Consider the following 56,029-nt stretch of genomic DNA (forward strand, 5'->3'; position numbering starts at 1 on the left):
GCCCCCCCCCCCCCCCCCCCCCCGCCAGCGCGGTTCGCGTCCCTAATTTCGATGTTTGCCGGTACGTTGCGCGCACCTTACAAACTCCCGAAAGTTCATTTGCTTGGGCAAAAAGATTCAAGCTATACTCTGCGGGTTTGACGCTTGCGGGATAAGAACACGTGGCGGCCGGGTAGGTAAAAGTAGTTGAAAGACACTACTTTTGTGCAGGCTAAGCCGGTTCTGACAGGGGCAAGAAGTAGCGGGGTGTTTGATGCATGAGCCAATGCAAAACTCGATGCAAAGCACGATGCGGGACTCATTACGAGACGCAGCGCAAAGTGCACAGCAACGAGGGTTGTCGGGCCAGGGCGGTAAAGAGGGTGGAGTTGGCGGTGGTGGCATCAACAGTGATGGCATCCTCGATGATGACATCAAGGTCCTGGTTCTAAGCGACGCGGATCGCGTGGCGCTGAATGCTCAGGCAAGCCGCGGTCTCCTGTTGGCACTGGCGGCGCAAGGCGCCATGGGGCTCGCAGCAGCGGTAATTGCGGGAGTTGTCGGAGGGGCGGCGGCTGGTTGGTCGGCGCGGGCGGGGGCGGGAGCGTATTTCATACCCAATGCATTGTTTGCATTGCGCCTGGCTGTCAGTGTTCGGGCCGGTAAAGCCAATCCCTTTACCTTTCTCTCTGGTGAGTTGATCAAGTTGTTCGCAACCGCATTGCTGTTGTGGATGCTTTCGCGTGTGGCACAGGACAGTCTGGTTTGGCCTGCCGCATTGCTGGGTTTGATACTCACATTGAAGGGTTATCTCTTGCTCTTGATGTTCCGCAAGTTGTCTTAGCGCCGAGCAGTAAGTAGCGGCAAACGTGATCGTGGAATCGTCCGACTCGCAAGGGTTCGGGCATACAGCAAATAGGGTAGGATTCAAATGGCTGCTGCCAGCGACGTGTCGCCTCAGTCCGCGTATATTCAGCATCACTTGGTGCATCTGAACAATACCGGTGAAAAACAGAGCGCAATTGCTCAGTTCGACATCATCAATTACGACTCGTTGTTCTGGTCCGGCCTGATGGGTCTGATCGTCATTTTCTTTCTGTGGCGCGCTGCTCGCCGCGCCACCAGTGGCGTGCCGACCCGCTTCCAGGCTTTCGTGGAAATGATCGGCGACATGGGCGACGACCAGGCCAAGGGCATCGTCCACAACGCCAAAAGCCGTCTTTTCATCGCCCCGCTGGCGCTCACCGTGTTCCTCTGGATCATCCTGATGAACGCGCTGGACTTGCTGCCGGTTGACCTGTTGCCCTCCATCTGGCGCCTGACCGGCCTGGGTGCCGAGCACGGCGATCCCCTCTATTACCACCGCATTCTGCCGACGGCCGACCTGAACGTGCCGATGGGCATGTCGCTGGGCGTGCTGCTGCTGATGTTCTATTACGGCATCAAGATCAAGCACCCGGGCGGCTTCGTCAAAGAACTGTTCACCGCGCCGTTTCATGCGCATGGCCTGGGCGCCGTTGTGCTGGCCCCGTTCAACCTGCTGCTGAACCTGATCGAATACGCCGCCAAGTCCGTGTCGCTGGGCATGCGGTTGTTCGGCAACATGTTCGCCGGCGAACTGATTTTCATGCTGATCGCCCTGCTGGGTGGCGCCTGGACCGGCTTTAACGGCGCCAGCATCGGCTTGGGAATCGGCCACATCCTGGCCGGCTCCATCTGGGCGATCTTCCACATCCTGATCGTCCTTCTGCAGGCCTTCATCTTCATGATGCTGACGCTGGTTTATCTCGGCCAGGCACACGAAGGCCACTGATCCCCCGAATTTCTCGCGCTGGCCACCCGGCCAGCGTGGGATAGCAAGATTATCTTGCATTGAGCTGTACCCCTTATTTTCAATTTTTGACTTCAGATTTCTAACCAAGGAGTTGTCATGACCAACGTCGCTTTCGTTGCCCTCGCTTGCGGTCTCATCATCGGTTTGGGTGCTATCGGCGCTTGCATCGGCATCGCATTGATGGGCGGCAAGTATCTGGAAGCTTCGGCTCGTCAGCCTGAGCTGATGAACGCTCTGCAAACGAAGATGTTCCTGCTGGCCGGCCTGATCGACGCGGCATTCCTGATCGGCGTGGGTATTGCCATGCTGTTCGCCTTCGCCAACCCGTTCGTCGGTTAAGGCAGCGCCCGCCGGCGAATAGGCGGGTCATGACGTTGGCGGCGATGTGGGCAACAGCCCCGTCGCCGGCCAGCAAAGTATCGAGTGCTCCGTGACGCCCCTTTCCGGGTGCGGTCGGAGCCGCAAGGTGTTAAAGGAACGACCGTGAATCTGAACGCGACGATCATTTTCCAGATGCTCGTGTTCTTCGTTCTGGGCTGGTTCACGATGAAATTCGTGTGGCCTCCTCTGACGAAGGCGATGGACGAGCGCCGCCAAAAAATCGCCGACGGCCTTGCCGCCGCCGAGAAGGGCAAGGCCGATTTGGCTCAAGCCCAGGCGCGTGTCAGTCTGATCGAGGCTTCTGCCAAGTCCGAAAACCACGCCCGCATCATCGAGGCCGAAAAGCAAGCCGCCTCCCTGATCGAGCAAGCCCGCCGTGAAGCGGAAGCTGAACGCGCCCGTATCGTGGCTCAAGCCGCTCAGGATGCCGCGCAGGAAGTCCAGCGCGCTCGTGACTCGCTGCGCGACGATGTTGCCGCGTTGGCTGTCAAGGGTGCTGAACAGATCCTCAAGCGCGAGGTTGACGCCCGCGCCCACGCCGAGCTGCTCAACCAGCTTCGCGCGCAGCTTTAATCCGGGACCGTCATGGCTGAACTTTCCACTGTTGCCCGGCCCTACGCTGAAGCGCTCTTCAGCGCAGCGCGCGACGACAAGGCCGGCTTGCCGGCCTGGGCCGACCTGGTCAGCGAAATGTCGCAGGTCGCCTCCAACCCCGACGTGCGCGAGGCCATGGCCGACCCGCGTCTGGGCGATAAGCAGCGCGTCGAGCTGTTCTCCGGCCTGATCAAGGCCGAACTGCCGCAGGCCGCCCGTAATTTCATCGAGCTGCTGGTCGAAAACGACCGGCTGCTGCTGCTGCCCGACATCGCCTCGCAATTCGTGGTGCTGCGCAATCGTCACGAGGGCACGGCGCAGGCGGAAATCACCAGCGCGTTCGAACTGAGCGACGCCCAGGTCAAAGACCTGGTCGACGCGCTCGAACAAAAATTCGGCCTCAAGCTCAAGCCCAACGTCACCGTCGACCAGTCGTTGATCGGCGGCGTGCGCGTGGCTGTCGGCGACCAAGTGCTCGATACTTCCGTACAAGCCCAATTGGTCCGCATGCGCGATCAGCTCGCCGCTTAAGGCAACTAACAGGATTCCAGGAGTCAATATGCAACTCAATCCCTCCGAGATCAGCGAACTGCTCAAGAGCCGCATCGAGGGCCTGGGCGCTTCGGCTGATGTCCGTACTCAGGGCACCGTCGTGTCCGTGACCGACGGTATTACCCGCATCCACGGCTTGTCCGACGTGATGCAGGGCGAAATGCTCGAATTTCCCAACAACGTTTTCGGTCTGGCGCTCAACCTCGAGCGCGACTCCGTCGGCGCCGTTATTCTGGGCGACTACACCGGCATCTCCGAAGGCGACCAGGTCAAGACGACCGGCCGCATTCTGGAAGTTCCGGTTGGTCCGGAACTGAAAGGCCGCGTGGTTAACACGCTGGGCGAGCCGATCGACGGCAAGGGCCCGGTCAACGCCAAAGAAACCGACATCATTGAAAAAGTGGCGCCTGGCGTTATTGCCCGTCGCTCGGTGTCGCAGCCGCTGCAAACCGGCGTCAAGGCTATCGACTCGATGGTGCCGATCGGCCGTGGCCAGCGCGAGCTGATCATTGGCGACCGCCAAACCGGCAAGACCGCTGTCGCCGTCGACACGATCATCAGCCAGAAGGGCAAGGGCGTCACCTGCGTGTACGTCGCTATCGGCCAGAAGGCTTCCACGATCAACAACGTGGTGCGCAAGCTGGAAGAGCACGGCGCGATGGAATACACCATCGTCGTGGCCGCTTCGGCTTCGGACTCGGCCGCCATGCAATACCTGGCCGCCTACGCCGGTTGCACGATGGGCGAATACTTCCGCGATCGTGGCGAAGACGCCCTGATCGTCTATGACGACCTGACCAAGCAAGCCTGGGCCTACCGCCAAGTGTCGCTGCTGCTGCGCCGTCCGCCGGGCCGTGAAGCCTACCCGGGCGACGTGTTCTACCTGCACTCGCGTCTGCTGGAACGTGCTGCCCGCGTGAACGAAGACTACGTCGAAAAGTTCACCAACGGCGCCGTCAAGGGCAAGACCGGTTCGCTGACCGCACTGCCGATCATCGAAACCCAGGCAGGCGACGTGTCCGCCTTCGTTCCGACCAACGTGATCTCGATCACCGACGGCCAGATCTTCCTGGAAACCGACCTGTTCAACGCCGGTGTCCGCCCCGCAATCAACGCCGGTATCTCGGTGTCGCGTGTGGGTGGCGCTGCTCAGACCAAGGTCGTCAAGAAGCTGTCCGGCGGTATCCGTACCGACTTGGCGCAGTACCGTGAACTGGCCGCCTTCGCGCAGTTCGCTTCCGACCTGGACGACGCCACCCGTCGCCAGCTGGAACGCGGCAAGCGCGTGGTCGAACTGCTCAAGCAGCCGCAATACCAGCCGCTGCAAGTGTGGGAACTGGCCGTCACGCTGTACACGGTCAACAACGGCTACCTGGATGACGTGGACGTGGCCCAAGTGCTGTCGTTCGAGAAGTCGCTGAAGGATCAACTGAAGGCCAAGCATGCGGCCATGATCCAACGCATCGAAGACACCAAGGAACTGTCCAAGGACGACGAGGCCGAACTGGCCACCGCCGTTCAGGAATTCAAGAAGCACGGTGCTTTTTAAGAAAGTGATGGGTTAGGCGTCTGCAACGCCTCACCCGTCCTTACCGGATGGTTGAGGCGTGAGCGGAACCCATCGGCCAGTCTTCACAGGAAAGCGCAATGCCCGGAATTAAGGAAATCCGAACCAAGATCAAGAGCGTGCAAAACACGCGCAAGATCACCAAGGCGATGGAAATGGTCGCCGCATCCAAAATGCGCAAGGCGCAGGAACGGATGCGTGCTGGTCGTCCGTACGCTACCAAGGTGCGCGAGATTGCTGCGCACCTGATGCAGGCCAACCCCGAGTACAGCCACCCGTACCTGGTCGAACGCGAAATCAAAGCGGTCGGCGTGGTCATGGTGACGACTGACAAGGGTTTGTGCGGCGGCTTGAACACCAACATCACTCGCGTGACGTTGGGCAAGCTGAAAGAGTTCGAGAAAAACGGCATCGCCGTGCAAGCGACCGCTTTCGGCAACAAGGGCGTGGGTGTGCTGACCCGTATCGGCGCCAAACTGGTGTCCCAGGAAGTGCAACTGGGCGACAAGCCGCAACTGGACCGCCTGCTGGGCGCGATCAAGGTGCAGCTGGACGCCTACCTGGAAGGCCGCATCGACGCGCTGTACGTGGCTTCGACCCGCTTCGTCAACACGATGAAGCAGGAGCCGTTGTTCTTGCGTCTGCTGCCGTTGGCCAGTGGTTTGGACGATCCGTACCAATCGGGCGCCGAGAGCCTGGCCAAGACGTCGGAAGTGAAGTCGGACTACAGCTGGGATTACATCTACGAACCCGACGCCCGTAGCGTGATCGACGACCTGCTGCAGCGTTACGTTGAAGGCCTGCTGTATCAAGCCGTGGCCGAGAACATGGCTTCGGAGCAGTCGGCCCGGATGGTCGCCATGAAGGCGGCGTCGGACAACGCCAAGAAGGTCATCGGAGAGCTGCAACTGGTCTACAACAAGACCCGTCAGGCCGCGATCACCAAAGAAATTTCGGAAATCGTAGGGGGCGCTGCCGCCGTTTAAGGCAGGCAGCTCCCATCTAAAGCTATCAAGCAAGGAATCGACATGAGCAACGGAACCATCGTTCAGTGCATCGGCGCCGTGGTGGATATTCAGTTCCCCCGCGATCACATGCCCAAGATCTATGAGGCGCTTACCCTGGCCGACGACGAGTCCTCCTCGTTCGCCGAAAAGGGCCTGACGCTGGAAGTGCAGCAACAGTTGGGCGACGGCGTGGTGCGTACCATTGCGCTGGGCTCCAGCGACGGCCTGCGCCGCGGCATGAAGGTCACGGGCACTGGCGGCCCGATCTCGGTGCCCGTCGGCACCGGCACGCTGGGCCGCATCATGGACGTGCTGGGTCGTCCCATCGACGAAGCCGGTCCGATCCAACACGAAGAAAAGCGTGGCATCCACCAACCGGCTCCCCGTTTCGACGAACTGTCGCCGTCGGTGGAACTGCTGGAAACCGGCATCAAGGTTATTGACTTGGTCTGCCCGTTCGCAAAGGGCGGCAAGGTCGGCCTGTTCGGCGGCGCCGGCGTGGGCAAGACCGTGAACATGATGGAACTCATCAACAACATCGCCAAGCAGCACAGCGGTTTGTCGGTGTTTGCCGGCGTGGGTGAGCGTACCCGCGAAGGCAACGACTTCTACCACGAAATGGAAGAGTCGAACGTTCTGGACAAGGTTGCGATGGTGTTCGGTCAGATGAACGAACCCCCGGGCAACCGTCTGCGCGTGGCACTGACCGGCCTGACGATGGCCGAGAAGTTCCGTGACGAAGGCCGCGACATCCTGTTCTTCGTGGACAACATCTACCGCTACACCCTGGCCGGTACCGAAGTGTCCGCACTGCTGGGCCGTATGCCGTCGGCCGTGGGCTACCAGCCCACGCTGGCTGAAGAAATGGGCAAGCTGCAAGAGCGCATCACGTCGACCAAGACCGGTTCGATCACGTCCATCCAGGCCGTGTACGTTCCCGCGGATGACTTGACCGACCCGTCGCCTGCCACGACCTTCCAGCATTTGGACTCCACCGTCGTGCTGTCGCGTGACATCGCTTCGCTGGGTATCTACCCGGCCGTGGACCCGCTGGATTCGTCCAGCCGCCAGCTCGACCCGCAAGTCGTCGGCGAAGAGCACTACGCGGTTGCCCGTGGCGTGCAGCAAACGCTGCAACGCTACAAGGAACTGCGCGACATCATCGCGATTCTGGGCATGGACGAACTGTCGCCGGAAGACAAGCAGGCCGTGGCCCGCGCGCGTAAGATCCAGCGCTTCCTGTCGCAGCCGTTCCACGTTGCTGAAGTGTTCACCGGCTCGCCCGGCAAGTACGTTCCGCTGGCCGAAACCATCCGTGGTTTCAAGATGATCGTGGAAGGCGAGTGCGATGCACTGCCGGAACAGGCCTTCTACATGGTCGGTTCGATCGACGAGGCCTTCGAGAAGGCCAAGAAACTGCAATAAGGAACCGATATGGCTACCCTGCATGTGGATGTCGTCAGCGCAGAGGAAGCGATCTTCTCCGGTGAGGCGAAGTTCGTGGTGCTGCCTGGCGAAGCGGGTGAACTGGGCATCTTGCCCGGCCACACCCCGCTGATTTCGCGCATACGCCCCGGCACGGTCAAGATCGTTCGTGCCGACCAAGGCGAGGAAAACATCTTCGTCGCCGGGGGCATTCTGGAAGTGCAGCCGGGCAGCGTGACGGTTTTGGCCGACACTGCTATCCGTGCTTCCGATCTGGACGAAGCCCGCGCCGTGGAAGCTCGCAAGAAGGCCGAAGAGGCCCTGGCGAACGCCAAGGACAAGGCGGACATCGCAGTTGTCGAAGCGGAACTCGCCATGCTGGCTGCGCAAGCCATCGCGGCGCGCAAGCTGCGCCAAGGCGGCCGTTCGCACTAAGCGGCAAAGCAGTACACCGGGGCTTGCTCCGGATTGGAAAAAGCGGCCATTGGCCGCTTTTTTCATGCCCGTTCGAAACGCAACGGCGTGCCGTGCCGGTTCCAGGCGTGGCGACCGCAATGCGTTCGATACGAATAGCTGGGCGGGTTTTGCAACAGTAGCCTTCATGCTTGCCTAACGAGTCTTGGGGGTAGCGTGCGAGAAGTCCTGGATTGCGGGGTGCTGCTGGCGCCCGGCCACGAAGCCGCCATGCGCGACTGGGTGACACGGTGTCAGGGCGGGCTGCCGCGCGTGCGCCTGCATCTGGTGCCTTTGGAAGCGCAGGTGGCCGTGGACCATGCGGGCGCACCCGAGACCACAAGCCTGCCCGCGAGCCTGCAACAAGACGTGCAGGCCTTGGCCCGCGTAGCGGTGTCGCTGCGGCGCTATGACAGTTGCGTGCTGCCGGTGGCGCCATCGTCGGGCGCCTGGGCGCGCATGGCGCTGTCGCACGCGGGCGACGCGCTGACCACGCCCTTGCTGCTGCTGATGGACGGCATGAAAGCGCCCGCCATCGAAGACTTGCTGGGCCTGGGCGTCACCGACTTCATGGCGCAGCCCGCCTGCGTGGAAAGCATGCGCGTACGGCTCGCCCGTATGCGCTGGCCTGTCTCGGGCTCGCACCCGGCTTGGCGCCAGGCCAGGGTGGAAGAGGCGCCGGCGCGCTACGCCGCCCATGGCGGCAGCCCCGCGCCACCGCCACACGCTGCCCGGCCGCAGGTGGCGGCGGACATCCTGGAACAGGGCTTGGCCAATCTGCGCGACACCCGGCGCCAGGCGGCGCAGGAATCGTTCCGCCAGGCCAAGGCGCGGGTGGTCGATGGATTCGAGCGCGAGTACATCCGCCACGCTCTGTCGCGCCATGGCGGCAATGTGGCGCAGGCCGCGCGCGCCTGCGAAAAGCATCGCCGTGCCTTCTGGGCCTTGATGCGCAAGCATGGTATTGAGGCCGCGCCGTACCGTCAGGCAGCGCAAGGACGCCGGATGCGTGACTAAACCGCTCTTGATCCCCAAGGGAAGTAAAATCACGGCTTCCGATCAACGAGGATAGTCGTGTCTGCTTCCAGCTTGAAGAACGATGTGTTCTTGCGCTCGCTCTTGCGCGAGCCCGTGCCCTATACCCCGATCTGGCTGATGCGCCAGGCGGGTCGCTACCTGCCCGAGTACCGCGCCACGCGGGCCCGCGCAGGCTCCTTCATGGGCCTGGCTCAAAATCCGGACTACGCCATGGAGGTCACGTTGCAGCCGCTGGCGCGCTACGACCTGGATGCGGCCATTCTGTTTTCGGACATTCTGACGGTGCCGCATGCCATGGGCCTGGGCCTGGACTTCGCCGAAGGCGAGGGCCCGCGCTTTGCCCACCCGGTGCGTACCGAGGAGGACGTCGCCCGCCTGGCCGTGCCCGACATGGACAAGCTGCGCTATGTCTTCGATGCGGTGGGCGTGATCCGCCGCGAGCTGGACGGCAAGGTGCCGCTGATCGGCTTTGCCGGCAGCCCGTTCACCATCGCCTGCTACATGGTCGAAGGCAAGGGCAGCGACGACTACCGCCTGATCAAGACCATGCTGTATTCGCGCCCAGACCTGCTGCACCGCATCCTGGAAATCAACGCCGAGGCCACGCTGCAATACCTGAACGCACAGATCGCCGCGGGCGCGCAGGCCGTCATGCTGTTCGACAGTTGGGGCGGCGTGTTGGCCGATGGCCTGTTCCAGCAATTTTCGCTGGCGTACACCAAGAAGGTCGTGGATGGCCTGACCCGTGAAAACGAAGGCCGGCGCGTGCCTGTCATCGTGTTCACCAAGGGCGGTGGCCAATGGCTGGAGCAGATTGCGGCTTGTGGTTGCGATGCTGTCGGGCTGGACTGGACGGTGGACCTGGCCGCGGCGCGCCGCCGCACGGGCGACTCGGTTGCCTTCCAGGGCAACCTGGACCCGATGGCGCTGTTTGGCGGCGGCCCCGCCATCCGCGCGGAAGCCCGCCGCGTGCTGGACGCGTTTGGTCCAGTCGGCAAGGGCGGGCACGTGTTCAACCTGGGACACGGAATTTCGCGCTTTACTCCGCCGGAAGCCGTAGCCGAATTGGTCGAAGAAGTCCACCAACACAGCCGCGCGCTGCGGGGGTAAGTGAGTGGACGCTTCGGTTCCAAGGGCCGATATTTGAGGGCCCGGGCAAGTACTTGTGCACAGCAGGAATTTGCCTGGGGAAAACCCTTTAGAAGCTAGTTTACAATCTTGGAACGTTATATAAGCTACTGTTTTTAAACGGAAAAATTGAGTTTTACACCGGATTGCAGCATGCTGCGCAATCTTGGCTTATTCCGAAAATTGACGTTGCTCCAGCCTTTTCCCCAAAGTTATCCACAGGCGCCGCCCAAGCCGGCCGGCGCGCCCCGGCGGCAATTGTCCGGCGGCGCCTTCCCCCATTACCTATCAGCCATTCGGATTAATCCTTTTCCATGACCCGCCCAAGCCTCCATGTCTGAACCGCTGCCAGGAACGACGTCCGAAGCCGTCTGCTGGGTGCGCGTGGCGCTGGACGTCCCCTTGCCCGGCCCCTTCGATTACCGCAGCGATGCGCCCGTCGCGGTGGGCTTGCGGGTGATCGTCCCGTTCGGGCGGCGCAAGATGGTCGGCGTGGTGGTGGAGAACCCGGCGGAGCCGTCATACGAGCCCAAGCAGATCCGGCCGATCGAACAGGTGCTGGATGACCTGCCCCCCTTTGACGAAGACTGGCTGCGCATGGCGCGCTTTGCGGCGGACTACTATCAACGGCCCCTGGGCGAAGTGATGTTGCCGACCTTGCCGCCGCCACTGCGCAAGCCCACCGCGTATCAGGGCAAGCGCTCGGCGGGCGGCCCGGTGGCGCGCCTGGACAATCGCAAGCGCAAGCCGGTGCGTGCGCTGGCCAAGGCGGACCAGCCGCCGGAACTTAACGACGCGCAGCGCGCCGCCGTGGACACCATTGGGGCATTGACCGGCTTCAAGCCTGTGCTGCTGCACGGCGTAACGGGCAGCGGCAAGACCGAGGTCTACCTGCGGGCAGCGGAAAAGGTGCTGGGTGAAGGGCGCCAGGTGCTGCTGATGGTGCCCGAGATCAACCTGACGCCGCAGTTGGAAGCCGCGCTGCGCGCGCGCCTGGAAGCCTTGGTGGGGCCGGATGGCCTGGCCGTCATGCACAGCGGCTTGTCCGACGGTGAGCGGCTGCAAGCCTGGGCCCGCGCTCAGCGCGGCGAGGCGCGCATGGTGCTGGGCACGCGCATGTCGATCTTTGCGCCCCTGAGCAAGCTGGGCTTGATCGTGGTCGACGAAGAGCACGACGCTTCCTACAAGCAGCAGGACGGCCTGCGCTATTCGGCGCGTGACCTTGCCGTGTGGCGGGCGCACGATCTGGATATTCCCGTGGTCCTGGGGTCGGCCACGCCGTCCCTGGAAACCTGGCAGCATGCCGAGCGCGGCCGCTATCTGCGCTTGACGCTGCCGGGCCGGGCGCGCTCCAGCACGCTGCCGTCGATGCGCCTGGTGGATACACGCCGCTTGCAGATGAAGCACGGCATGTCACCGCATTTGCTGGAGGCCATCGGCCAGCGACTGGAACGCAAAGAGCAGTCGCTGATCTTCCTGAACCGGCGCGGCTATTCCCCAGTGCTGCATTGCCAGTCTTGCGCCTGGGTCAGCAACTGCCCGCGTTGCACCGCGTTTACCGTGCTGCATCGCACGGATGGGCGTGGCCATCGGCTGCAATGCCACCACTGCGGTTACCAGGCGCCGGTGCCGCGCGCCTGCCCGGAATGCGGCGACCAGGACCTGGCCCCCATGGGCCGGGGCACCCAGCGCATAGAAGAGCATCTGGCCGAGCTATTTCCGGGTGCGCGCATCCTGCGCATTGATGCCGACAGCACGCGCAAGAAAGGCAGTGCCGAAGCGCTGTTCGCTTCCGTCCATGCGGGCGAGGTCGACATCCTGGTGGGCACGCAGATGGTGGCCAAGGGGCATGATTTTGCGCGGCTGGGCCTGGTGGGCGTGCTGAATTCCGATTCGATGCTGTTCGCGCACGACTTCCGCGCGCCCGAGCGCCTGTTTGCTCAGCTGATGCAGGTGGCGGGCCGTGCCGGCCGCCATCAGGGCAATGGCGAGGTGCTTATCCAGACCGGCTACCCGGAGCAGCCGGTGTATCAGGCCTTGCTGCGCCATGACTACGCGGGCTTTGCGCGCCATGCCCTGCATGAACGCGAAAGCACCGGCTTGCCGCCCTTCGTCTATCAAGCCCTGCTGACGGCCGAAGCGCGCGAACTGAAAGTGGCGCAAGCTTTCCTGGAGCGCGCGCGCGTGCTGCCGGAAGGCGAATGGGCCGCCGATTTTCCGGGCCTGGATGCCATCATGCTGTACGACCCGGTGCCGCTGCGGGTGGTGCGGGTGGCTAATATCGAGCGTGCCCAACTGCTGGTGGAAAGCAGTAGCCGGCCGGCCTTACAGGCCTTTCTGACGTCGTGGTCGCACCACTTGCCGTATATCGCCAACGAGGCGCGGGTGCGCTGGCAGTTGGAAGTCGATCCGCTTGAAATCTAGCCCAAGGTCCAACATGTCCGCCAACGAAGCCATTGCCCAAGGGATGAACCCCGCCCAACGAGAGGCGGTGCTGTACCTGGACGGCCCCTGTCTGGTGCTGGCCGGCGCCGGCAGCGGCAAGACGCGCGTGATCACGCAGAAAATTGCGTATCTGCTGCGTGAATGCGGCTACATGGGCCGCAACGTGGTGGCCTTGACCTTCACCAACAAGGCCGCGCGCGAGATGGACGAGCGCGTGAAGACGCTGGTGGACCGCAAGCTGTCCAAGGGCCTGATCATCAGCACGTTCCACTCGTTGGGCGTGAAGATGCTGCGCGAGGAAGCGCGCAACGCCGGGCTCAAGCCCACGTTTTCCATCCTGGATGCCGATGACGCCATGTCCATCATTCAGGAACTGCTGGCCACCACCGACAAGGCGCGGCTGCGGCACGTGCAGGGCATTATTTCGCTGTGGAAAAACGGGCTGATGGAGCCGGACGACGCCGCGCGCGAAGCCGTCACGCCCGGCGACGTGGAAGCCGCCCACATCTACCGCAGCTATGCCGCCACGCTGGCGGCCTATCAGGCGGTGGACTTCGATGACCTGATCCGCATTCCCGCGCTGCTGTTGTCCAGCAACGAAGAGGTGCGCACGCGCTGGCAAAACCGCGTCCGCTATCTGCTGGTGGACGAATACCAGGACACCAACGTGTGCCAGTACCGGCTGGTGCAGTTGCTGACGGGCTCGCGCGCCATGTTCACGGCGGTGGGCGACGACGACCAGGCCATCTATGCCTGGCGCGGCGCCACCATTGAAAACCTGGCCAAGCTGACCACCGACTACCCCAACATCAAGCTCATCAAGCTGGAACAGAACTACCGTTCGGTGCAGCGCATTCTGGCCGCCGCCAACGCGGTCATTGAAAAGAATCCCAAGCTGTTCGACAAGAAGTTGTGGTCCGACCTGGGTGTGGGCGAGCCCATCCTGGTGTCGGCCATGGACGGCGAAGAGCAGGAAGCCGAATCCATCGCCATGAAGGTGTCGGCCTCGCGCTTTGAACGGCAGGCGCAGTGGAAGGATTTCGCCATCCTGTACCGCAGCAATCATCAGTCGCGCATTCTGGAACAGGCGCTGCGCAACCTGAAAATTCCGTACACGATCTCGGGCGGGCAAAGCTTCTTCGACAAGGCGGAAGTGCGCGACGTCCTGTCGTACCTGCGCCTGTTGGCCAATGACGATGACGACCCCGCGTTCATCCGCGCGGCCACCACGCCCAAGCGCGGCATCGGCCAGGCCACGTTGCAGGTGCTGGGCCAGTACGCGGCCACGCGCGAAACGTCGCTGCTGGCCGCCGTGGCCGAGACCGGGCTGGAAAGCCTGCTGGCGCCGCGCCAGTTGGAGCCCTTGCGCACCTTTGCCGAATTCATCCGCCGCATGCAATGGCGCGCCGGACGCGGCACCACGGGCAAGGACGCCGCGCCGGCTGAACCCGCCGGCGTCATCCTGGACGACCTTTTGGAAGCCATTCAGTACGAACGCCATCTGTTCGAACTGTTCGAGGAACGCCCCGCGCAAACACGCTGGCAGAACGTGCTGGAGCTGACCGGTTGGCTCAAGCGCAAGGCCGAAGAAGACAACATGACGCTCTTCGACCTGGTGCAGCACGTGGCGCTGGTCACGATGCTGGAACGCGGCGAGGAAGACGAGCCCGATGCGGTGAAGATGTCGACCCTGCATGCGTCCAAGGGCCTGGAGTATCCGCACGTGTACCTGGCGGGCGTTGAAGAAGGCTTGCTGCCGCACTTGGGCAAGGACGACGAAGTGGGCGACCCCGCGCGCGCGGCCGAGAACCTGGCCACGCGCATCCAGGAGGAACGCCGCCTGATGTACGTGGGCATCACCCGCGCGCAGCGCAGCCTGAACCTTAGCTGGTGCAAGCGCCGCCGCCGCGCGCGCGAAGACCTGGTGCGCGAGCCGTCGCGCTTCATCGAAGAGATGGGGCTGGGAGATGTGCGCGTGCAGGAAGACGAAGCCACCGCCGCCATGAACCCCAAGGAGCGCATGGCCATGTTGAAAGCGCTGCTGAAGAAGTAGCGCGCGGCCTGTGCCATGAAAGACGACGTCCGCTATCTGCCCGTGTCCGGCACGCCGGGGCTGGTGCTGGGGCAGGCGCGTCTTAGCGAATTCCAGTTTGACCGCCACTATCACGACGACTATCACATCGGCCTGGTGACGCAGGGCGTGCAACGCCAGCACTTTCGCGGGCAGAGCATTCTGCTGGGGCCGGGCGGCATTGCGCTGATGCCGCCCGGCGAAATCCATGACGGCATGGGGGCGGACGACCAGGGCTCGGCCTATGTGCTGAAGACCTTCCGGATTTCAGCGGCGTTGATGCGTGCCTGGATCGAAGACGTGTCGGATGCCGCGCCCCGCGAGCACTTCTTCGGCACACTGCTGCAAGACGCCGCGCTGGCGCAGCGCTTCATGGCCTTGCACAACGTGTGGATGTCGCGCGCGCCGGACGAGCCGTTGGCGCGGCAGTCGCAATCACTGGCTTTGATGGCCGACCTGTTCGTGCGCACGCGCACGGTGTCGCCGCAGGTGGTCAAGGGTGGCCTGTCAGCGGCGCATCGGCTTGCCGTGCGGGATTACTGCCATGCGCATCTGAGCGAGAAGATCGCGCTGGACGACTTGGCGCGGTTGTGCGGACTTAGCCGTTTTCAATTCCTGCGGCGCTTTACGCACACGGCCGGTTTGACGCCCCACGCCTGGCTGGTGCGGCTGCGGCTGGAGCGGGCCTGCGCGGTGCTGGCCACCGCACGCATGTCGGTGGCCGAGGTGGCGGCGGAAGTGGGTTTCTATGATCAAAGCCATTTCAACCGCGCCTTCCGCGCCGCCTATGGCGCACCGCCTTCGGCCTATCAACCGGCGGCGTAATCGAAGCCGCAGGCGTCACACTGCCGGTTCAGCTCACCCGCGCGCGCAGCGCAGACAGGAAGTGGTCGACGTCTTGTTCCGTGGTGGCAAAGGACGTCACCAGACGCACGATGCCCGGGCCCCAGCGGTCGTGATAGAAGCGAAAGCCGTCGGCTAGCAGGCCGTCGATGGCGGCGGCGGGCAATTGGCAGAACAGGATGTTGGCGTCGGCCTTGCCTTGCAAGGTCACGCCGGGCAGGCCTTGCATGCCCGCCGCCAGCCGGGCGGCCATGGCGTTGGCCTGGCGCGCGTTGCGCAGCCACAGGCCATCATCCAGATACGCTTCCATCTGCGCGGACAGCAAGCGCATCTTTGACAGCAGATGGCCGCCGCGCTTGCGCCGGAACGCCAGGTCGCGCGCACGCTCAGGGTTGAACATCACGATGGCCTCGGCGCCCAGCACGCCGTTCTTGGTGGCGCCGAACGACAGGATCTCCACGCCCGCTTTCCACGTCATGTCCGCCGGCGTGCAGTCCAGGCTGACCAGCGCGTTGGCAAAACGCGCGCCGTCCATGTGCAAGGGCAGGCCCGCATCGCGGCAGACGCTGCCGATGGCCTGGATCTCATCCAGGGAGTAGACGCTGCCGGTTTCGGTGGCCTGCGTGATGCTGACGCAGGACGGCTGCACGGAATGCACGTCACCCACCTTGCGCCGCGCCTGCTCCGCCAATTCAAGCGGGTCGACCTTGGCGTCGGCCCCGCCCAGCAGCATCAGGCGGGCGCCATGGGTGTAGAACTCCGGCGCGCCGCATTCATCGTTGGCGATATGGCTTTGCGCGTGGCACAGCACGGCGCCCCAGGGCGGCGTCAGCGCGGCCAGGCTTAGCGAATTGGCGGCCGTGCCGGTGGGCACGAGCAGCACGTCCACCTCGTGTTCGAACAGATCGGCAAGCCGGCGCTGCACATTCAGGGTGCTGTCGTCGGCGCCATACGGCTGGGCCTGGCCGGCGCTGGCGCGCAGCAGGGCCTCCATAACTTCGGGGCTGGCGCCCGCGATGTTGTCGCTGGAAAAGCCCATATTGGGGGCGGGGACGGATAGGGGCGTGTTCACGGTGGGTTTCGGCTGATACGGGAAAGCCGTCACTATGCCGGGGCGCGCGCAGGCGGGCTTGTAGAAAATTGCGCCTGGCTCCTACACTGGGCAAGTCCATCTTGAAGGAGCGCATCATGTGTCGTTGGCTGGCTTACACCGGAAGTCCCCTACAGATGGAAAGCGTGCTGTTCAAGGCCAAGCATTCGCTTATCGACCAGAGCCTGCATTCGCGCCTGGGCGCCACCACGACCAATGGCGATGGCTTTGGCCTGGGTTGGTACAGTCGGCCCTCGAATAGCCACATCGAGCCGCCGTTCCGCTACCGCAGCGTGCACCCCGCCTGGAACGATCGCAACTTGCGCGAAGCCGCGCGCGCCATCCACGCGCCGCTGTTCGTGGCGCATATCCGCGCGGCCACCGACACGCCCGCGCAAGAAACCAACTGCCATCCGTTTCGCCACGGTCAGTGGCTGTTCGTGCATAACGGGGTAATTCGCGACTACCCCCTGCTGCGCCGCGACCTGATGCTGATGATTGCGCCGGCGTATTTCGGGTCGCTGGAAGGGTCGACCGATTCCGAGGTGATGTTCCTGCTGGCCCTGACCTTTGGCCTGGAGGAAGACCCGATTCCCGCACTGGCCCGCATGGTGGGCGCGGTGGAAGAAACGGGCCGCCGCCATGGCGTGACGCATCCCATCAACATGACGGTGTGCGCGCTGGACGGCGAAAGGCTGATCGCGGTGCGTTATTCCAGCGAGGCGGAGTCGCGCACGCTGTTCCACAACACCTGCGTGCGCCATTTGCGCGAGCTCTATCCGCAGGACCCGCAGATCGCCGCATTGGACGAAGACGCCTTCCTGCTGCTCTCCGAACCCTTGAGCGAAATGCCCGGCGTCTGGGAAGAAGTACCGGAAGCCACCGCCATCATCGCCGGGGGCGGCGATGTGCGGCATTACCCCTTCGTGCCGATCGCGCCGGGGCCTTGACGCGGTTTTTGGGCAAAATCCGGCCAAATATCGTCGAAATTGGCCGATAAATAGGGGTCATCAAGCACGTATCGCTCATATAAGGGAGAATGCGTGTCGCAGTGACTTTGCGACGTCCTGGGCCGCGAAAGCACCCCAACTCAATAAGGAAGTTGCATGACAGATAGCAAAACCCCGCAGGTCTCAGACGCATTGGCGGTGTTTACGCACACGGGGAACGCCCCGGTTCGCTTTGAATTGCATGACAAGGGCGTGGTCCGCCAACAAGGCGACACCCGCAGCTACACCGCCTTCGCGGATGTACTGGACCTTTGCCTGTTCCCCGCCGAAGCGGGCGCAACGGCAGGCCCGATTAACCAATTTGCCTACCGTACCAGCACGACGCAAGACTGGACCGTGGTGTCCGGCGACGTCAGCAACTTCGCCCAGCTCCTGGATGCATTCCGCTCGCGCTACGTCGCGCAGCGCCTGCCCGTGCTGGAAGCGTTGATGGCCGACGGCAAGCGCGTGGCATTCCGGACGATCAAGTCCGGTGATTTTCCCGGCTTCGACACGCAGGAATTGGCCCTGTCGGCCGAAGGCCTGCATATTGACGGCGCCACCTGGCCCTATGAATCGTTGCAGCGCATCGACCTGAACGACTGGACCGAGACGATCACCCTGCAAGACGACAACGGCAAGACCGTGTTTTCATGCGTGGCGACGCGCATTCTCAGCTCGGATCTGCTGGTGAACCTGGTGTACGACCAATTGGGTCAAACGGCGGAATACGCCTGACGGGCATCGTCCCGCAAGCAGCGTAACGGGCTCGCTTGATACGTAAAGACGAAGGGCCGCCCCGAGCATTACGAGCGGCCCTTTTGCATGGGGTTTGGCGTTTGTTGTTGCGTCGCTTTGCCGATGACGTTGATGCTGTTGCTGGCGCTGCTGTTGACGGTGACGCTATCGCTGGCGCAGTTGCTGGCGCTGCTGTTGACGGTGACGCCATCACTGGCGTAGTTGCTGATGCTGCTGCCGCTGAGGTTGCTGTTGTCCTTACCGTCTTGGCGAGCGGATCAATGCCCCGCGTGCAGCGCGGGATTCAGCGTGCCCCAGGCGGCGGTGCGGATCAGCGTTTCCACAGCCCCCGTCTGCGAATTTCGACGGAACAGCAGCCCGTGCCGACCCGCCAGCGACGCCGCTTTCACGACCGTGCCTTCCGGCGTCAGCACCCGCGTGCCGGCGGTGATGTAGCAGCCGGCTTCCACCACGCAGTCGTCGCCCAGCGAGATGCCGATGCCTGAGTTCGCGCCCAGCAGGCAGCGTTTGCCGATCGATACCACCTGCTTGCCGCCGCCCGACATGGTGCCCATGATGGACGCCCCGCCGCCAATGTCGCTGCCGTCGTCCACGACGACGCCCGCGCTAATGCGGCCTTCGACCATCGAGGCGCCCAGCGTGCCGGCGTTGAAGTTGCAGAACCCTTCATGCAGCACGGTCGTGCCCGCTGACAAGTGCGCACCCAGCCGTACGCGCGCCGTATCGGCAATGCGCACGCCGCTGGGCACGACGTAATCCGTCATGCGGGGAATCTTGTCCACGCCGCGAATTTCCAGCGTTTGCCCCGTGGCGCGCAATTGCCAGCGCAAGGCATCCACCTGATCCACCGCGCACGGCCCCACGGACGTCCACGCCACGTTGGTCAGCACGCCGAACAAGCCATCCAGGTTCGCCTCATGCGGGCGGATCAGGCGATGGCTGAGCAGATGCAGCCGAAGATAGGCGTCATGCGCATCGGCGGGCGGTTCATCCAGCGACGCAATGGCGGTACGCACGGCAACGATATCCACCTTGCGGCGCGTGTCGCGGATCAAGGCCGTGGGCACATGTTCGCCCAACGCGGCGCGGGCTTCTTCAGGCGTAAGGTGGCGCGTGCCAGAAGCGGGCGTACGATCGGCCAGCGACGGGCGTGGATACCAGGTGTCAAGCACGGAGCCATCGGCGGCAAGCGTAGCCAAGCCGTAGGCAATGGCGCTGGAGGAAGCGGCGGACATGATGATTTGCGATAAAGAAAAATAGAAAATTTCGACGTAGGATGGGTGAAGCGCGAAGGGCCGTTCAATAGAACACCGCCGTAAATCGCGCGCAACCCATCACCCCTACGCCAATTCCTTCAACAGCAATTCCCAGAACTTCAACCGCTGCTCCAGCGTCGATACCAGCACATACTCATTCAAGGTATGCGCCCCATCCCCATCAGCGCCCAAGCCATCCAACGTAGGAATTCCCATCGCCGACGTGAAGTTCGCGTCGCTGCCGCCGCCCGTCATCGGCGCGTCTTCCAGCAGGAAACCCGCCCGATCCGCGTAGCCTTGCACCAGCGACAGCAACGCCGCCGCCGCGTCCGTCTTCACCATCGGCGGGCGGTTCAGTTCAACGTTGATATCCAGTTCAACGTCCGGCCCCACCGCGCACAATTCGCGCATGCGGCGCAGCACGTCTTCGGCGGCGCCCATGTCCGGCACGCGGAAGTCCACCACGCAGCGGCACAGCGCCGGCACCGTGTTCGTGACCGTGCCACCCGCAATCGTGCCCACGCTGACCGTGATGCCGCGGTCATAGTCGGTCATCGCTTCCAGCGCCAGTACCTGGTGCGCCATTTCACGGATCGCGCTGCGGCCCTTTTCGTGCTGCATGCCGGCGTGCGCCGGGCGGCCCTTTACGTTCAGGTTGAGCATGCCCGTGCCCTTGCGCGCGGTCACGCACTTGCCGCCGTTCGGGCGGGCCGGCTCGCAGACCAGCGCGTACTTGGCGTTGGCGGCGAAGCGTTCGATGTGCACGCGGGACGCATGGCTGCCAGTTTCTTCATCCGGCACCACCAGGAAGTCCACCGGCAGTTGCGTCGCGCCGGGACGCGCCACGCCGGCCAGCGCCGTCAGCGCCAGGTAAATGCCCGCCTTCATGTCATAACTGCCCGGGCCGTAGAGGCGGTCGCCATCAATGCGCACCGGGTTCTCAAGCAGCGTGCCCACCGGATGCACCGTGTCCATGTGCGCCAGGATCAGGATGCCGGGGCGCGTGTCGCCGGGCGCGCGGTTGGTGGCGTACAGCAGCGGACCCGTGGTGGGGCCCAGCGACGACAGTTCCACCGTCAAGCCCGCGGCGGCCGCGTAGTCGGCGATGATGCGCGCCATGGCGGCGATGCCCTCGGGAAAGTTCGACGGCGATTCGCATTGCAGCCAGCTCTGGATGCCAGCGACGATCTGTTCAGTGCTTTGAGTGTTGGACATGGCGGGTTCGGTGTTCAGCAATGAAAAAGGAAGGAGCGATCAGGCGACCTGCTGGCCGGCCAGGCGGGCCAGTTCGGCGTCGTCGGGCATCTTGCCGTCAAACCACAAGCTGGCGCAAACGGCCGACATGGCGCGGCCATCGTGGCCGATGCCGGGCACCACTTGCAGCGTCCAGCCGAACGGCACGCCACGGCGTTCGGCCTCTTGCTTGCCGAAGTCGTAGTAGTTCTGGGCGCGCGCGAAGCGGTGCGGGCCTTGGCGCATGGCGGCCGGTTCGGCCGGCAAGTTCGGGTCGTCGGTGGCGATGTCCTGATCGCCCGCCAGAATCGTCATGGGATAGGCCAGCAGCTTGACCAGATGCTCTTCGGTCAGGCCCACGCCGTCCATGCCTTCGGGGAACGGGTAGTCAAACGTGGGCAGCGTGTACCAGCCAGGGTTGCCCGCCGTCACGGCCTTGAACGGCGAGTGCGACTGACTGCTCATCAGGCGGTGCACGAACTGCCCGCCCGCCGAGTGGCCGAACAGGTAGACGTTCTGACCGTCGGTGATTTCACCGTCGATCATGTCCTTGATGACGTTGCCCACCAGCGCATACGTCCAGCCGTCGATGTGACGCGGGTTGCCGCCGGCCGAGAACACGCGGCCGTTGTTGTAGCTTTCAACGCCGGGCCAGATCTCGTTGGAGAACGTCAGCGCCACGATCAGCAGCTTGTGCTTGTCGGCGGCCTCGACCCAGAAGTCGCGGTATTCGTCGCCGTTGCGCAGCACGCCGTGCTGCACGATGACGACCGGGCGGTCGGGCGTGTAGCCGTACGGGCGGTACGTTTGCAGCTTGAACGGACGATCCGAATTGCGGTCTTCGTCGATGTACTGGATGGTGTTGCGGCCCGCATGGCCCATTTCGATGGCGATGCGGTCCACGTTGGACATGTCGGAGGGTTTCATCAGGCGCTCGCTTCGTTCAGGTGACAGGCCGACCAATGGCCCGCCGAGATTTCTTTCAGGGCCGGCGCCTGCTCGCGGCAGCGCGGCATGGCGTGGGGGCAACGGGGGTTGAAGGTGCAGCCCGGGGGCGGGTTCAGCGGCGACGGGATTTCGCCCTTGATCGGCGTGAACTTGCGACCACGGCGGGCCACGTCCGGCACCTCGGCCATCAAGGCCTGAGTGTACGGGTGGTTGGCTCGCGCGAAGATCTCGGCCGACGTGGAGATTTCCACGATCTTGCCCAGATACATGATCGCGACGCGATCCGAGATGTGCTTGACCACACCCAGGTCGTGGCTGATGAAGAGATACGTAAAGCCGTGCTGTTCGCGCAGGTCCATGAACAGGTTGATCACCTGCGCCTGGATGGACACGTCCAGCGCGGCCACCGGTTCATCGCAAACCAGGAACTTGGGCGCCACCATCAGCGCGCGGGCGATGCCGATACGCTGGCGCTGGCCGCCGGAAATCTGGTGCGGAAAGCGGTCGCGGTATTCGGCGTCCAGGCCCACTTCCTTCAAGGCCTGGTCGATACGCGCGGGGATCTCGGCCGGGGGCGCCAGCTTGTGGACCTTGAGCGATTCGCCCAGGATCTGGCGCAGGCGCTGGCGCGGGTTCAAGGACGCTTGCGGGTCCTGGAAAATCATCTGCACGCCCAGCGTGTAGGCCAGCTTGTCGGCGCCGCGCAGACGCACGGCGTCGCGGCCCTGATACAGCAGTTCGCCTTCGGTCTGGCGGTGCAGGCCGGCCACGACGCGGCCCAGGGTGGACTTGCCGCAACCCGATTCGCCCACCAGCCCGACGACTTCGCCGCGCTTGATGGACAGGTCCACGCCGTTCACGGCATACACCGTGCGGCGGTCCAGCGGGCGGCCGGTCAGGGCCAGGATGCGCTGGGCCAGGTCGGGGCGCTGTTCGAATCGCTTGTGGACGTTCTTGAGCTCGATGACGGGAGTATCGGCTTGGCTCATGCTTGCTGTGCCTCGCGGGCTATCGGCACGTAACAGCGGTAGCTGCGCGGACCTTCGGTGGTAACGGAGGGGGCTTGTTCGGTGCAGCGCGGGATCACCTTGGTGCAACGCGGCCGGAATGCACAGCCCGACGGGCGGCCCGCCAGGCTGGGCGCCATGCCGTTGATCTGGTGCAGGCGCGCGCCGGGCTGGGTGGCGCCGGGCATCGAATCCAACAGGCCCCGGGTGTAGGGGTGGCGCGGCGATTCCAGCACCTGTTCAACCGGGCCGCTTTCCACGATGCGGCCGGCGTACATGACGGCCACGCGGTCGGCCAGTTCGGCCACCACGCCCAGGTCGTGGGTGATCCAGATAAGCGCGGTGTTGTGCTCGCGGCAGATCTTTTGCATGCGGTAGAGAATCTGGCCCTGGATGGTGACGTCCAGCGCGGTCGTGGGCTCGTCGCAGATGATCAGGTCGGGCTTGTTCAGCATGGCGATGGCGATCGCCACGCGCTGGCGCATGCCGCCGGAAAACTCATGCGGGTAGCTCTTCAAGCGCTTTTCGGGCGACGGAATACCCACCATCTCCAGCGCTTCGCGGCAGCGCTCCTCGGCTTGTGCCCGGGACACGTTTTCGTGCGTGAGGATGGCTTCCATCATCTGCTCGCCGATGCGCAGCACCGGGTTCAGCGTCATCAGCGGGTCCTGGAAGATCATGGCGATGCGGTTGCCGCGCAACTGGCGCATCTGCTCTTCCGTGAGGTTGCGCAGGTCGGTGCCCTTGAACTTCACTTCGCCGTCGACGACTTCCCCAGGCGGATCGATCAGGCCCAGCAGTGAGAAGCCGGTCACGGATTTGCCGGAGCCCGATTCGCCCACCAGGCCCACGATTTCGCCACGGCGCACGGTAAGGTCGACACCGTCGACAGCCAGATACGCGCCGGCTTCGGTATGGAATGCAGTGCGCAGTCCGCGCACATCAAGAAGAATGTCGCTCATGCTCGTCGGGGGTCCAGGCTTTCACGCAGGCGGTCGCCCACGATGTTGATGGAAAGGATCAGCACCAGCAGCGCAATGCCGGGGAACAGACTGATCCAGTAATCGCCGGACAGCAGGTATTGGAAGCCGTTGGAAATCAACAGGCCCAGCGACGGCTCGGTGATCGGCACGCCCACGCCCAGGAACGACAGCGTCGCTTCCAGCGCGATGGCGGTGGCGATCTGGATGGTGGCGAACACCATGACGGGGCCCAGGCAGTTGGGCAGCAGGTGGAACACCATGATGCGCCAGGCCGGAAAGCCCAGGTTGGCGGCGGCTTCCACGTATTCCTTGCGGCGCTCTTGCAGCGCGCGGCTGCGCATGATGCGGGCGTAGTGGCCCCACTGCACCAGCACCAGCGCCAGGATGACCTTGTCCACGCCGCGCCCCAGCACCACCAGCAGCACCAGCGCCACCAGGATGGTCGGGAAACCCAGGATGAAGTCGACGATGCGCATCAGCACCGTGTCGACCAGGCCGCCGATGTAGGCGGCGATCAGGCCAATGGCGCCACCGATGGCGGTAGCCAGCACCACGGCCGACAGGCCCACCATCAGGCTGATGCGCAAGCCATACAGGATGGCGCTGAGCATGTCGCGCCCTTGGTCGTCGGTGCCCAGCCAGGCGATGCTGCCGTCCATCAGCGCCTGGCGCGGCGCCAGGCGGCCGTCCAGCAGCGACAGGTTGGCCAGGTCGTAGGGGTTTTGCGGCGCGAAGTAGGGCGCGAAGACCACCAGGATGATCAGGATGGCCAGCGCGATCACGGAGCCGCGCACCGTGGGGCGCGCACGAAGTTTCTTCAGGATGGAGGCGCGCTGCGGGGTCTCGGCCAAAGGCTGGACGGTGCGAGTGCGGCCGGAATTGGGAATGTTAGCCATGGCGGATTATTGAGCGGGGGCCACGAGCTGCACGCGCGGGTCGAGCGCGGCGTACAGAATGTCCACAACCAGGTTGATGACCACGAAGATCAGGGTGACCAGCATCACGTAGGCGACCACCACGGGGCGGTCCAACTGGTAGACGCTGTCGATCAGCAGCTTGCCCATTCCCGGCCACGCGAACACGGTTTCGGTGATGGTGGAATAGGCGATCAAGGTGCCGAACTCCATGCCGATCACGGTCACGACCGGGATCAGGATGTTGCGCAGGATGTGGCGGCGCACGATGCGCCCGGGCTTCACGCCCTTGGCCCGCGCGAATTTCACGTAGTCCTGGCTGCGCGCCTCGACCACGCCCGAGGCGGTCAGGCGCAGCACCAGCGCAATGTTGGCCAGCGCCAGGTTGATGGCCGGCATGATCAGGTGCGACCAGCCGTCGGCGGTCAGGATGGACAGGCGTATGCCCAGCACCGTGACGGTGTCGCCGCGCCCCGTGGCGGGCAACCAGCCCAGCCACACGGCGAACAGCAGAATCAGCATCATGCCCTGCCAGAAGTTCGGCAGCGAAAAGCCCAGCACCGACGACGCCATGATGCCGCGTCCCAGGTAGTCGTCGCGGTACAGGCCGGCGACCAGCCCCAGCGGAATCCCGATCACACAGGTCAGCATGATGGCCACGACGACCAGTTCGAACGTGGCGGGGATGCGCTGCACGATCAGTTCAATAGCTGGGATGCCGTGCACGAAGGACGTGCCCAGGTCGCCATGCAGCGCGCGCCACAGGAACCCGGTGTATTGCTGCCAAACCGGCAGGTCCAGGCCCAGGCGGGCGATCATCGCCTCGCGAGCTGCCTGGCTGGCTTCGGGGCTGACCAGCAGTTCGATCGGGTCGCCCACGGCATACACCGCGAAGAAGACCACGACCGAAACGGCCAGCAGTACGAACAGACTCTGTATCAGTCTGCGCAGGATGAACAAGGCCACGTGATGATTTCCTTGGTGGGCTCAGGGTTGCTTGGCGCCGAGTGCTTGCTTGGCGGGATTATTTGGTGGGTTTGGCCAACATGACCAGGGTGTTTTCTTAAATCAAACGATAGCTTGCGCCAGGCGGACCACGGTGACGCCGGGCCGCAGGTTGGCAGTGGACGGCATGATCAGCACGCAGTCGTCATAAGGCGTGACGACCGCTTCGCCTTCGGACCAGCCGATGACGGTGCCCGCCGTGGCCAAGGTTTCCAGGCCCTTCCAGGGCTGGTCGAAGCGGAAGTCCGCGCTTTTCGCGGCGACGGCGTGGGTGACGCGCAGCGCGCGTTGGGCTGCTTGTGCGGGCGCAATCCAGGCATCGGGGATATCGCCGCTGTCTACCGTGCCGGCTTCCAGCAGGAAGCGCGCCATCTGGTCCACTGCCACGCCGCGTGCTTCGGGGGCGCCGTGGAAGCCGCATTCGATCAGCAGCGAGCGCGTGCCGTTGTCACCCGTTTCGCCAAAGCGGCCGTAGTCGCGCATGCGCACGCCGGCGGCATGGCCAGCGTCGGCGATGATGGTGGCGGGGTTGCCCAAGGCCAGCGCCAGGTCGATATTGCGCTGTTCCATGCCGGTCAATTGCAGCGGCACGTCGGAATTGCTCATGGAATGGAAGTCCAGCAGCCAGTCAGCTTGCTCCACCCACGGGCGAAGCTGCGCGGCGCGGCGGCGTTCCTGGCTGATGGGCACCGTCAGCTTGTCGTCGCTCCAGACGCGGTTCATGTCTTCGTCGACAAAACGCGCGGGCGCGTAATTGGTGGAATCGAAGCGGTCGAACGCCGCCAGATTGCAAAAGGCCAGGGTCAGCGAGCCCCGGCGCGGACGCAGCCCGGCCGCAAGCGCTTCCTTCAAGGCCCAGGCGCCGCACAGCTCGTTGCCGTGGATCAGCGCGCTCAACATCACCCGCTTGCCCGGCACGCCGGAGTCAAAATGCCAGACGCCGGGCGTCTCCGTATTGCCCAAGCGCTCCGACGACAAATCCGGACAGGCAAGAAGAAAAGGGCGGGGCTGGACCGCGGGCGTGGACGTGGGCATGGGGAACTCCGATGAAGCGGGGGAATTGTATAGGGATCCGGCAAAAGAAAACGGCTGCACGAGGCAGCCGTCTCACGGTTCAAGCGAACCAGATTACTTCTTTTCGGGCGTGACCGACGTCGCCAGCGTGTATTGGTCGCGGCGGCCTTCGTAGGTGATGCCCTTGCGGAACGCCCAGATGCTGCTTTCAAAGTGCAGCGGAATCAGCGGCACGTTGTCCAGGGCGATCTGGGTGGCTTCCTGCAACAGCTTTTCGCGCTTGGGCGCGTCAACCGTCACGATGGCTTCCTTGTAGACCTTGTCGAAATCGGCGTTGGAGAAGCCGCCGTAGTTGCTGGTGCCCAGGCTCTTGGGCGAATCCAGCGACGCGACCCACAACTGGAACAGCGCCGAGGCTTCACCCGTTTCCGCCGGCCAGCCGCCCATCGAGAAGCTGAATTCGCGCTTGGCGCGCTTGGGGAAGTAGATGGAGGCCGTCATGGCGTCCACATTGGTCTTGATGCCGACGCGGGCCAGGTACTGGGCCACGGCCTGGGCGATCTGGCCGTCGTTGACGTAGCGGTCGTTGGTGGACGACAGCGTCAATTCAAAGCCGTTCGGGTAGCCGGCTTCGGCCAGCAGCTTCTTGGCGCCTTCCGGGTCGTACTTGATTTCCGGCGCCTTGGGCAGCGCGCCGAACATGCCGTCGGGCATGAACTGGTAGGCCGGGGTGGCCATGCCGTCCATGATGCGGGCGGTGATGGTCTTGCGGTCGATGGCCATCGAAATGGCCTTGCGCACACGCAGGTCTTGCAGCGGGTTCTTGCCGTCGGCGCTCTTGACGAACGGGCTCGGGTTGCGCGCCACGTCCGGCTGGAAGAACACCAGGCGGGTGGACGGCGTAGCGACGAAGCCGAACTTCGGGTTGTCCTTCAGGCGGGGCAGATCGCGCGCGGCGGGGTTTTCGATCATGTCGAAATCACCCGACAGCAGGCCGGTCAGGCGCGGGCCGGCGGACGGCACCGGCACGAACTTCACTTCCTTCCAGGCCGGCTTGTCGCCCCAGTAGTTCTCGTTGCGGACAAGCTCGATGCCGGTGCCCTTCACGTAGGACTTCAGGGTGTACGGGCCGGTGCCGATGGCGTCCTTGCCGTTGTTGAAGTCGGCAACGGTGGGCCAGGCGCCGGTCACGCCGCAACCCTTCTTGGGGTCGAACGTCAGCTTGCCGTGTTCCACGATGCCGTTCCAGATGATGGGCAGCGAGCGGGCCAGCTCGGCGGGCATCAGGGGGAAGGGTTCGGAGGTCTTGATGATGACGGTGTGCGCGTCGGGCGTTTGCACGTCGGCGATGCGCTTGGTCATGTCCATGTAGGACTGCGACACGTTGGTTTCGTTGTTCAGCGTGCGGCAGATCGTGAACAGCACGTCTTCGGACGTGAACGGCTTGCCGTTTGAGAACTTGACGTCGTCGCGCAGCTTGAATTCCCAGGTCAGGTCGTCCAGGTTCTTCCAGGACTTGGCCAACTGGGGCGTGAGCTTCATGTCGGCGCTGCGGCCCACCAGCGAACTGTAGACGTGCGCGGAGAACGCATCGTTCTGCGTCATCTTGTGATAGTGGGGATCTGCCGAAGTGGGTTCGGCCGACAGGCCGATCTTCAGCGTCTGGGCTTGAGCGGCTGCCAAGGGAATGGCGGCGGCCACAAGGGCCAGGGTGGTGCGCAACTTCATGTGACAACTCCGGAGGGATAGCGAACCGGATCATGCCTGCGCGAAAACCACCGCCGCGGCGGCCGGACACTATTGTCGGCCGCGGTAAAACTAGGATGGGTTGGCGCCAGGCACGACGGCAAGGGGCCGATTATCAATAGGGGCTTCGCGCGTTGTCAATGAAGAACGGCGAATCTGGCGCTAGGGAAAACGCCGAGAGGAAGGGAACAAGCGGGGATGCTTGCCCGGGCGAGAGTGCCGAAAAAGACACCGAACGCCTGTCTTCGGCTGCTTACGCGGCAAGCGGGCCGAAAACGACAGCGCGCGGGGGGGGAACCGCGAATATCGATCGCCCCCCCCCCCCCCCGCGGCTGTTTTTACCACTGCGAGCCGGAGAAGCGCGAGCTGGCGGCGCGGGCCTTGTTCATCGATTCGTTCACTTCGTCGATGAAGGCAAACACGCTGGCGACAGCGGCGATCACGGCTTGGCCGGCCTTCTTCAGGCTGGTCAGCGGATGGGAATTGGGTTGGTTCTCGAGGGCGCCGCGCAGCAGGTCGCGCTCCAGCGCGTCGGTCAGGCGGGCAGTGCTATTCAGGGTCAGTTCGCTCATGGTCTTTCTCCAGTCCGTTTCGTCTTGGTGAAAACCATTATAGGGATAACCCTAGTTCGAAAGCAATGACCTTTTCAGGGAAAACCCTAGTATGTTGTAAAAATGTTTATTTGACGGGGACTTAGCTGCGGAAACTGCCCCAGTTTTCGTTGCGCAGGGCGCGGGCGGCGTCCGCGAGTTCACCCGCCGTCAAGCCGATGGGGCCGATTCCCTGGGCCACCAGCGCGTCGGCCGCGGCGCCATGCAGCCAGACCGCCCCGGCCACGGCTTGGTCCACCGGTAGCTTTTGCGCCAACAACGAGCCAAGCATCCCGGCCAGTACGTCGCCCGTTCCCGCCGTGGCCAAGCCCGGGTTGCCGCTGGTGTTGATCCGTATGTCGCCCGCCGGGCTGCAAACGACCGTGCCCGCGCCCTTAAGAACAATCCAGCAGTGGTAACGCTGCGCCAATTGCCGGGCGGCGCCGGGGCGGTCGGACTGGATCTGCGCGGTGCCGACGCCCAGCAGGCGCCCGGCTTCGGCGGGATGGGGGGTCAGCACGACAGAGCCCGCGCCCCAGTTGGGGCGGATGTCGCCCGTGGCCAGAAGGTTCAGGCCGTCGGCGTCCAGCACCAGCGGGGCTTCGCGCCGCAGCACGAACAATTCCGACAGCGCGTTGGCGGCAAGTGCATCCGTGCCGATGCCGCAGCCGGCCACCCAGGCGGTCACGCCCCAGTCCGCCTCCAGCAGCGAGCGGGCGTCGCGCAGCATCAGTTCGGGTTGCAGCGGGTCGCACGCCAGCGGTGCAGTGTCCTGGGCGAAGCCGACCAGCACCTTGCCGGCGCCTGTCTTCAATGCGGCGCGGGCGGCCAGCAGCGCCGCGCCCGTCATCCCCGGGCCGCCGCCCACCACGCCGACGGTGCCGAAGCTGCCTTTGTGCGTGTCCTGCCCACGCGGAGCGAACAGGGCGGGCAGGCTGGCGCGGTTGATGGGGGCGCCGACGGACGTGACGAGGGTGTTCATTGGCTGAGGCTCCGTGGGAAAGCGGCGGGGCGGGCGCCCGCGTATCCACTATAGTGCGCAAAAACGCGCCGGCCCCAAGGCTCGCGCAGCGGCTAAAGACAACGCGGAGTAGACAATGACTGATATCACGCTGCAACACTATTCAGCCTATGAATCCCTGAAGCTGCGCCGGCATCCCGGCGGGGTGCTGGAGGTGATCATGGGGGCCAAGGGCGGCCAGCCCGGCAAGCTGTCCACGGCGGACGACCGCATGCATCGCGAGCTGGCCGACATCTGGCGCGACATCGATACCGATCCCGACACCCGCGTGGTTGTGATCCGGGGCGAAGGCAAGGGCTTTTCGGGTGGCGGCGACCTGGAATTGGTGCAGCAGATGGCCGACGACTTCGACGTGCGTACCCGCGTGTGGCGGGAAGCCCGCGACCTGGTCTACAACATCATCAATTGCAACAAGCCCATTGTGTCCGCCATGCACGGCGCGGCGGTGGGGGCTGGGCTGGTGGCGGGTTTGCTGGCCGACATCTCGATCGCGGCGCGCGACGCGCGCATCATTGACGGCCATACCCGCCTGGGCGTGACGGCCGGGGATCACGCCGCCATCGTCTGGCCGCTGTTGTGCGGCATGGCCAAGGCCAAGTACTACCTGATGCTGTGCGAAACCGTGACCGGCGAAGAGGCGGAGCGGATCGGCCTGGTGTCATTGTGCGTGGATGAAGCCGAGCTGATTTCCCGCGCGTTCGAGGTGGCCAACAAGCTGGCGGCAGGCTCGCAGACGGCGATACGCTGGACCAAGTATTCGCTGAACAATTGGCTGCGCATGGCGGGGCCGAGCTTCGATACGTCGCTGGCTTTGGAATTCATGGGGTTTGGCGGGCCGGACGTGAAAGAGGGGATTCAGTCGTTGCGCGAACGCCGGGCGCCGAATTTCCGGCCGGATTCGCCGTTTTGAGGGGCGTTGTTTGATGGGTTTGCGCGGTCGGCGGCCGGGTTCTTCTGTCGGTTGTGCCGCGCCGCACCCATCCTACCTCAACCGTAGGATGGGTGAAGCGCGAATGACCCGACGTCAGAACGCCAAAGCCCAACGCGCGCAACCCATCGCCTCGCCCACTATTTCTTAAAAAACTTCGCGAACGCCGCCTGCGCTTCCTCGGTCTGCAACCGCGCTCGGAACTGCTGGGCCTCGTAATCCAGCGTTTCCTGGATGGCCTGGCGGTCCGCCCGCTTCATCATGGCCTTGGTCAGGCGCAGCGCCGCAGGCGGTTGGCGGGCCAAATCAGCGGCGGTGGCCTGGGCCGCGGCCAGCGCCTGGCCTTGTGGCGTAACCGAAGTGGCCAAGCCAGCCTCGCGCGCGTCTTCGGCGGAAAACGCCTTGCCCTGCAACAGCCATTCGGCGGCGCGCCGCCCGGCCAGGCGGGGCATCAACAGGCTGGAGGCGCCCTCCGGGCACAGGCCCAGCGCCACGAACGGCATGCGCAGCGTGGCGCCTTCGCCAATGTGGACAAAGTCGCAATGCTGTAGCAGCGTGACGCCGATGCCGATCGCATAGCCTTCGACGGCGGCAATCACCGGCACGTCGGCCAGGGTCAGCGCCCGCAGGAACGTCAGCCCCGCGCTGTCACCTGCTCCGCGCTCAGCTTGAAAGTCGCGCAGGTCGTTGCCGGCCGTGAAGTGTTCACCCGCACCGGTCAGGATCACCGCCGAGATGGCCTGGTCGGCGCTGGCCAGCGAAATCTGTTCGGTCAGGGCGGCGTAGGTGGCCGTGTCCAGCGCGTTGCGGCGGTCCTGGCGGTCGATGACCAGGGTCAGCACCGCGCCATCCCGGCTGACTTTCAGGCCCGCGCTCATGCGAACGACCTGCCGTCCAGTTGCGCCTTGGCCTCGGCGTATTCGCGGCGCAGCGTGTCGACGATTTCCCGGGTCGGCAGCACGCTGGCGATGCCGCCCACGCCCTGGCCCGCGCCCCAGATGTCTTTCCACGGCTTGACGCGTGTCGATCCGAAGTTGGACGCGCCGCTGTCGGGCTGCGGCAGGTTGGCCGGGTCGAGCCCCGACGCGGTGATGCTCGCCTTCAGATAGTTGCCGGGAATGCCCGTGAAAAACGGGGTGTACAGAATGTCGGACGCGCTGGCCTCGACGATGGCGGACTTATAGCCCTCGCTGGCGTTGGCTTCCTGGCTGGCAATGAAGCGCGTGCCCATGTAGGCGAAGTCGGCGCCCATGGCCAGCGCGGCCAGCACATGCGCGCCGGACGTGATGGCGCCCGACAGGATCAGCGGGCCGTCGTAAAAACGGCGCACTTCGGACAGCAGCGCGAACGGGCTCAGCGTGCCCGCGTGGCCGCCCGCGCCCGAGCACACCAGGATCAGCCCGTCCACCCCGGCTTCCAGCGCTTTCTCGGCGTGGCGCAGCGTGGTGACGTCGTGAAAGACCTTGCCGCCCCAGTCGTGCACGCCCTTGACCAGGTCTCCCGGCGCGCGCAGGCTGGTGATGATCAGCGGCACGCGGTGACTGGCGCACACGGCCAGGTCCTGTTCCAGGCGGTCGTTGGATTGATGGATGATCTGGTTGACGGCGAACGGCGCCACGGCGGCGCCGGGATTCGCTTCGCGGTACGAGGCAAGCCCGGCCTGGACCTCGTCCAGCCAATCGGTCAAGAGGCTTTGCGGGCGCGCGTTCAGCGCGGGAAATGAACCCACGATGCCGCTCGTGCACTGCGCGATCACCAGTTGCGGGTTGGACACGATGAACATGGGGGCGCTGATGACCGGCAGGGACATCTGGCCATACAAATCTGTCACAAGAGAGTGGGGCATAGCGTCGTCGCGTTGTGTTCGGGTCAGTCCAGAAAAGGCGTCCCGCAATTGGGCCTTGAGCCCTGAAAGCGGATGTGCCTATAATTACCTACCGACCGTCCGGTAATTAATTAATCTTTATTTAACGGCATGCGCCGAACCGCTGTCAATGGAGGCCCGCGCGGCCTGCCCGCAGCCTCAGGCGCGGCCCTTGCAAAGGCTGTCATGGCGACCTCCGCCCCTCCCGCTCAGAAACGCGCCCGCGCTGGCCGGCCCCCCACGCTGGCAGCCCCGCGTGAACGCATCCTGGAAGAAGCCGCCAAGCTGTTCGCGCAAAGCGGTTACGACGGCAGCTCGGTGGCTGACCTGGCCGCCGCCATCGGCGTGTCCAAGGCGGCCATCTATCACTACTACACCACCAAGCAGGACATCTACGACGCCATCATCCTGGGCGTGTTGAACGGGCTGACGCAAAACGTCGGCCAGGACGTGGCCGATGCGCAGGGCGCCGCCGACCGGTTGCGCGCCTTCATGGTGGGCCACGCCCGCTACTTTGAACAGCACCATGCCGAATTCGTCACCATGCTGATCGGCTATTCCGGCATGGCGCTACCCGAACGCGAAGACGCCGCCCGCCTGCGCGACGGCTACGAAAAGCGCTTGCGCGAACTGATTGCCCAAGGCGTGGAGCAGGGTGTGTTCCGCCCGCTGGACGTGGCCGCCACTGGCCGCGCCGTGCTGTCCATGCTGAATTGGATGGTGCGCTGGTACAAGCCCGGCCAGGGCGACAGCGCCGAAGCCATCGCCGCCGGTTACTTCGATTTATTGGTTGGCGGCATGCGCGCCTGATCGCGCCGCCGTCCGGAAACGCATTGCTTATCTACTGAGACTTCCATCATGGCCCTCGACACCGAAACCCTGAACCTGTTGCTGGACGCCGTGCACCGCTTTGTGCACGAACGCCTGATTCCCGCCGAAGACGAACTGGCCTCTAGCGGCCAGGTGCCGCCGGACATCGTCAACGAAATGCGCGAGCTGGGCCTGTTCGGCTTGTCGATCTCGCCCGACTTCGGCGGCTTGGGCCTGACGATGGAAGAGGAAGTGCGCGTGGTGTTCGAACTGGGCCAGACCTCGCCCGCGTTCCGTTCGCTGGCCGGCACCAACATCGGCATCGGCTCGCAAGCCATCGTGCTGGCCGGCACCGACGAGCAGCGCGCGCGCTACTTGCCCAAGCTGGCCAGCGGTGAATTGATCGGCTCGTTTGCCTTGACGGAGCCGGATGCCGGTTCCGACGCCATGGCACTGCGTCTGTCCGCCGAGCGCGATGGCGACGGCTATGTGCTGAACGGCACCAAGCGCTACATCACCAACGCGCCCATCGCCGGCCTGTTCTCGGTGATGGCGCGCACCGCGCCCGAACGCCGCGCCAATTCCATTTCGTGTTTCCTGGTCGAAGCCGGCACGCCTGGCCTGATCATCGGCAAGCCCGACAAGAAGATGGGCCAGGCGGGCGCCTTGACCAGCGACGTGGTGTTCGACAACTGCCGCGTGCCCGCCAGCGCCTTGCTGGGTGGCGAAGAGGGCAACGGCTTCCGGACGTCGATGCGCGTGCTGGACAAGGGCCGGCTGCACATTTCGGCGCTGTGCGTGGGGATTGCCGAGCGCCTGCTGTCGGACGCGGTCAAGTACGCGCTGGAGCGCAAGCAGTTCGGCCAGCCGATTGCCGAGTTTCAACTGATCCAGGCAATGATCGCCGACAGCCAGGCTGAACTCTATGCCGCCCGCTGCATGGTGCTGGACGCCGCCCGCATGCGCGACCGCGGCGAGAACACCACCATGCAGGCCGCCTGCTGCAAGCTGTATTCGACCGAAATGGTGGGCCGCGTGGCCGACCGCGCCGTGCAGATCCACGGCGGCGCGGGCTATATGTCCGAGTACGCCGTGGAACGCTTCTACCGCGACGTGCGTTTGTTCCGCATCTTCGAGGGCACCTCGCAGATCCAGCAACTGGTGATCGCGCGCGAGACGATCAAGGCGCATTCCTGAGGCGGCAGCAAGCGGAAATCCGGCCAGAGTGTCCAAACAGCTAATATCCGGATTGACGAATGGTGCTCCGGGCGCGACCCTAACGGTCCGCGTCCGGGTATGACGCGCTGGCGGCCCGGGCCGCCGGCATGACGGAATTCCAGTCTGGCTTCGCGCGTGGCCGCAAGCCGGACGTTTTCATTTCTCATCTAGCGAAAAGACTACAGATGTCGCAACGTCCTGCTCCCCTTACCGGCATCCGCGTGCTGGACCTGACCCGCGTGCTGGCGGGCCCCTGGTGCACCCAGAACCTGGCCGACCTTGGCGCCGAGGTGATCAAGATCGAACGGCCCGGCGCGGGTGACGATACGCGCGCCTGGGGGCCGCCCTACCTGAAGGACGAAGCGGGCAACGACACCACCGAAGCCGCCTACTACCTGTCCGCCAACCGCAACAAGATGTCGGTGGCGCTGGATATCGCGTCGCCGCGCGGCGCCGAACTGGTGCGCGAATTGGCGCTGCAAAGCGACATCCTGGTTGAAAACTTCAAAGTGGGCGGCCTGAAGAAATATGGGCTGGACTACGAAAGCCTGAAGGCCATCAACCCGCGCCTGATCTATTGTTCGATTACCGGTTTCGGCCAGACCGGCCCGTACGCCAGCCGCCCCGGCTATGACTTCATGATCCAGGGTATGGGCGGGCTGATGAGCATCACCGGCGAACGCGACGACCTGCCCGGCGGCGGTCCGCAAAAGGCTGGCGTGGCCGTGGCCGATCTGATGACCGGCATGTATTCCACGGTGGGCATCCTGGCCGCGCTGCTTGAACGCGCCAACAGCGGTTTGGGCCAGCACATCGACATGGCCTTGCTTGACTGCCAGGTCAGCATGATGGCCAACCAGAACTTGAACTTCATGACCTCGGGCGTGGCGCCCCAGCGCGCGGGCAACGCGCACCAGAACCTGGTGCCGTACCAGGTGTTCGCCGCGGCTGATGGCCATTTGATCGTGGCGGTGGGCAACGACAGCCAGTTCCGTAACTATTGCGGCGCCATCGGGCTGCCCGAGTTGTCGGCCGACCCGCGTTTTTCCACCAACCCGCAGCGCGTGAAGAACCGTACGGAATTGGTGCCGCTGCTGGCCGAACGCATGGCCACCGGCGCGGGCGACCACTGGTTGGCCGCGCTGGAAGCTGTGGGCGTGCCGGCCGGCCCCATCAACACGTTGGACCAGGTTTACGAAGACCCGCACGTGCTGGCGCGTCAGATGAAGCGCGAACTGCCGCATCCGGCCGCCGGCAAGGTGCCGATGGCCGCCAGCCCGTTGAAGTTTTCCGATAGCCCCGTTGAATACCGCCGTCCGCCGCCCATGTTGGGCGAGCACACCGCGCAGGTGCTGGCGGAAAAGCTGGGCTTGTCGGCCGAAGACATCCAGGCGCTGGCACAAAGCCAGCCTTGATCGCGGCGGGGTGGCCGCGCGCCGCCCCGCTTGCCACGCGCCATGCCGCGGCGCGCACCATCCATTCCAATACAGGCAGGAGAGAGTTGATGACGGAGATTCAAACCATCGGCGTCGTGGGCGCCGGGGCCATGGGGCGCGGCATTGCGCAGATTGCGGCGCAAGCCGGCTTGCGCGTGCGCTTGTACGACACCAGCGCCGATGCGGTTGCCGCCGCGCGCGAGTCCTTGCGTCAGACCTGGGACAAGCTGGCGCAAAAGGGCAAGCTGACCGCCGCCGATGCGCAAGCCGCCTTGGAACGTGTGGAGCCCGCCACCGCGCTGACCGACATGTCGGCCTGCCAACTGGTGGTGGAAGCCATCGTTGAACGGCTGGACGTGAAGCGCGACCTGTTCGCCGCGCTGGAAGGCGTGGTGTCGGAAGACTGCATCCTGGCGTCGAACACGTCGTCCTTGTCCATCACCGCCATCGCGGCTGCTTGCAAGCACCCGCGCCGCGTGGTCGGTTATCACTTCTTCAACCCGGTGGCGTTGATGAAGGTGGTTGAAGTGATCGATGGCCTGCGCAGCGCGCCCGAAGTGGGCGATGCGTTGGCCGCGCTGGCTCGCCGCATGGGTCACACGCCCGTGCGCGCCAAGGACATGCCCGGCTTCATCGTCAACCATGCCGGCCGTGGCATGAATACCGAAGGCCTGCGCGTGGCGCAAGAGGCCGTGGCCACCTTTGCGCAAGTCGACGCCGTGATGCGCGAGCAGGCCGGCTTCCGCATGGGGCCGTTTGAACTGCTGGACCTGACCGCGCTGGACGTGTCGCACCCGGTGATGGAATCCATCTACCGCCAGTTCTTTGACGAAGCGCGTTTCCGCCCGGCGCCGATCACGACCGTGCGCCTGGCGGGCGGGCTGATCGGACGCAAGGCAGGCGAAGGCTTCTACGTCTACGCCGACGGCCAGAAGCAGGTGCCGGCCGAGCCGCCCGTGCCGGCGCTGCCGGAAGGCCTGAAGGTCTGGGTCAGCCCCAAGCACGCGGAAGGCTACGCGCGCGCGTCGGCGCTGATCGAAAAGCTGGGCGCCACGCTGGTGACGGGTTCGACGCCCGACGCGGATGCGTTGATTATCGTCACGCCGTTTGGTGATGATGTGTCGACGTCGGTGTCCGCCCAAGGCTTGAACGCCGGCCGCACGGTGGGCCTGGACACGCTGTATGCCTTCGATGGCGCCAAGCGCCGCACCATCATGGTGTCGCCCGCCACCGAAGCCAAATGGCGCGACGCCGCGCACGCGCTGCTGGCCGCCGATGGCGTGCCGGTCACGGTGATCGAGGATTCGCCGGGCTTCATCGCCCAGCGCATCGTGGCCATGATCGTCAACATCGCCAGCGACATCGCGCAGCAGCAGATCGCCACCCCGGAAGACATCGACCAAGCCGTGACGTTGGGTCTGGGTTACCCGGTGGGTCCGTTGGCATTGGGCGACAAGCTTGGCGCCGACCGCATTCTGGAAATCCTGAAGAGCATGCAGCGCGTGACCGGCGACCCGCGCTACCGCCCCAGCCTCTGGCTGCAACGCCGCGTCCAATTGGGCCTGTCCCTGCTGAAATCATCAGCCTCGTAGGATGGGTGAAGCGCGCAAAGCTCGGCAGAAGAGTTCTGACGGGCAACGCGCGCAACCCATCAAGCAGCGCCCAGAACTGCACCCGACCCCGGCAAGAAAAAACCCCCTGAAGAAGAAACTCAGGGGGTTTTTTTATTTGCGCGGTTGCTTGATGGGTTGCGCGCGTTGAAGCGGTGTTTCAGTGGCATGAAGCCTGCCGCGCTTCACCCATCCTACTTGGCGTGGTCGACCATGTATTGGACGGCTGCGCGGATGTCTTCTTCCGAGGCGTTGGCGGCGCCGCCCTTGGGCGGCATGGGCGGCTTGCCTTGCATGGCGACCTTCACCATGGCGTCCATGCCGGTCTTGATGTAGGGCGCCCAGGCGGCCTTGTCGCCAAACTTGGGCGCGTTGGCCACGCCGGTGGCGTGACAGGCGAAACAGACGCTCTTGTAGAGCTTTTCACCAGCCGGGTTGACGGCGGCGGCCTGTTGCGGGGCGGCGGGTGCGGCAGCGGCCGGAGCAGGAGCGGCTGCGGGTGCAGCAGCAGCAGCGGGTGCAGAAGCAGCAGCGGGTGCAGAAGCAGCGGCGGGAGCAGCAGCGGCAGTAGCGGCGGGAGCAGCACCAGCGGCCGGCGCGGCGACGGCCGCCCCGGCGTCCGCTTCCTTCTTCGCGCCTTCTTCGGCGGGGGCGGCGGGTTCGGGTAGCGAGGCGCCGGACTTGTTGGCCATATAGACCACCGCGCGCGCGACTTCGTAGTCGGACAGCGTGGGGTTGCCGCCCTTGGCGGGCATGCCGCCCTTGCCGTGCAGGGCCACGTTCAGCATGGTGTCGTAGCCGGCCTTGATGAACGGCGCCCAGGCTGCGTTGTCGCCCATCTTGGGTGCGCCGGCCACACCGGCGGTGTGACAGGCCGTACAGACGGCGGCAAAGACCTGTTCGCCCGTCTTGAAGACTCGGGGGGCGTTGGCGTCTACCAGTTCAAACCCCGCGACCGGGGCGATGCGCTTGGTGACGGCTTCGGGGGTCAGCGTATCCGAGCCGGCTCCGGTCTTGTTGCCGGAGACCACCATGTTCACCAACAGGATGATGATGGCGATTGGGATCACGAAAGACAGGACGATCGTGACGACCAGTTGCTTGGGGGTCTTGATGGGGGAGGAGTGCTCTTCTATGTGTTCCTGCTCGTTGCTCATGACCAAATCCTGCTAACGGGTGGGGCGCCTGGCGGCGGCAACAGAAAATCAGTAACTGCACAAATCGGCGAACCAGTCGGGCATCCGCCTGCAAGCAAACGCTGGATTATATAACGGTGTCAGGGACGGACGTCCAATGCATCTGACCGGGTTTTCGATGAGATTGACAGAAGATTTGATCAGCTTCATGCAGGCTATCGAAAACTAGGTACAATGTCGCCTCTTTGCGCTGCGCCCGTAGTTCAATGGATAGAATGAGAGTTTCCGAAGCTCTTGATACAGGTTCGATTCCTGTCGGGCGCACCACAAATCACGACGTACTGTCCAATGCGGATGTGCAAATACGTGACGCGCAATGCGTGACGTGCACTACCTGATGTAGATACGTGGCTTAGAAAATCGAATCCCGGGATTCGACATTCGAAACCCGGGATTCATCAGCGTATATAGATCAGCGTCGACAGATCAATGTCGAAAGATCAACATCGACACCTCAACATCGACACATCAGGGCGGCCCTCCAGTCGTACGGCCATCAAGCTCCCTGAATAACAAACCCCCCTGGATTAAATTCGCTTCGACACGCGCGGCGGCATATTCGCGTTCAATCATCCAGCGACGGCACCGTGCCGATTTGCGTCAGGATGCGCGGCGATTCCATGTCGCCGGTTTCTTTGTCGATCCATACTTCATAAGCGGCCACGCCCGCGAACTTGGAGGCCATGGAATTGGCGATTCGGATGGCGCCGAATTCGCTGCTGGCCGGACGGATTTCCCCGGGGGCCACGCCGTTGGCGGCAGCGCGATAGGGCACGACGATGTACTGAACAAGATGAGCGGCTTCTGACACAGGTTTCTCCCTGGATGACAGGTTTTTTGGGCGAGCGAAATGTATCACGTCGCACTGTGTTTTTGTACAGTATTTTGAAGCGCCGCACCAACTAAATCTTGCGTGGCGGGAAAACCCCTAGCGGGCAATCGTTGCCCGAAATTCCGCTCGCCTCTATTATTTTCGAAAATCTTCACGGTTTTATAAAAAGAGGCAAGGGATGAAAGCGAACCGGTACGACGCCTATCGCGAGGACACCGCAGGCCGCGCTAATGTGGCGGACTCGCCCGAACGCATTGCCTATTACCAGGAGCTGGCGCGCCTGGAAACCGGCGCCTTATGGACCGTGGCGAACAAGATTGAACCCTGGGCGCCGCGCTCGGCGTCGGTGCCGGTGGTGTGGCGCTACCAGGACTTGCGCGCGCATGTGCTGCGATCGGCCGAACTGGTGTCGCCCGAGGAAGCGGGCCGCCGCGTGATCTACCTGAACAACCCTGGCCGGCGCGACGTGGCCGCCGCCGTGGGCTGGTTGTATTCCGGCTTGCAGGTGATGCAGCCCGGCGAACTGGCCTCGGCCCACAAGCATTCGCATTCGGCGCTGCGCTTCATCATGGAAGGCCAGGGTGCTTACACCGTGGTGGACGGCCACAAGATGACGCTGGGCGCGAACGACTTCGTGCTGACGCCCAACGGCACCTGGCATGAGCACGGCGTGGCCGAAGACGGCACCACCTGCATCTGGCAGGACGGCCTGGACATTCCGCTGGTCAATGCCTTGGAAGCGGGCTTCTACGCCGTGCATCCCGACCTGAACCAAACCGTGACCCATCCGGTGGACGACACCAGCGCCGCCTGGGGCAACGTAGCCTTGCGCCCGCAAGTGTCGGGCTGGACCAAACCGTATTCGCCGCTCTTCAAGTACGAATGGGAACCCACTTACGAGGCCTTGCGCCGTTATGCGCGCACCACCGCCGGCAGCCCGTACGACGGCATCCTGCTTGACTACGTGAACCCCGCCACGGGCGGGCCGGTGATGCCGACCATTGGCGCCAGCATGCAGTTGCTGCGTCCGGGTGAACACACCAAGGCGCATCGGCACACGGGCAGCTTCATCTACCAGGTGGCCAAGGGCAGCGGCTTTTCCATCATCGACGGCAAACGTTATGACTGGACCGAACGCGACATCTTCTGCGTGCCGTCCTGGGCCATCCACGAACACGCCAACCTGTCCAGCAATGACGACGCCTGCCTGTTCTGCTTCAACGACCTGCCCGTGATGCGGTCGCTGGCGCTTTACCGCGAAGAAGCGGTCAAGGAAAACGACGGCCATCAAGTGCTGATCTAGCACCGCCACCCCTGTTCGAATTTTCATCCGCCGCGCGGGCCTTGTCCGCGCGCCTGGCTCAACTCGTCCTGACTTAACTCTTCCTACTCAACCCGTCCTGAATCAATGGAGTTCCTATGCGCTTGGTGACTTTTCGCGCTCATCCCACCGCTGCCGCGCGGCTTGGCGCGCTGGCCGAAGGCTATGTAATCGACCTGGCCCTGCTGGGCCGCGCCGGCGGCGTGGACCTGCCCGACGACATGCTGGCGTTCATCGACCTGGGCCCGGTGGCCGTGGCGCAGGCCAGCCGCCTGATGGACGCCTACCGTGGCGAGTGGCCCGTGGGCACGGCGCTGCCGCAAGAGAACGTGAAGCTGCTGGCGCCCATTCCGCGTCCGCGCAAGAACATCTTCGGCATTGGCCTGAACTACGTTGAACACGTGGCGGAATCCAGCCGCACGCTGGATACGTCGGCCGACCTGCCCAAGCAGCCCGTGATCTTCTCCAAGCCGCCCACCACCGTGATCGGCCCGGGCGATGCCATCGAGCACAACGCCAAGATCACGCAGCAGCTGGACTGGGAAGTGGAGCTGGCCGTGATCATGGGCCGCCGTGCCTCGCGCGTGGCCGAGGCCGATGCGCTGTCCTACGTGTTCGGCTACAGCGTCATGCTGGACATGAGCGCGCGCGACTGCCGCCGCGCCGGGCAATGGATCTATTCCAAGGGCCAGGACACCTACGCGCCGTTCGGCCCGTGCATCGTCACCGCCGACGAAATTCCGGACCCGCAGGTGCTGGACTTGTGGCTCACCGTCAACGGCGAAAAAAAGCAGGGATCGAACACGCGCCACATGCTCTTCAAGGTGCCGTTCCTGATTGCGGACATCAGCGCTGGCATCACGCTGGAACCGGGCGACATCATCGCCACCGGCACGCCGGAAGGCGTGGGCGCGGGACGCAAGCCGCAGGAATGGTTGTGGCCGGGTGATGTGGTGGTGGCGTGTGTGGAAGGCATCGGCACGCTGCGCCATCCGGTGGTGGCGGTCTAGCTCAGGCCTGCCGCCAGGCGGGCAACGCAGTCTTCAAGGGGAAAACATGATCAAGAAACAGAAACTGGGCGGCGTGGCTGCCGCGTTGTCCGTCGCGCTGGGCGCGGCCGTTGCGATGGGCGCCGCGCGCGCCGCAGAGCCCGTCAAGATCGGCTTCATCGCCACCTTGTCCACGCCGGCCGGCTACATCGGCGAAGACGAACGCGATGCCTTCAACCTGGCCATCAAGGAAGGCGGCGGCAAGCTGGGCGGCGTGCCCGTGCAACTGGTCATCGAAGACGACGGCTTGAAGCCCGCCAACGCCAAGCAGGCGGCCGACCGCCTGGTGCAATCGGGCGTGAAGCTCTTTACCGGGGTGAACTTTTCCAACGTGCTGGCCGCCGTGGTGCCCGGCGTGGTGAAGTCGGGCGCGTTCTACGTCAGCCTGAACCCTGGCCCGTCGAACTTCGCGGGCGAAAAGTGCGACCCCAACTATTTTGTGGCGTCCTATCAGAACGACGCCTTCCACACGGCGGGCGGCGTGGCGGCCAATGAACTGGGCTACAAGCGCGTGGTGCTGCTGGCGCCCAACTACCAGGCCGGCCGCGACGCCATCGAAGGGTTCAAGCGCACCTACAAGGGCGAGGTCGTGGCCGAGATCTACACCAAGCTCGACCAGTCTGACTTTTCCGTGGAACTGGCGCGCCTGCGCTCGCTGGCGCCTGAAGCCATCTACCAGTTTCATCCGGGCGGCACCGGCATCAACTTCGTCAAGCAGTATGCGGCGGCGGGCTTGAACAAGAGCATCCCCATGCTGATGCCCAGCTTCTCGATGGACGCGCGCATGATCCAGGCCACGGGCGACGCGTCCTTGGGTTCCTACACCACGGGCATCTGGTCGCAAGACTTCAACAACCCGCAATCGCAGGCCTTCGTCAAAGCCTTCAAGGCAGCCTACGGCCGCGTGCCCACCGACTACGCGATGCAGGCTTACGACACCGCGCAGTTGATCGGCGTGGGTTTGAAGGCCACGGGTGGCGATCTGTCCAAGGCGGCGGAATTCCGCGCGGCGCTGCGCAAGCCCGACTTCACGTCCTTGCGCGGCAACTTCAGCATGAACACCAATCAGCATCCCATTCAAGACCTGTACCTGATGCGCATCGACAAGGACAGCGCGGGCGGCTTGGCGCCGCATCTGGTTCGCAAGCTGGTGTCTGACGACAAGGACGCCTACGCCCAATTCTGCAAGATGCCGTCATGACGCTGCTGTTCGAACAACTGCTTAACGGCCTGCAGTTCGGCGCCATGCTCTTCATGCTGGCGGCCGGACTGACGCTGATCTTCGGCATCATGGGCGTGGTCAACCTGACGCATGGCTCGTTCTACATGGTGGGCGCGTACTGCGCGGCCTATGCCATCGGCACCACGGGCTCGTTCCTGGCGGGCGTGCTGGCGGCGCTGCTGGGGGCGGGGCTGTACGGCATCTCCGTCGAAGTGCTGGTGATACGCAAGCTGTACAAGCGCGATCACCTGTACCAGGTGCTGGCCACCTTCGGCCTGCTGCTGTTTTCGAACGAAGCCGTCAGCCTGATCTTTGGCCGGCGTCCGCCGCTGGTGGGCATTCCGTCGTTCCTGGAAGGCGCGGTGACGCTGGCGCCGGGCTTTCAGTATCCGCTGATCCGCCTGTCGTTCATCGCCATCGGCGCCTTGGTGGCGGTGGGCTTGTGGTGGCTGGTGAACCGCACGCGCATCGGCATGCTGATCCGCGCCGGCGCGGATGACCGTGAAATGGTGGACGCGCTGGGCGTGGACATCCGCAAGCTCTACACGCTGGTGTTCGGGCTGGGCGCGCTGCTGTGCGGCTTGGCCGGCGTGATGGCCGCGCCGCTGCTGGCGGTGGAAATCGGCATGGGCGAACGCATCTTGATCACCACGTTCGTGGTCATTGTGATCGGCGGGGTCGGCTCGGTGCGCGGCGCCTTGGCGGGCGCCTTGCTGGTGGGCATGGTCGACAGCCTGGGCCGTGCCTTCCTGCCGCAGTTGCTGTCCACGATGTTCTCGCCCGCCACGGCGGACCCGCTGGCCGCCGGCATGGCGTCGGCCAGCATTTATGTGTTGATGGCGATTGTGCTGATCGCCAAGCCGGGCGGCTTGTTTCCGGCGCGAGGATGATGATGGCAAAGACACTTTCGAATCGCGCCCGCTGGGGCTCGGCCGGCCTGGTGGTATTGATCCTGCTGCCGGCCGCCGCGCTGGCTTCGGGCTCGCCGTTCCTGATTGGCGTGGTGACGCGCTTTCTTATCTACGGGCTGGCCGCGGTCAGCCTGGACCTGGTGATCGGCTACGGCGCCATGGTCAGCTTTGGCCACGCCATGTTCTTCGGCCTGGGCGGCTACGCGGTGGGCATCATTGCCTTTCACACGGCCGAAGCGGGGCCCATCTTCGGCTGGGCCGGCAGCAATGCCGCGCTGGTGGTGTGGCCCATTGCGCTGGCCGTGTGCGCGTTGGCGGGCTGGGTCTTCGGTTACCTGGCGCTGCGCACGCGCGGTGTGCAGTTCATCATGATTACGCTGGCCTTCGGGCAGATGGTGTATTTCATCCTGGTGTCGCTACAGTTCTACGGCGGCGACGACGGGCTGATGATTACGCAGCGCAACGTGTTGCCGGGCATCGATCTGGAAAGCCCCATGGTGTTCTATTACGTGTGCCTGGCGCTGCTGACGGCGTGGACGCTGCTGTGCATCCGCATCACTAATTCGCGCTTCGGCATGGTGTTGCAGGCGCTGCGCCAAAGCGAGCGGCGCGCGCTGAACCTGGGCGTTGCGCCCACGCCGTACCGCCTGAGCGCGTTCGTGCTGTCGGCGGTGGGCACCGGGCTGGCGGGCGTGCTGTGGGCCAACTATGCCGGGCTGGTGACGCCCGACATGGCGGCGTGGACGAAGTCCGGCGAGCTGATGGCCATCGTCATCCTGGGCGGGGTGGGCACCTTGTTGGGCCCGATCGCGGGCGCGGCTGTCTTCCTGGGGCTGGAGCAGATGTTGTCGTCCCTGACCGAGCATTGGCTGCTGTACATGGGGCCGATCCTGGTGCTGGTGGTGCTGTGGGGCCAGAAGGGCCTGTTCGGCAAATTGCTGGAGACGCGCCATGTCGACTGACGCCCAAGCAAGCCTGTTGCGGCTGACGCAGTTGCGCAAGGCCTTTGACGCGGTGGTGGCCACCAATGGGGTGGACCTGGATGTGCGGGCCGGCGAAATCCACGCCATCATCGGCCCTAACGGCGCGGGCAAGTCCACGCTGATCGCGCAGATCTGCGGCGAGATCCAGCCCGACTCCGGCACCATCCATCTGGACGGGCAGGATGTGACCGGGCTGCGCGCGTTCGAGCGGGCGCGGCTGGGCCTGGGGCGTTCGTTCCAGATCACCGAGCTTTGCCACGAATTCACCGCGCTGGAAAACGTGATCTTGTCGCGCATGCTGAAGGACGGGCCGGCGTTTGGCGCCTGGTCCGATCCGCGCCGCGACGCCGGCCTGAAGGCCGAGGCCATGCAGTGGTTGACGCATGTGGGCCTGGCTGACCGCCGCCATGTGCGGTCGGCCGACTTGGCGCACGGCGAACGGCGGCAACTGGAACTGGCGGTGGCGCTGGCGCGCGTGCCGCGTCTGTTGCTGCTGGACGAACCCATGGCCGGCATGGGATCCGAGGAATCGGCGCGCATGACGCGCCTGCTGCAAGGCATGAAGGGTGATTACGCGGTGCTGCTGGTCGAACACGATATGGACGCCGTCTTCGCGCTAGCCGACCGCATCAGCGTGCTGGTCTACGGCCGCGTGGTGTTCAGCGGCACCCCGGACGAGGTGCGCCGCCATCCGGAAGTGCGCGCGGCCTACCTGGGAGAAGAACATGTTGAAGGTTGACGGCCTGACGGGCGGTTACGGATCCAGCAAGGTGCTGTTCGGCATGTCGTTCGAAGCCAGCGAAGGCGAGGTGATTTCGCTGATTGGCCGCAACGGCATGGGCAAGACCACCACGGTCAAGACCTTGATGGGCATGTTGCCCGCCACCGGCGGCGCGGTGCAGTTCCGGGGGCAGACGCTGGGGCGGTCCGCGCCGAGCACGGTGGCGCGCCTGGGCGTGGGGCTGGTGCCGGAAGGGCGGCGCGTGTTTGGCTCGCTGACGGTGCAGGAAAACCTGGTGGCGACGGCGCGGGCGGCGGCGGGCGGGTCAACGAACGGCTGGGACCTGGAGCGCGTCTACACCCTGTTCCCGCGCCTGAAAGAGCGGCGCACGCAGTCATCGCGCACCTTGTCGGGCGGCGAGCAGCAGATGCTGGTGGTGGGCCGCGCGCTGATGACCAACCCCAAGCTGCTGATCCTGGACGAGGCCACCGAAGGGCTGGCGCCGCTGATTCGCCAGGAGATCTGGCGTTGCCTGCGGTCGCTGAAGGCCGAGGGCCAGACCATTCTGGTCATCGACAAGAACCTGCCCGAGATGGCCACGCTGGTCGACCGCCACTACATCGTGGACAAGGGCCGCGTGGCCTGGTCGGGCAAGCCCGCCGAGCTGTCCGCCCAACCCGAATTGGCGCAGCGGTATCTGGGTATATGAGGCCCGCCCGGCCTACCCGTGCCGCCCCTGGGCGCGAGTAGAATGGGCCGCCTGTGCGCGGATCAGCGGACACGCCGCTGACATCTGGAGAGCATGTTGAAGCCAAGAATCAAAGCTTCCCGCCAGGACGATTCCGGATCGGCCGGGAACGCTGACGTGGAAGACATCACGCTGTCGGAGCAGGTTTACCGCCTGCTTCGGCGCGACATCATGAGCGGAGTTTTCGCGCCGGGCCAATCGCTGCGGCTGGAATTGTTGAAGCAGCGCTACGGCAGCAGTTTTTCGCCCATCCGCGAAGCGCTCAACCGCTTGCGCAGCGAACGCATGGTGGTGAACACCACGTCGCGCGGCTTCAGCATCGCGCCCTTGTCGGTCGAGGAAATGTGGGACGCCTGTGAAACCCGCATCCTGATCGACTGCGATGCCTTGCGCCGGTCGCTGGCGAACGCGGACGACGCCTGGGAAGCGCGGCTGGTCGGCGCCTACCACGCGCTGACACTGGCGGCGCAGCGCGCGGGCGAAGCGTCAGCCCCGTCCGATGAACTGGAAGATCTGCTGGAAGCCCGCCACCTGGATTTCCATCACGCGCTGATTGGCGCTTGCCGCTCGCATTGGCTGTTGGACCTGTCCACGCAGTTGTATGCGCAAACCGAGCGCTACCGCCGCCCCGCGCGCGCGGGCGCCACGGCCTACGGGCCGGAACGCAACGTGGATGACGAACACCGCCAACTGCTGGACGCCGCGATCTCGCGCGACGCCGAGCGTTCCGTGGCCATGCTGGCCGCGCACTACCGCAAGACCGCGCAGTTCATCGAACGCATCATTTCACAGCCCGACACCCAGGCACGACATGCATAACGCCGAGATCGATCTTTTCTTTTCCTCTATCGCCGAACGCGACGTGCAATACAACGCGCGCGAATCGGTGGCCGACTTTGACGCCTGCGTGCGGCGCTACGCGGAATCGTCGGCGCGGGTACGCTCGCGCCGCCCCGGCGTGCTGGACCTGCGCTACGGCATGGGTCAGGACGAGCGGCTGGACCTGTTCCTGCCCGCCGCGTCCCGCGCGCCCGCGCCGCTGTTCGTGTTCATCCATGGCGGCTACTGGCGCGCGCAGCGCAAGGAAGACGCGCCCGTGATGGCCGAGGCCTTCAACGCGGCGGGCGCGGCCGTGGCCACACTGGAATACACGCTGGTGCCCGAAGCCACCTTGGGCGAAGTGGTGCGCGAAGTGCGTTCCGCCGTGGCCTGGCTGTACCAGAACGTGGCGGCCTATGGTGTGGACCCCGAGCGCATCTACGTGAGCGGCAGCTCGGCCGGCGGCCACCTGGCCGGCATGCTGGCCGCACCCGGCTGGCCCGCGCGCTATGGCGTGCCGGACGACATCATCAAGGGCACGCTGGCCTTGTCCGGCCTGTTCGATTTGCGTCCGCTGTGCGACATCCTGCCCAACACCTGGCTGCGACTGACGCCGGAGCAGGCCGCGCATCAAAGCCCCATCTTCAATCTGCCCGAGCGCGCCGGCCCCATGCTGCTGGCCGTGGGCGGGCTGGAGACGCAGGGCTTCAAGAACCAGACGAGCGCGTTCGAGGCGGCCTGGAACGCGGCGGGCCTGGCGTCCACCCGCATTCCCACGCCGCACTGCAATCACTTTGATCTGGTCAACGAGCTGGAAGACCCGGACAGCGCGCTGACCCGGGCCACGCTGGCGATGATGGGGCTGGCCGCCCGTTGAGGGCCAGCGCTGATGGCCGCCGCGCATGGCTGATCTGAAACTCCTGGAAGACCTGATCGCGCTGGCGCGCACGGGCAGTTTCGTGCGCGCCGCCGAACTGCGTCACGTCACCCACCCCGCGTTCGGGCGGCGCATCCGCGCGCTGGAAGCCTGGGCGGGCGCGCCGCTGGTCGAACGCCAGCATCTGCCCGTGACGCTGACCCCGGAAGGCGAGGCGCTGCTCAGGACGGCCACGCAGGTGGTCGAACAGATGGGGTTGGTGCGCCATCGCATCAGCAGCTCGGGGGCGGGCGGCGACGCCGTGCTGCGCATTGCCACCGGCCGCAGCCTGGCCCGCACGCTGGTCGCGGACTGGATTGCGCGCTTGCGGCATCGCACGCCCAAGGTGCTGACCGAAGGCACGCAGGTTGAACTGTCGACGGGTCAGGCGAAAGATCTGGTGGTGCGGCTGGAGCAGGGCAAGGTGGATCTGTTGTGCTGCTACGAGCATCCGGCCTTGTCCGTGCCCTTGAGCCCCGCGCGCTACCGCTACATGACGCTGGCCACCGACAAGCTGGTGCCGGTGAGCCAGGTGGATGCGCGTGGCCGTACCCGCTATGCGCTGCAAGACGGTGGCCAGCCGGTGCCGCTGATCACCTATACGGGCGGCTTGGCGATGGAGCGCATTGTGGGCGACCGCCTGGAAACCACGCCCTATGCACTGACGCCTTTCGTGCGCAGCGATTCGTTGGACGCGGCGCACGGCGCGGTCGCCAAGGGTCTGGGCGTGGCGTGGCTGCCGTGGTCCATGGTGGCGGCGGATTGCCGTCGCGGTGCCTTGGTTGCGCTGGGCGGCCGCAGCGAAGAGATCGCTTTCGAGGTGCGCCTGTACCGTCCGCGCGCCCGCTTGACGGACCTGGCGGAGGCCGCCTGGGAGGCCACCGCGAACCGCAAGGTCTGACGCGCGCCGCCGCGTCAGTGGTTTGAGGCTAGGCCAGATCAGCACGAAGATGTGCCGTTTCAGCACGGCTGATGGCCGGGGCACCCGTGAAAATACGAGCCTATACCTCCAACGAGACGGCTACGCCGTCCACCTCAGCACCCCAAGGAAGAAAACATGAAGTCTTACCTGCATCCGCTGCGTGCGGCGCTTGTTGCGTTTTGTGCCGCCTCGGCCGTGGCCGCCGCGCCGGCCGCCTTCGCCGCCGATTACCCCTCGCGTAGCATTTCACTGGTTGTCGGCTACCCCGCCGGCGGCAGCCTGGACCTGACCGCGCGCCTGTTGGGCGAAGAACTGGGCAAGCGTCTGGGCCAGACCGTGGTGGTTGAAAATGTGGGCGGCGCCGGCGGCACGATCGGCGCGCAGCGCGTGGCGCGCGCAGCCCCCGACGGCTATACGATTTTCCTGGGCTCCACCAACGAAATGGTGATTGCCCGCATGATCAACACTGCGGTGAAGTACGACAGCGCCAAGGATTTCACGCCCTTGGGCCTGGTGGCGTCGCAGCCGATGTTGTTGGCGGCCAGCAAGAATTCCGGCGTCAAGACGGCGGCGGAATACTTGCAGAAGCTGCGCGGCGCGGAAGCGGGCACGTTCAATTACGGCTCGTCCGGCGTGGGCACCACCTTGCATCTGGCCGGTGAAATGATCAACCAGGCCACCGGCACGCGCGCCGAGCACGTGCCGTACCGTGGCGTGTCGCCGCTGGTCACCGACCTGATGAGCGGCCAACTGGATTTCGGCATGCTGGTGCTGTCCTCGGGCCTGCCGCAAGTGCGCAGTGGCAACATCGTGGCGCTGGGCCTGACGGAGAACAAGCGTTCGCCGGCCGCGCCCGAAATCGCACCGCTGGCCGCCACCCCGGGCTTTGAATCCGTCGACATCAACCTGTGGTTCGCGCTGTATGGCCCGGCCGGCCTGCCGGAGCCGGTGGTCGCCAAGCTGCGCGGCGCGCTGGACGAAACGCTGAAGTCGGACCAGTTCCGCGGCAAGATGCAGGACGCGGGCGGTGAAATCGCCAAGCCGGGCGTGGATCTGGCGGCCTACCAGGTTGAAGAAACGAAAAAGTACGGCGCGCTGGTCAAGGCCGCCAAGATCGAAGCGCAATAAATCACGCACAAGCCCACAGGCCCAAGCCCCCAGCACTACCGGATAAAGCGGATCACACCATGGAATTCAAGCTACCCGTTCCTGACCTGAGCGCCGAGCGCGCCGGCAACACCGACACGCCGGGCGTCTGGCATTTTGATTCGGGCGTGCCGGGACGCGCGCTGATGGTGACCGCGCTGGTGCATGGCAACGAGCTGTGCGGCGCCTGGGCGCTGAAGGACCTGCTGGCGGCCGGCGTCAAGCCGCGCCGTGGCAGCCTGACGCTGGCCTTTTGCAACCTGGGCGCCTTCGACCGCTTCGACCACGCCAACCATGACGCCTCGCGTTTTGTGGCCGAAGACATGAACCGCGTCTGGAGCGCCGAGCGTCTGGACAACCCCACTACGCCCGACCGCCAACGCGGCGCCGAGCTGCGCCCCTGGGTGCAGCAAGCAGATTGGCTGCTGGACCTGCATTCCATGCACGAGCCCGGCGCGCCTTTACTGCTGACCGGCGTACTGCCGCGCAACATTGCGCTGGCGCGTCGGCTGAAAGCGCCGCAGCACGTGATCGTGGACGCGGGGCACAAGGACGGCGTGCGGATGCGTGACTTCGCGCAGTTCGGCGACGCCGCGCGTGAAGACGCCTGCGCCTTGCTGATCGAATGCGGTTTCCATGGCGAGCTGGCCGCGCGCGATGTCGCCCGCGACATGGTGGCCCGCATGCTGGTGGAGTCGGGGGTGCTGGATGCGGCTGACGTGCCGGCCGGCTGGCGGCTGCCCGATCCGGCAACGCAGCGCGTGCTGGAAGTGACTGACGCCGTGGTCGCGCCGTCGATGGATGTGACTTTCGCGCAGCCGTGGACGGGCCTTGAAACGCTGGAGCAGGCTGGGGCGGTGATCGGCTGGGCGGATGGCCAGCCGATCGTGACGCCCTACGACAACTGCACCTTGATCATGCCGTCGTTGCGGCAGTTGAAGCCGGGCGTGACGGTGGTGCGGCTGGCCCGCGATTATGCGGGCTGAGCGCGTCGGCTGAACCCGCGCGTTATTTCTGCGGCGTGTACCGCAGCTCGTCCAGCTCGTAGCCCTGGGCCTTGGCAGCAGCCAGGGCCTTGTCCAATTCTTCCTTGGGCAGTTGCGGCGAACGCGACAATATCCACAAGTACTTGCGATCAGGCGTGCCCACCACGGACCAACGGTATTCGGGGTCCAGGCCGATGACCCAGTAGTCGCCCTTGAACGGCTTGAAGAAGGTGACTTCCAGCTTGGCGTTGTTGCTGCCTTCCACGACGGTGGCATTGCCGGTCGCGGAATCGATGTCGCCGTCCTTGGTGCGGCAGCGATTGTTCACGCCGATGGTGCCATCGGCATTCGCGGTGTATTCGGCGGTGGTGTCGCCCACGCAGTTGCGCTGGAAGAACATGGGGAAATTCGCGATTTCGTACCACATCCCGGCGTAGCGTTTCAGGTCCACCGATTCCACGGTCTGCATGGGCGGCGGCGCGGCATGGGCGATGCCCACGCTGGCGGCCAGGGCCATCAGGAATGTTGCGGTGCGGCGCATGTAAAAAACCTCCGGCTTAACGAATAACGGATTTGAGCCACGGCGCGCGCTTGCCTGTTGGGCGCGCGCGCCGCGAACGCAAACCCTAACGATACGCCTTATTTGCGCGGCGCTTTCAGGGCGTCGTGGTAGCGGGCCACGTAGGTGGCGAAGTCCACCGTGTCCGACTCCTCTAGGCGCAGCTGTTCCTGCGCCGACTTCACCGCCGCCTGTTCATAGGCCGCGGCCAAGTCTGTGGGCAGTGCTTGCGCGCGCAGCGTGTCGGCGTGCTTGGCGCTTTGCGCCAGCGAGTAGTCGTGAAACGACAGGCCGCTTTGCGTCAGGGCTTCCAGCAAGCGCGCCGACGGAGTGGCGTCGGGCTGATCCAGCTTGACGCGTTGCGCGGCCAGCGCGTCCGCGTAGGCGCTGCCGCCCAGGGCCGAATCAAACAAGGCGGCGTAAGGGGCGATCTGGTCCAGAAGATCGTGGCCCCACTGCGGCAGCGTGACGGACTTGCCGTCGCGGTCCAGCGTCAGGCCGGGCTTGCGGCCTTCTTTGACCACCGTGGAAAAGTTGTCGGCGCTGCGCTGACAGTAGCCGTTGGCGGGGAAGAAGGGGCTGTCGGACGCCGCGCAGAACAGCAGGAAGGCGTCGACGAAGCGGCTCGTGCTGGCATCGATGCCCACGGGCGATTCGGGGTCGATATCCAGGCAGCGCACTTCCACGTACTGCACGCCGCGTTCCGTGAGCGCGGTGATGGGGCGTTCGCAACGGCCGGTGGCGCGCTTGGGGCGAATGCTGGAGTAGTACTCGTTTTCGATCTGCAGCACGTTGGTGTTGAGCTGGATCCATTCGCCGTTGCGATGCGTGCCGATCTTTTCGTAATCAGGCCAGGGTTGCGTCACGGCGTCGTACAGGCGGCCCAGGAACGTGTCCAGGTCGTTGTAGCAAAGCTTGAGCTGCGACTGCGCCTTGTTCTGGTAGCCAAGATCGCTCATGCGCAGGCTGGTGGCGTAGGGCAGGTAGAGCGTGTGGTCACCCAGGCGTTGCAACGGGTGGTCCTGATCACGCAGGAAATCGCTGGCCAGCGCGGGGGCGGCGCCAAACAGGTACATCAGCAACCAGGAATAGCGCGTGAAGTTGCGGATCAGGCTGATGTAGCCACGCGAACGGCGGTCTTGCGCGGACCCGGCTTGCGTGTCCAGCACCGACCAAAGGTCTTCAGGCAGCGAGAAGTTGTAGTGCACGCCGGCAATGCATTGCATCGTCTTGCCATAGCGTTCGGCAAGCCCACGGCGATACACATGCTTGAGCATGCCCGTGTTGGACTTGCCGTACCACGCGATGGGAATGTCCGCTTCGGCGGGCAGCGTGGCGGGCATGGACTGATTCCAGATCAGCTCGTGGTCCAGCACGCTGTAGACGTGGCGGTGGGTGTTGGTGAGCTCGGCCAGGAGGGCGTCCACATCGGTGTGTGTGCCCGTGATGAGTTCCAGCAGCGATTCGGAGTAATCGGTGGTGACGTGTTCATTGGTCAGCGCCGAACCCAGGCCGGCAGGGTGGGGCGTGCGGGACAAAATGCCCTGCTCGTCCACGCGCAGGCCTTCTTTTTCAATGCCTCGCAACGTCTGGGTCAGCAGCGAGCGGTTGGCCTCTAGGCGGGAGAGGCGGTTGGCGGCGGTATCAGTCACGGATTCTTCTCGTTTGGGTCTGTCGCGGGATTTTACGGGGTGCCGGCCTCCTGTGCCGAGGGAGTCAATACAGGGGGCAGGGACAATGCTTGCGCCGTGCGCGCCAGCCATTCGTCCAGGTCAGCATAAACCGGATCAGAAATAGGGGCCGTTTCATTGAAGATCTCGTGCCAGGCGGTGTCGTACCAGCGCAGAGTCAGCAATTCGGCGGGCGCGCGCTGGCCGAATTGGCGGCTGCCCTCGGCGGCGACGATGGAGTCATCCCCCGCCACCATCAGCAGGGTGCGGCAGGGCAGCAAGCCGGCTTCACGCAGGGATTCGCGGCCGTTTTCATCCACGAAGCGGGCCAGTCGGCCCGTCATGCGCCGCCGCACGAGCGGGTCGGACCGGTAGGCTTTCACGACGGCCCGGTCGTGCGAGATCCGGGCGGGCGCCAGGCCGTGGGGCACGCGCAGATTCGGCGCATGCAGCGACATCCAGGTCAGCGTGCGGCGCACCCATAGGGGCACGTTGACGACAAAGGGCGGTGAACTGAGTACCAGCGCGTCCAGCTCGGCCATGCGGCGCAGGGCGATGCGCACAGCCACCAGCGCGCCCAGGCTGTGGGCCAGCAAGATGGGCGGGCGGCCCTGGGCCTGGGTCCAGGCAAGCAGGCGGTCCACAGCGTCGTGGACCAGGTCGTCCTGGTGGCTCAGGGTGGCGGGCGGGCCGCCCGAACGCCCATGGCCGCGATGGTCGTGCGCGCCCACGGTCCAGCCTCGCGCGGCCAGCCAACGGGCCAGGCGGTCGTAGCGGCCGGCGTGTTCGCTCAGCCCATGCATCAGGTAGACGCTGGGGGTGCCGGGGCCGGTGATGGGGGCGGGCACATTGGGGGCGGCGGGCCAAAGATAGTTGGCCAAGGGGGTGCCGTCGGGCGCGGGGGTGATGGAAATCGGCGACAATTTCAGCATTCCTCGAAATGAATGGGCCGTCGGGTCACGGTAATGACGATTTCATCGCTGTTTCGTTTCATGTTCAAGAAAGCCGGCCTGATTGTGGGGTTGGCTTTGCTGGTGGCTGCTTGCTCGCCCCGTTACAACTGGCGGGAAGTCGACGTGGCCGACGGCCATGTGCGCGCGGCATTCCCGGACCGCGTGTCCACCGACAGCCGCGACCTGCGCCTGGATACCCACACCTTGCGTTTTACCCTGTCCACCGCGACCGTGGGTGAAGCCGTGTTCGCGATCGGGTCCGCGCCGCTGCCGCCCGAGATTGCGGCGGACCCCGCCGCCAGGCAGGCGCTGGGCATGGCGCTGATGCAGTCCTTGTACACCAACATGCAGGCGCCGCCGCCCACCCAATGGCCGGCCTACGGGCAGGACATCGAGGTGCACGGCAAGGCCATGGGCAAGCCGGGATGGCTACAGGCCAAGGTCTGGGTGACCGACACCATGCTGATCGAAGCGGTGGCCGCCGGCACGACGGAAAGCCTGCCACCGGAACGCGCGCGGGAATTCCTGCGGTCAGTGGTGATCAAGCCCGGCAAGCCGGGCCAGCCCAGCCAGCCGGTCAACCCTGCCGGGAGTTCTGCCGGTGGCCCAGCGCCCGCCAGCCCCGTCAAGCAATGACGGTGTCCAGCAGCCCTTGGCGCAACGCCGCCACCACGGCGGCCCGTCGGCCCCGTACGCCCAGCTTGGCGCAGGCGTTGCGCAGGTGGAAATTCACGGTGCTTTCACTGACGCCCAGGATGCGGCTGGTTTCCCAACTGGTTTTGCCCGCCGCCGACCAGAACAGGCACATGGCCTGGCGGTCTGACAGCGCTTTCGGGGCCGGCAGCGCCGACAGCGACGTTGGCGGCGCCAGGGGCGGCCCAAGCGCCGACAACGGCCCGCCGCCCTGGGCAAGCTCTGGGTGGAACGCGCACAAGCGTTGAAATGCGGATGAACGCGGAAATGCGGATGAACGCGAAAACTCGGACGAGCGCGGAATCGTGGGCAGGCGGCGGGTAGCGGTCATGGCGGCTGGGGGCAAGGCGCCCCGTCGTTGAAGTTGCTGCATGCTGCGGTTGCCCCGACCAGCGCGCAAGCATTGATGCCTTGGCGAATTGATCTTCTTATCTTTGACGGAATAGCTGTATGTTGGCCATCGCCCAGTTCTATCTTTCAGCCATCGTGCTGATGCTGCCCCTGCTGTCCTGCGTGGGCATCGGGGTGTTCTGGGGCAAGCGCGATATCCCCTTTGGCGGCGCGTTCATCACCACGCTGGTGACCTCGGTGACCACGCCCGCCCTCGTGTTCCACACCTTTGTCACGACCCAGCTCGACGACCG

General features: G+C 64.8%; 55 protein-coding genes and 1 tRNA gene (1 of these 56 cut by a window edge). 36 read left to right on the forward strand and 20 right to left on the reverse strand.

All coding sequences use genetic code 11. From position 1 onward, the window contains the following. Positions 1–289 precede the first annotated feature (289 nt). From ACE04A_RS28600 to ACE04A_RS28665, 14 genes are all read left to right on the forward strand, one after another. Positions 290–823, forward strand: a complete 534-nt coding sequence (locus tag ACE04A_RS28600) for an ATP synthase subunit I (RefSeq protein WP_485820816.1) — start codon at positions 290–292, stop codon at positions 821–823. A gap of 87 nt (positions 824–910) precedes the next feature. Continuing rightward, on the forward strand, positions 911–1,792 hold the full coding sequence (gene atpB / locus ACE04A_RS28605; RefSeq protein ID WP_485820760.1) for a F0F1 ATP synthase subunit A: 882 nt from the start codon (positions 911–913) through the stop codon (positions 1,790–1,792). 117 nt (positions 1,793–1,909) lie between these two features. After that, positions 1,910–2,152: a F0F1 ATP synthase subunit C gene (gene atpE, locus ACE04A_RS28610; RefSeq protein WP_003815363.1), complete on the forward strand. Its 243-nt coding sequence runs from the start codon at positions 1,910–1,912 to the stop codon at positions 2,150–2,152. Between the two features lie 144 nt (positions 2,153–2,296). Next, positions 2,297–2,767 (forward strand): F0F1 ATP synthase subunit B, encoded by a 471-nt coding sequence (locus tag ACE04A_RS28615; RefSeq protein ID WP_006227275.1) that lies wholly within the window; start codon positions 2,297–2,299, stop codon positions 2,765–2,767. A 12-nt stretch (positions 2,768–2,779) separates the two neighbouring features. Next, positions 2,780–3,319: a F0F1 ATP synthase subunit delta gene (locus ACE04A_RS28620; RefSeq protein ID WP_100853366.1), complete on the forward strand. Its 540-nt coding sequence runs from the start codon at positions 2,780–2,782 to the stop codon at positions 3,317–3,319. A gap of 28 nt (positions 3,320–3,347) precedes the next feature. Beyond that, positions 3,348–4,889, forward strand: coding sequence for a F0F1 ATP synthase subunit alpha (gene atpA / locus ACE04A_RS28625; protein ID WP_006217061.1), 1,542 nt, complete (start codon positions 3,348–3,350; stop codon positions 4,887–4,889). Between the two features lie 98 nt (positions 4,890–4,987). After that, a complete protein-coding gene (gene atpG / locus ACE04A_RS28630; RefSeq protein ID WP_259252832.1) occupies positions 4,988–5,893 on the forward strand; it encodes a F0F1 ATP synthase subunit gamma in 906 nt (301 codons plus the stop codon). Positions 5,894–5,935: 42 nt separating this feature from the next. Further along, positions 5,936–7,339, forward strand: a complete 1,404-nt coding sequence (atpD, locus tag ACE04A_RS28635) for a F0F1 ATP synthase subunit beta (RefSeq protein ID WP_100853365.1) — start codon at positions 5,936–5,938, stop codon at positions 7,337–7,339. A 9-nt stretch (positions 7,340–7,348) separates the two neighbouring features. Then, positions 7,349–7,774 carry a F0F1 ATP synthase subunit epsilon gene (locus ACE04A_RS28640; protein ID WP_006217064.1) on the forward strand — a complete coding sequence of 142 codons (426 nt, stop codon included), beginning with the start codon at positions 7,349–7,351 and terminating at the stop codon, positions 7,772–7,774. A 195-nt stretch (positions 7,775–7,969) separates the two neighbouring features. Next, positions 7,970–8,809, forward strand: a complete 840-nt coding sequence (locus ACE04A_RS28645; RefSeq protein WP_485820761.1) for a helix-turn-helix domain-containing protein — start codon at positions 7,970–7,972, stop codon at positions 8,807–8,809. A 57-nt stretch (positions 8,810–8,866) separates the two neighbouring features. Continuing rightward, a complete protein-coding gene (gene hemE, locus ACE04A_RS28650) occupies positions 8,867–9,940 on the forward strand; it encodes a uroporphyrinogen decarboxylase (protein ID WP_259252834.1) in 1,074 nt (357 codons plus the stop codon). Between the two features lie 351 nt (positions 9,941–10,291). Beyond that, on the forward strand, positions 10,292–12,382 hold the full coding sequence (locus ACE04A_RS28655; protein ID WP_448716968.1) for a primosomal protein N': 2,091 nt from the start codon (positions 10,292–10,294) through the stop codon (positions 12,380–12,382). A 13-nt stretch (positions 12,383–12,395) separates the two neighbouring features. Next, complete coding sequence (locus ACE04A_RS28660; RefSeq protein ID WP_259252836.1) at positions 12,396–14,456, forward strand: UvrD-helicase domain-containing protein; 2,061 nt, start codon at positions 12,396–12,398, stop codon at positions 14,454–14,456. A 15-nt stretch (positions 14,457–14,471) separates the two neighbouring features. Further along, on the forward strand, positions 14,472–15,299 hold the full coding sequence (locus ACE04A_RS28665; protein WP_448716969.1) for a helix-turn-helix domain-containing protein: 828 nt from the start codon (positions 14,472–14,474) through the stop codon (positions 15,297–15,299). A 28-nt stretch (positions 15,300–15,327) separates the two neighbouring features. On the opposite strand, the gene ACE04A_RS28670 is transcribed toward ACE04A_RS28665, so the two are convergent. Further along, complete coding sequence (locus ACE04A_RS28670; protein ID WP_448716970.1) at positions 15,328–16,389, reverse strand: threonine aldolase family protein; 1,062 nt, start codon at positions 16,387–16,389, stop codon at positions 15,328–15,330. 116 nt (positions 16,390–16,505) lie between these two features. Here ACE04A_RS28670 and ACE04A_RS28675 point away from each other — a divergent pair, with 116 nt between their 5' ends. Together ACE04A_RS28675 and ACE04A_RS28680 are read left to right on the forward strand one after the other, a co-directional pair. Continuing rightward, entirely contained in the window at positions 16,506–17,357 is an 852-nt protein-coding gene (locus ACE04A_RS28675) for a class II glutamine amidotransferase (protein WP_259252839.1), read from the forward strand. Positions 17,358–17,513: 156 nt separating this feature from the next. Continuing rightward, a complete protein-coding gene (locus ACE04A_RS28680) occupies positions 17,514–18,134 on the forward strand; it encodes a hypothetical protein (RefSeq protein ID WP_100853358.1) in 621 nt (206 codons plus the stop codon). Between the two features lie 278 nt (positions 18,135–18,412). Here ACE04A_RS28680 and dapD read toward each other — a convergent pair whose 3' ends face one another. The 11 genes from dapD to ACE04A_RS28735 all read right to left on the reverse strand — a co-directional run bounded on the left by dapD (position 18,413) and on the right by ACE04A_RS28735 (position 29,833). Continuing rightward, a complete protein-coding gene (gene dapD, locus ACE04A_RS28685; RefSeq protein ID WP_448716971.1) occupies positions 18,413–19,390 on the reverse strand; it encodes a 2,3,4,5-tetrahydropyridine-2,6-dicarboxylate N-succinyltransferase in 978 nt (325 codons plus the stop codon). Positions 19,391–19,495: 105 nt separating this feature from the next. Continuing rightward, on the reverse strand, positions 19,496–20,626 hold the full coding sequence (locus tag ACE04A_RS28690; protein ID WP_259252842.1) for a M20 family metallopeptidase: 1,131 nt from the start codon (positions 20,624–20,626) through the stop codon (positions 19,496–19,498). A 39-nt stretch (positions 20,627–20,665) separates the two neighbouring features. Continuing rightward, the gene (locus ACE04A_RS28695; protein WP_448716972.1) at positions 20,666–21,571 is read right to left on the reverse strand and encodes an alpha/beta hydrolase; all 906 of its coding nucleotides are present in this window, start codon (positions 21,569–21,571) and stop codon (positions 20,666–20,668) included. Then, complete coding sequence (locus ACE04A_RS28700; RefSeq protein ID WP_050446760.1) at positions 21,571–22,581, reverse strand: ABC transporter ATP-binding protein; 1,011 nt, start codon at positions 22,579–22,581, stop codon at positions 21,571–21,573. Before ACE04A_RS28700 ends, ACE04A_RS28695 begins: the two co-directional genes overlap by 1 nt. Then, positions 22,578–23,561, reverse strand: coding sequence for an ABC transporter ATP-binding protein (locus tag ACE04A_RS28705; protein WP_259252845.1), 984 nt, complete (start codon positions 23,559–23,561; stop codon positions 22,578–22,580). Before ACE04A_RS28705 ends, ACE04A_RS28700 begins: the two co-directional genes overlap by 4 nt. Continuing rightward, entirely contained in the window at positions 23,558–24,478 is a 921-nt protein-coding gene (locus tag ACE04A_RS28710; RefSeq protein ID WP_279993751.1) for an ABC transporter permease, read from the reverse strand. The genes ACE04A_RS28705 and ACE04A_RS28710 overlap by 4 nt, the downstream gene beginning before the upstream one ends. A 6-nt stretch (positions 24,479–24,484) precedes the next feature. Then, the gene (locus ACE04A_RS28715; RefSeq protein ID WP_259252847.1) at positions 24,485–25,462 is read right to left on the reverse strand and encodes an ABC transporter permease; all 978 of its coding nucleotides are present in this window, start codon (positions 25,460–25,462) and stop codon (positions 24,485–24,487) included. A 102-nt stretch (positions 25,463–25,564) separates the two neighbouring features. Further along, positions 25,565–26,536 (reverse strand): M14 family metallopeptidase, encoded by a 972-nt coding sequence (locus ACE04A_RS28720; RefSeq protein WP_448716973.1) that lies wholly within the window; start codon positions 26,534–26,536, stop codon positions 25,565–25,567. 93 nt (positions 26,537–26,629) lie between these two features. Then, complete coding sequence (locus ACE04A_RS28725) at positions 26,630–28,243, reverse strand: ABC transporter substrate-binding protein (RefSeq protein WP_279993754.1); 1,614 nt, start codon at positions 28,241–28,243, stop codon at positions 26,630–26,632. 356 nt (positions 28,244–28,599) lie between these two features. After that, on the reverse strand, positions 28,600–28,833 hold the full coding sequence (locus ACE04A_RS28730; RefSeq protein ID WP_050446754.1) for a hypothetical protein: 234 nt from the start codon (positions 28,831–28,833) through the stop codon (positions 28,600–28,602). 121 nt (positions 28,834–28,954) lie between these two features. Beyond that, the gene (locus tag ACE04A_RS28735; protein WP_485820762.1) at positions 28,955–29,833 is read right to left on the reverse strand and encodes an NAD(P)H-hydrate dehydratase; all 879 of its coding nucleotides are present in this window, start codon (positions 29,831–29,833) and stop codon (positions 28,955–28,957) included. A 115-nt stretch (positions 29,834–29,948) separates the two neighbouring features. Between ACE04A_RS28735 and ACE04A_RS28740 the strand changes: the two genes are divergently transcribed. Beyond that, positions 29,949–30,782 (forward strand): enoyl-CoA hydratase/isomerase family protein, encoded by an 834-nt coding sequence (locus ACE04A_RS28740; protein ID WP_050446752.1) that lies wholly within the window; start codon positions 29,949–29,951, stop codon positions 30,780–30,782. 158 nt (positions 30,783–30,940) lie between these two features. On the opposite strand, the gene ACE04A_RS28745 is transcribed toward ACE04A_RS28740, so the two are convergent. Together ACE04A_RS28745 and ACE04A_RS28750 are read right to left on the reverse strand one after the other, a co-directional pair. Next, complete coding sequence (locus ACE04A_RS28745; protein ID WP_279993756.1) at positions 30,941–31,678, reverse strand: enoyl-CoA hydratase-related protein; 738 nt, start codon at positions 31,676–31,678, stop codon at positions 30,941–30,943. Further along, entirely contained in the window at positions 31,675–32,646 is a 972-nt protein-coding gene (locus ACE04A_RS28750) for an NAD(P)H-dependent flavin oxidoreductase (RefSeq protein ID WP_279993757.1), read from the reverse strand. Before ACE04A_RS28750 ends, ACE04A_RS28745 begins: the two co-directional genes overlap by 4 nt. A gap of 204 nt (positions 32,647–32,850) precedes the next feature. Here ACE04A_RS28750 and ACE04A_RS28755 point away from each other — a divergent pair, with 204 nt between their 5' ends. The 4 genes from ACE04A_RS28755 to ACE04A_RS28770 all read left to right on the forward strand — a co-directional run bounded on the left by ACE04A_RS28755 (position 32,851) and on the right by ACE04A_RS28770 (position 37,720). Continuing rightward, positions 32,851–33,474: a TetR/AcrR family transcriptional regulator gene (locus tag ACE04A_RS28755; protein ID WP_100853347.1), complete on the forward strand. Its 624-nt coding sequence runs from the start codon at positions 32,851–32,853 to the stop codon at positions 33,472–33,474. A 48-nt stretch (positions 33,475–33,522) separates the two neighbouring features. After that, positions 33,523–34,671 (forward strand): acyl-CoA dehydrogenase family protein, encoded by a 1,149-nt coding sequence (locus ACE04A_RS28760; protein WP_050446748.1) that lies wholly within the window; start codon positions 33,523–33,525, stop codon positions 34,669–34,671. Between the two features lie 206 nt (positions 34,672–34,877). After that, a complete protein-coding gene (locus tag ACE04A_RS28765; protein ID WP_485820763.1) occupies positions 34,878–36,107 on the forward strand; it encodes a CaiB/BaiF CoA transferase family protein in 1,230 nt (409 codons plus the stop codon). A gap of 89 nt (positions 36,108–36,196) precedes the next feature. Beyond that, positions 36,197–37,720: a 3-hydroxyacyl-CoA dehydrogenase gene (locus tag ACE04A_RS28770; protein WP_485820764.1), complete on the forward strand. Its 1,524-nt coding sequence runs from the start codon at positions 36,197–36,199 to the stop codon at positions 37,718–37,720. Between the two features lie 212 nt (positions 37,721–37,932). Here ACE04A_RS28770 and ACE04A_RS28775 read toward each other — a convergent pair whose 3' ends face one another. Then, the gene (locus tag ACE04A_RS28775; protein WP_448716977.1) at positions 37,933–38,895 is read right to left on the reverse strand and encodes a c-type cytochrome; all 963 of its coding nucleotides are present in this window, start codon (positions 38,893–38,895) and stop codon (positions 37,933–37,935) included. A 231-nt stretch (positions 38,896–39,126) separates the two neighbouring features. Here ACE04A_RS28775 and ACE04A_RS28780 point away from each other — a divergent pair. After that, positions 39,127–39,201 (forward strand) — tRNA-Arg (locus tag ACE04A_RS28780). Between the two features lie 298 nt (positions 39,202–39,499). Here the strand turns inward: ACE04A_RS28780 and ACE04A_RS28785 are convergent. After that, the gene (locus tag ACE04A_RS28785; RefSeq protein ID WP_006217094.1) at positions 39,500–39,745 is read right to left on the reverse strand and encodes a hypothetical protein; all 246 of its coding nucleotides are present in this window, start codon (positions 39,743–39,745) and stop codon (positions 39,500–39,502) included. A 199-nt stretch (positions 39,746–39,944) separates the two neighbouring features. On the opposite strand from ACE04A_RS28785, the gene ACE04A_RS28790 reads away from it, so the two are divergent. From ACE04A_RS28790 to ACE04A_RS28845, 12 genes are all read left to right on the forward strand, one after another. Continuing rightward, complete coding sequence (locus ACE04A_RS28790) at positions 39,945–41,069, forward strand: cupin domain-containing protein (protein WP_438858997.1); 1,125 nt, start codon at positions 39,945–39,947, stop codon at positions 41,067–41,069. Positions 41,070–41,185: 116 nt separating this feature from the next. Further along, positions 41,186–42,097 (forward strand): fumarylacetoacetate hydrolase family protein, encoded by a 912-nt coding sequence (locus ACE04A_RS28795; protein ID WP_100853341.1) that lies wholly within the window; start codon positions 41,186–41,188, stop codon positions 42,095–42,097. A 46-nt stretch (positions 42,098–42,143) separates the two neighbouring features. Further along, positions 42,144–43,337, forward strand: a complete 1,194-nt coding sequence (locus tag ACE04A_RS28800; protein WP_259252856.1) for an ABC transporter substrate-binding protein — start codon at positions 42,144–42,146, stop codon at positions 43,335–43,337. Continuing rightward, positions 43,334–44,248, forward strand: a complete 915-nt coding sequence (locus tag ACE04A_RS28805; RefSeq protein ID WP_054421256.1) for a branched-chain amino acid ABC transporter permease — start codon at positions 43,334–43,336, stop codon at positions 44,246–44,248. The genes ACE04A_RS28800 and ACE04A_RS28805 overlap by 4 nt, the downstream gene beginning before the upstream one ends. Further along, a complete protein-coding gene (locus ACE04A_RS28810) occupies positions 44,245–45,231 on the forward strand; it encodes a branched-chain amino acid ABC transporter permease (protein WP_448716980.1) in 987 nt (328 codons plus the stop codon). Before ACE04A_RS28805 ends, ACE04A_RS28810 begins: the two co-directional genes overlap by 4 nt. Continuing rightward, positions 45,221–45,991 carry an ABC transporter ATP-binding protein gene (locus tag ACE04A_RS28815; protein WP_485820765.1) on the forward strand — a complete coding sequence of 257 codons (771 nt, stop codon included), beginning with the start codon at positions 45,221–45,223 and terminating at the stop codon, positions 45,989–45,991. Before ACE04A_RS28810 ends, ACE04A_RS28815 begins: the two co-directional genes overlap by 11 nt. After that, positions 45,978–46,682, forward strand: coding sequence for an ABC transporter ATP-binding protein (locus ACE04A_RS28820; RefSeq protein ID WP_448716983.1), 705 nt, complete (start codon positions 45,978–45,980; stop codon positions 46,680–46,682). Before ACE04A_RS28815 ends, ACE04A_RS28820 begins: the two co-directional genes overlap by 14 nt. A gap of 96 nt (positions 46,683–46,778) precedes the next feature. After that, positions 46,779–47,540, forward strand: coding sequence for a GntR family transcriptional regulator (locus ACE04A_RS28825; RefSeq protein WP_127186232.1), 762 nt, complete (start codon positions 46,779–46,781; stop codon positions 47,538–47,540). Then, on the forward strand, positions 47,533–48,417 hold the full coding sequence (locus ACE04A_RS28830; protein WP_279995134.1) for an alpha/beta hydrolase: 885 nt from the start codon (positions 47,533–47,535) through the stop codon (positions 48,415–48,417). The genes ACE04A_RS28825 and ACE04A_RS28830 overlap by 8 nt, the downstream gene beginning before the upstream one ends. 25 nt (positions 48,418–48,442) lie before the next feature. Beyond that, positions 48,443–49,357, forward strand: a complete 915-nt coding sequence (locus ACE04A_RS28835; protein WP_100853335.1) for a LysR family transcriptional regulator — start codon at positions 48,443–48,445, stop codon at positions 49,355–49,357. A 156-nt stretch (positions 49,358–49,513) separates the two neighbouring features. Continuing rightward, entirely contained in the window at positions 49,514–50,506 is a 993-nt protein-coding gene (locus tag ACE04A_RS28840; RefSeq protein WP_100853334.1) for a Bug family tripartite tricarboxylate transporter substrate binding protein, read from the forward strand. Positions 50,507–50,565: 59 nt separating this feature from the next. Next, complete coding sequence (locus tag ACE04A_RS28845; RefSeq protein ID WP_485820766.1) at positions 50,566–51,510, forward strand: M14 family metallopeptidase; 945 nt, start codon at positions 50,566–50,568, stop codon at positions 51,508–51,510. Between the two features lie 22 nt (positions 51,511–51,532). Here the strand turns inward: ACE04A_RS28845 and ACE04A_RS28850 are convergent, their stop codons facing one another. The 3 genes from ACE04A_RS28850 to ACE04A_RS28860 form a co-directional block, all read right to left on the reverse strand. Next, entirely contained in the window at positions 51,533–52,051 is a 519-nt protein-coding gene (locus tag ACE04A_RS28850; protein ID WP_100853332.1) for a lipocalin family protein, read from the reverse strand. A 98-nt stretch (positions 52,052–52,149) separates the two neighbouring features. Beyond that, a complete protein-coding gene (gshA, locus tag ACE04A_RS28855; protein WP_259252863.1) occupies positions 52,150–53,721 on the reverse strand; it encodes a glutamate--cysteine ligase in 1,572 nt (523 codons plus the stop codon). A gap of 32 nt (positions 53,722–53,753) precedes the next feature. After that, positions 53,754–54,662 carry an alpha/beta hydrolase gene (locus ACE04A_RS28860; RefSeq protein ID WP_485820767.1) on the reverse strand — a complete coding sequence of 303 codons (909 nt, stop codon included), beginning with the start codon at positions 54,660–54,662 and terminating at the stop codon, positions 53,754–53,756. A gap of 42 nt (positions 54,663–54,704) precedes the next feature. On the opposite strand from ACE04A_RS28860, the gene ACE04A_RS28865 reads away from it, so the two are divergent. Next, positions 54,705–55,328 carry a hypothetical protein gene (locus ACE04A_RS28865; RefSeq protein WP_259252865.1) on the forward strand — a complete coding sequence of 208 codons (624 nt, stop codon included), beginning with the start codon at positions 54,705–54,707 and terminating at the stop codon, positions 55,326–55,328. Here ACE04A_RS28865 and ACE04A_RS28870 read toward each other — a convergent pair. Continuing rightward, positions 55,318–55,536 (reverse strand): helix-turn-helix domain-containing protein, encoded by a 219-nt coding sequence (locus ACE04A_RS28870; protein WP_310508938.1) that lies wholly within the window; start codon positions 55,534–55,536, stop codon positions 55,318–55,320. The genes ACE04A_RS28865 and ACE04A_RS28870 overlap by 11 nt on opposite strands. A 299-nt stretch (positions 55,537–55,835) precedes the next feature. Here ACE04A_RS28870 and ACE04A_RS28875 point away from each other — a divergent pair, with 299 nt between their 5' ends. Next, positions 55,836–56,029 carry the 5' end (the start) of an AEC family transporter gene (locus ACE04A_RS28875; protein ID WP_259252867.1) on the forward strand. Its footprint extends 703 nt past the window's final position, so 194 of the gene's 897 nt are visible here — the first part of the coding sequence; it begins with the start codon at positions 55,836–55,838; its stop codon lies beyond the right edge, outside the window.

It is taken from the genome of Achromobacter colocynthidis, from assembly GCF_057334535.1.

What these genes read in the sequence shown, in the direction of transcription:
- ACE04A_RS28795 (WP_100853341.1), top strand. Translation starts at nt 41,186, where the DNA reads ATGCGCTTGGTGACTTTTCGCGCTCATCCCACCGCTGCCGCGCGGCTT.
- ACE04A_RS28680 (WP_100853358.1), top strand. Translation starts at nt 17,514, where the DNA reads ATGACAGATAGCAAAACCCCGCAGGTCTCAGACGCATTGGCGGTGTTT.
- ACE04A_RS28850 (WP_100853332.1), bottom strand. Translation starts at nt 52,051, where the DNA reads ATGCGCCGCACCGCAACATTCCTGATGGCCCTGGCCGCCAGCGTGGGC.
- dapD (WP_448716971.1), bottom strand. Translation starts at nt 19,390, where the DNA reads ATGTCCGCCGCTTCCTCCAGCGCCATTGCCTACGGCTTGGCTACGCTT.
- ACE04A_RS28690 (WP_259252842.1), bottom strand. Translation starts at nt 20,626, where the DNA reads ATGTCCAACACTCAAAGCACTGAACAGATCGTCGCTGGCATCCAGAGC.
- ACE04A_RS28660 (WP_259252836.1), top strand. Translation starts at nt 12,396, where the DNA reads ATGTCCGCCAACGAAGCCATTGCCCAAGGGATGAACCCCGCCCAACGA.
- ACE04A_RS28725 (WP_279993754.1), bottom strand. Translation starts at nt 28,243, where the DNA reads ATGAAGTTGCGCACCACCCTGGCCCTTGTGGCCGCCGCCATTCCCTTG.
- ACE04A_RS28760 (WP_050446748.1), top strand. Translation starts at nt 33,523, where the DNA reads ATGGCCCTCGACACCGAAACCCTGAACCTGTTGCTGGACGCCGTGCAC.
- ACE04A_RS28750 (WP_279993757.1), bottom strand. Translation starts at nt 32,646, where the DNA reads ATGCCCCACTCTCTTGTGACAGATTTGTATGGCCAGATGTCCCTGCCG.
- atpD (WP_100853365.1), top strand. Translation starts at nt 5,936, where the DNA reads ATGAGCAACGGAACCATCGTTCAGTGCATCGGCGCCGTGGTGGATATT.
- ACE04A_RS28770 (WP_485820764.1), top strand. Translation starts at nt 36,197, where the DNA reads ATGACGGAGATTCAAACCATCGGCGTCGTGGGCGCCGGGGCCATGGGG.
- ACE04A_RS28730 (WP_050446754.1), bottom strand. Translation starts at nt 28,833, where the DNA reads ATGAGCGAACTGACCCTGAATAGCACTGCCCGCCTGACCGACGCGCTG.
- ACE04A_RS28665 (WP_448716969.1), top strand. Translation starts at nt 14,472, where the DNA reads ATGAAAGACGACGTCCGCTATCTGCCCGTGTCCGGCACGCCGGGGCTG.
- ACE04A_RS28845 (WP_485820766.1), top strand. Translation starts at nt 50,566, where the DNA reads ATGGAATTCAAGCTACCCGTTCCTGACCTGAGCGCCGAGCGCGCCGGC.
- ACE04A_RS28830 (WP_279995134.1), top strand. Translation starts at nt 47,533, where the DNA reads ATGCATAACGCCGAGATCGATCTTTTCTTTTCCTCTATCGCCGAACGC.
- ACE04A_RS28695 (WP_448716972.1), bottom strand. Translation starts at nt 21,571, where the DNA reads ATGAAACCCTCCGACATGTCCAACGTGGACCGCATCGCCATCGAAATG.
- ACE04A_RS28810 (WP_448716980.1), top strand. Translation starts at nt 44,245, where the DNA reads ATGATGATGGCAAAGACACTTTCGAATCGCGCCCGCTGGGGCTCGGCC.
- ACE04A_RS28710 (WP_279993751.1), bottom strand. Translation starts at nt 24,478, where the DNA reads ATGGCTAACATTCCCAATTCCGGCCGCACTCGCACCGTCCAGCCTTTG.
- ACE04A_RS28655 (WP_448716968.1), top strand. Translation starts at nt 10,292, where the DNA reads ATGTCTGAACCGCTGCCAGGAACGACGTCCGAAGCCGTCTGCTGGGTG.
- ACE04A_RS28720 (WP_448716973.1), bottom strand. Translation starts at nt 26,536, where the DNA reads ATGCCCACGTCCACGCCCGCGGTCCAGCCCCGCCCTTTTCTTCTTGCC.
- atpE (WP_003815363.1), top strand. Translation starts at nt 1,910, where the DNA reads ATGACCAACGTCGCTTTCGTTGCCCTCGCTTGCGGTCTCATCATCGGT.
- ACE04A_RS28765 (WP_485820763.1), top strand. Translation starts at nt 34,878, where the DNA reads ATGTCGCAACGTCCTGCTCCCCTTACCGGCATCCGCGTGCTGGACCTG.
- atpB (WP_485820760.1), top strand. Translation starts at nt 911, where the DNA reads ATGGCTGCTGCCAGCGACGTGTCGCCTCAGTCCGCGTATATTCAGCAT.
- ACE04A_RS28820 (WP_448716983.1), top strand. Translation starts at nt 45,978, where the DNA reads ATGTTGAAGGTTGACGGCCTGACGGGCGGTTACGGATCCAGCAAGGTG.
- ACE04A_RS28755 (WP_100853347.1), top strand. Translation starts at nt 32,851, where the DNA reads ATGGCGACCTCCGCCCCTCCCGCTCAGAAACGCGCCCGCGCTGGCCGG.
- atpG (WP_259252832.1), top strand. Translation starts at nt 4,988, where the DNA reads ATGCCCGGAATTAAGGAAATCCGAACCAAGATCAAGAGCGTGCAAAAC.
- ACE04A_RS28790 (WP_438858997.1), top strand. Translation starts at nt 39,945, where the DNA reads ATGAAAGCGAACCGGTACGACGCCTATCGCGAGGACACCGCAGGCCGC.
- ACE04A_RS28775 (WP_448716977.1), bottom strand. Translation starts at nt 38,895, where the DNA reads ATGAGCAACGAGCAGGAACACATAGAAGAGCACTCCTCCCCCATCAAG.
- ACE04A_RS28865 (WP_259252865.1), top strand. Translation starts at nt 54,705, where the DNA reads ATGACGATTTCATCGCTGTTTCGTTTCATGTTCAAGAAAGCCGGCCTG.
- ACE04A_RS28840 (WP_100853334.1), top strand. Translation starts at nt 49,514, where the DNA reads ATGAAGTCTTACCTGCATCCGCTGCGTGCGGCGCTTGTTGCGTTTTGT.
- ACE04A_RS28740 (WP_050446752.1), top strand. Translation starts at nt 29,949, where the DNA reads ATGACTGATATCACGCTGCAACACTATTCAGCCTATGAATCCCTGAAG.
- ACE04A_RS28745 (WP_279993756.1), bottom strand. Translation starts at nt 31,678, where the DNA reads ATGAGCGCGGGCCTGAAAGTCAGCCGGGATGGCGCGGTGCTGACCCTG.
- ACE04A_RS28640 (WP_006217064.1), top strand. Translation starts at nt 7,349, where the DNA reads ATGGCTACCCTGCATGTGGATGTCGTCAGCGCAGAGGAAGCGATCTTC.
- ACE04A_RS28600 (WP_485820816.1), top strand. Translation starts at nt 290, where the DNA reads ATGCGGGACTCATTACGAGACGCAGCGCAAAGTGCACAGCAACGAGGG.
- ACE04A_RS28620 (WP_100853366.1), top strand. Translation starts at nt 2,780, where the DNA reads ATGGCTGAACTTTCCACTGTTGCCCGGCCCTACGCTGAAGCGCTCTTC.
- ACE04A_RS28700 (WP_050446760.1), bottom strand. Translation starts at nt 22,581, where the DNA reads ATGAGCCAAGCCGATACTCCCGTCATCGAGCTCAAGAACGTCCACAAG.
- ACE04A_RS28735 (WP_485820762.1), bottom strand. Translation starts at nt 29,833, where the DNA reads ATGAACACCCTCGTCACGTCCGTCGGCGCCCCCATCAACCGCGCCAGC.
- ACE04A_RS28675 (WP_259252839.1), top strand. Translation starts at nt 16,506, where the DNA reads ATGTGTCGTTGGCTGGCTTACACCGGAAGTCCCCTACAGATGGAAAGC.
- ACE04A_RS28805 (WP_054421256.1), top strand. Translation starts at nt 43,334, where the DNA reads ATGACGCTGCTGTTCGAACAACTGCTTAACGGCCTGCAGTTCGGCGCC.
- ACE04A_RS28835 (WP_100853335.1), top strand. Translation starts at nt 48,443, where the DNA reads ATGGCTGATCTGAAACTCCTGGAAGACCTGATCGCGCTGGCGCGCACG.
- ACE04A_RS28815 (WP_485820765.1), top strand. Translation starts at nt 45,221, where the DNA reads ATGTCGACTGACGCCCAAGCAAGCCTGTTGCGGCTGACGCAGTTGCGC.
- atpA (WP_006217061.1), top strand. Translation starts at nt 3,348, where the DNA reads ATGCAACTCAATCCCTCCGAGATCAGCGAACTGCTCAAGAGCCGCATC.
- ACE04A_RS28800 (WP_259252856.1), top strand. Translation starts at nt 42,144, where the DNA reads ATGATCAAGAAACAGAAACTGGGCGGCGTGGCTGCCGCGTTGTCCGTC.
- ACE04A_RS28705 (WP_259252845.1), bottom strand. Translation starts at nt 23,561, where the DNA reads ATGAGCGACATTCTTCTTGATGTGCGCGGACTGCGCACTGCATTCCAT.